Source organism: Ensifer sp. KUDG1 (assembly GCF_050434285.1).
Classification (GTDB): Bacteria; Pseudomonadota; Alphaproteobacteria; order Rhizobiales; family Rhizobiaceae; genus Ensifer.
Genome location: NZ_JBNDIG010000008.1, coordinates 172,261 through 228,644 on the forward strand (window position 1 = coordinate 172,261; position 56,384 = coordinate 228,644).

The window sequence follows — 56,384 nt, forward strand, 5'->3', positions numbered from 1 at the left end:
CCTCGATGAGCGCGCGGAACTCGAAGATCTCCTCGATTTCCTCGATCGAGAGGCCGGCGACGACGGCGCCCTTGTAGCGCTCCGTGGTGATCAGCCCATGCTGCTCCAGCCGCGAGAGCGCCTCGCGCACAGGAATGCGGCTGGTGTTGAACATCTGGGCGATGTGGTCCTGGCGCAAATTTTCGCCCTCGGCGAGGTCGCCTTCGATGATCGCCTTGCGCAAGGCCTCATAGACGATATCGGCCGCTGAGGCGGCTTGCCTGACATCGACGGCGTCGAGTTTCATCCTGTTCAAACCCTGCTGGCCAAACCTTGTGGCCTGGCGAATTCGGAAGCGTTTTCGCGCGCTTGGCCAATGGTCATAGGTCCAATTCACGCGCCGGGCAACAGACGGGTTCGGTTCTCGCAGCAAATTCGAATATTTCAGATTGTATATTGGATCCAATTTTTCTATGACTGTTTTCGCCGGGAGGGCGCGGACGCGCTATCATCTCCGGCGAAGAGCGGAGCGTAGCCGGTGCGAAAGCATGGTGCGCCCGGGTGGCGCCCGTCCACCAGCACGGAAGGAGAAAGGGCATGCGCAGCAACAAGGTCGTTCACATCGTTTCCTGCCACGCGGAGGGGGAAGTCGGCGACGTCATCGTCGGCGGCGTCGCGCCGCCGCCCGGAAACACGCTCTGGGAACAGCGCCGCTTCATTGCCGAGGATCAGACGCTGCGCAATTTCGTGCTCAACGAGCCGCGCGGCGGCGTCTTCCGCCACATCAACCTGCTTGTCCCGCCGAAGGACCCGCGCGCGACGATGGGTTTCATCATCATGGAGCCCGAGGACACGCCGCCGATGTCCGGCTCCAATTCCATCTGCGTTTCGACCGTCCTGCTCGACAGCGGCATCGTGCCGATGCAGGAGCCGGAAACGCGCATGGTGCTGGAAGCGCCGGGCGGTCTGGTCAACGTCGTCGCCGAGTGCCGCAACGGCAAGGCCGAACGCATCACCGTCACCAACGTTCCGTCCTTTGCCGACAAACTGGACGCCAAGCTCGAGGTCGAGGGCCTGGGGACGCTGACGGTCGACACGGCCTATGGCGGCGACAGCTTCGTCATCACCGACGCGCGAGCGCTCGGGTTTTCCGTGACGCCAGACGAGGCCTGCGAACTTGCGGAAACCGGTATCAAGATTACCCGCGCGGCCAACGAGCAGCTCGGTTTTACTCATCCGGAAAACCCGGAATGGAACCACATCTCCTTCTGCCAGCTGACGCTGCCGGTCGAGGAGAAAGACGGCGTTCTGCATGGCCGAAACACGGTCGTCATCCAGCCGGCCAAGCTCGATCGTTCGCCGACCGGAACCGGTTGCTCTGCGCGCATGGCGGTGCTGCATGCCCGCGGTGTGATGAAGGTCGGCCAGCGTTTCGACGGCCACTCGATCATCGATTCGACGTTCAATTGCCGCATCGCCGGCGAAACGACGGTTGGTGGCCGCCCGGCCATCGTGCCGGAAATCTCCGGTCGTGCCTGGATCACCGGCACTCATCAGGTGATGCTCGATCCAGCCGATCCGTGGCCGGCCGGCTACCGCCTTGCCGACACCTGGCCGCGCAAGCAGTAAGGCCTGACCTTACGGGCCGCCTTGTGCGGCCCGTACCTTTCGGCCCAGTCCTTCGGATAGTTCCGCTGGTTCAGTCTTCCTTGATGATCCGGGTGGTGCCGACCCAGAGTTCGCGGGCCGGTCCCGCGCCGACATTGCGGGCGCGGTGGGGCAGCGAGGCGGGGAAGTGCAGCGTGTCGCCAGCCTTTAAGAGATAGTCCTTGCCGTCGATCTGGTAGAGCATCTCGCCCTCGATCAGGTAGAGGAAATCCTCGCCCTCGTGGCTGGTCAGTTCCGACGCGTAACCGGGCGGCATATGGGTGATACAGCCATTGAGGGCAGCGCCCGGAAAGCCGCGCTCGATCAGTTCGTAGACACGCTCCTTGGTCTCGACATTGTATCCGGGGCGTTCGCCGGCATGCGAGACCATCGAATGCGAATGCTGCGGCGGCTGCGACAGGAAGGTATCGACGCTGGTGCCGAGCGCGTTGGCGACGTTGTAAAGCGAGATCAGCGACGGGGTGGAAATGCCGCGCTCGATCTGGCTGATGAAGCCCTCCGTCAGCCCGGCCTCGCGCGCCACGTCCTTCATGGTCTTGCCGATTTCCTTGCGGCGGGCTCTGAGCATTTGCCCGAGCGAGGCGGGTGTCGAGGCTTCGGGGAGGGAGGCGCCTTCATGGACTTTGGGCGCCTCTTCGATCTTCAGGGGCATGACTTTCTTTCCGCTTGACTCACGTCTATCGATGTACTTTAGTACAGCTAAAGTTGGTTCAGCAAGCCGATCAGATCGCGTGCCGGCCTTCTTGAAAAGGGGAACTACAAGAACGTCTTCGCGGCAATCCGTCGGCGGCAAAAAACACTAAGAAAAATTGGATCCAATATCCAATAAACGTGTTTGGCACACGATCGATGACGGCTGCGGTCAAAAGGAGGAGTGAGATGAAACGTATATTGCCTATTCTGCTCGGCACGACGCTGGGTCTGCTTGCGGCCACCTCGGCCTTTGCGATCGAGCGCGGCGGCGCAATGACCTTTGCGCGCTACGACGACTCGACCGTCATCGATCCCGTTTACGCCGACCGCAATCCCGATCTCTGGATGGTGAACGGTCTCTACGAGACGCTGCTGCGCAACGGGCCTGACGGTTCGATCGTGCCGGGTCTCGCCGAAGCTCACGAGGTTTCGGCCGACGGCAAGACCATCACCCTTACTCTCAGAAACGGGCTCAAGTTCTCCGACGGCTCGGACCTGACCGGCGCGGACGTCGTCTTCTCGCTCGACCGGGCGCGCAATGCCGAACTCGGCCCCTGGGCCGGGTTGCTCGGCGCGGTCGACAAGGTCACGGCCGACGGCAACAAGATCACCGTGTCGCTCAAGAACCCCGACCCGACGATCATCTCGATCCTTGCGACCTTCAACACCGGCATCATGCCGAAGGCAGCCTTCGAAAAGGCGGCAGGTGCCACGGATCAGGAAAAGGCGCGCGCCTTCTTCTCGGCCGGTCCAGTCACTTCGGGACCTTTCGTCATGAAAAGCCACGTGCAGGGCTCGAGCATGAGCTTCGAGCGCAACCCGAACTACTGGCGCCAGGGCGAAGACGGCAAGCCGCTGCCCTATCTCGACCGGGTGGAATTCCTCGTCATTCCCGACGATGCGACCCGCATCCTCAAGCTGCAGGCCGGTGAGGTCGACGCCGCCGAGTTCATTCCGTTTGCCCGCGTCGGCGAACTCGGCGCCGATCCGAACCTGAAGATGGAGCTCTTCCCCTCGACCCGCATCGTCTATGCGCCGATCAATACGCGCGAGGCGAAGAAGGACGGAGCGAAGAACCCGCTTGCCGACGTCAAGGTGCGGCAGGCGCTGAACTATGCGACCGACAAGAGCGTGCTGATCAAGCTCGTCACTTTCGATACCGGCAAGCCGATGACCTCGCTGATGTCGGCAGCGACGCAGCTTCATTATGGCCCCGAGCCGCTCTATCCCTATGATCCGGAAAAGGCCAAGCAGTTGCTGGCGGAAGCCGGTCTCAGCGGCGGCTTCGAGGTGAAGCTTACCACGCTTGCCGGCAGCGCCGACGATGCGACGCTGTTTACAGCACTTCAGCAGATGTGGGCGCCGCTCGGCGTCAACCTCAAGGTCGAGCAGGTCGACAACCCGACCCGCGGCGAGAAGAACCGCTCCGGCGACTTCGATATCCACACCTACGGCTGGGCGAACGACGTCAACGACCCCGCACAAGTGACCGGCTGGCTCGGCTACTACAAGCAGCGCCAGGCCGTCGGTACGGGCTGGAACAACCAGGAATTCAACACGCTGTTCGAGGCCTCCAACGTCGAGACCGATCCGGCCAAGCGCAAGGGCGAATACAAGCGCATGCAGGAGATCTACGCGACCGAAGCGCCGCTGCTCTTCCTGTTCGAAACGCCCTTTGCCGTCGCCGTCTCGAAGTCGATCGAAGGCTACGTCCAGACGCCGCTCGGCGCCAACGACTTCTCCGAAGCCTGGCGCGCCGACTGATAGCGGAACGATCCGAGAGAGCCGGGCGGCAAGCCGCCCGGTTTTCCGTTGAAGGTTGGAACCATGCCCTCACTTTCCTATCTCGTGGCACGGCTGCTGCAGATCATCCCGACGTTCCTGTTGGTAATGATCTTCATCTTCCTGCTCGTGCGCATGCTGCCTGGTGACCCGGCGATCGCCATGGCCGAGGCCAAGGCGACCGATGCCCAGCTTGAACAGATCCGGCACAATCTCGGTCTCGACCAGCCGCTGCCGGTGCAGTTTCTCGTCTTTGTCAAGAACACGCTGACCGGCGATCTCGGCCGCTCGATCATGCTGAAGGCGCCGGTGACCGAGGTCATTCTGAGCCGGTTGCCGACGACGATCTTCCTGGCGCTCTATTCGGTCGTGCTCGCGGTCTTGCTTGCCGGTCCGCTCGCCTTTCTCGCGGCATCGCGCGTCAACAGTCCGGTCGATGTCGCCATCCGTGGTGTCTTCCAGGTTGGTCTTTCCATGCCGGTCTTCTATATCGGGCTCTTGCTCTTGACGGTGCTTGCCGCACAGCTGCGCTGGTTTCCGGTCGGCGGCTACGGCAAGACCTTTCTTGCAAACCTCTACCACCTGATCCTGCCCGCACTCAGCGTCGCGCTCTATACCTCGGCAATCATCCTGCGCAATCTCCGGGCCTCTCTGATCGAGGTGCTCGATGCGGAATACGTGCAGTTCGCCCGTGCGAAGGGCCTGTCGCCGCGCATCATCATGACCCGGCATGTGTTGCGCAATGCGCTGGTCTCGACGGTGACGCTGCTGGGGCTTTCGATCGGCAACCTAATGAGCGGTACCTTGGTGACCGAGACGGTCTTTGCCATTCCCGGCGTCGGGCGGCTGATGCTGGAGGCGATCTTTGCCCGCGACTATCCGCTGATCCAGGGCCTTACGCTCACCTTCGCCGTGCTCGTCTCCGTCGTCTTCCTTTTGACGGATGTCGTGCAATCCTGGCTCGATCCGAGGCTTCGCCAATCATGACGGTCCTGACCCAAACCCATCCGCGGACGCGGGGACGGCTGGCCGCCTTTCTGGCACGCGCCTTCGCCCGCCCGTCCTTCGTGATCGGCATCGCCATTCTCGGCCTGTCGCTGGCCTTTGCGCTGTTTCCTCAGCTCTTTGCGCCCTATGATCCGCTGGCCTTCGACCTGCAGGCGATCCAGCAGGGACCAAGCCTTGCGCATCCCTTCGGCACCGACAATTTCGGCCGAGACGTGCTTTCGCGCGTCATCTGGGCCTATCGGGTCGATATGCAGATGGCCTTTTTCGCGACCATCTTTGCGCTTCTGATCGGACTGACCGTCGGCGCTTTCGTCGGCTATTACGGCGGTATCGCCGACGTGATCTTCGGCCGTTGCGTCGACGCGATCATCACCTTTCCCTTCCTGGTGCTGGTGATCGCGATCGTCGCGGTCCTCGGCCCCGGTCTCGTCAACATGTATGTGGCGATCACCGCGGTGAACTGGGTTTATTACGCACGGCTGACGCGCGCCGAAATCATGGCGCAGAAGGCCAACGACTATGCCGCCGCCGGCCGGGTTCTCGGCTACTCCGATCGCCGCATCATCTTCCGCCATCTGCTGCCGAACGCGATCTCGCCGATCCTCGTCTACTGGATGACCGATATGGCGCTCGCGATCCTGCTCGGCTCGTCTCTCGGTTATCTCGGGCTTGGCGCCCAGCCGCCGGCAGCGGAATGGGGCGTGCTGATCGCCGAGGGGCGCAATTTCCTGATGACGGCCTGGTGGATGAGCCTGATGCCCGGCATCGCCATCGTCCTGACGGGGCTCGGCTTCAGCCTTGTCGGCGACGCGCTGGCCGACCTGCTTCGACCGAAGGGGCGCTGAGATGAGAAGCACAGAAAAATCCGTCGTGCTCGATGTCAGGCATCTTCGCACCGAGTTCGGGACCAAGGAGCGGCCGCTGGTGGCGATCGACGACGTCTCGTTCCAGGTGGGGCAGGGCGAGATCCTCGGGCTCGTCGGCGAATCCGGTTCGGGCAAAAGCATCACGCTGCGCTCGATCCTCGGCATTATCCGGCCGCGCGGGCGTGTCTCGGGTGAAATCCTCTGGAACGGCCGCGACCTCGTTCCGCTCGACGAGACGCGTCTCCGGCGCATCCGGGGCCGTGAGATCGCGATGATCTTTCAGGAGCCGATGTCGTCGCTCAATCCGCTGCTCACCGTCGGCCTGCAAATCCAGGAAAACCTCGTGGCCCATACGGATCTCGATGCGAGGGCGCGCAGGGCGCGCGCGATCGAATTGCTCGATCTCGTCGGCATTCCCGGTGCGCGCAATCGTCTCGACGATTTCCCGCACGAGTTCTCCGGCGGCATGCGCCAGCGGGTGATGATCGCGATTGCGCTCGCCTCCAACCCAAAGCTGCTGTTGGCAGACGAGCCGACGACGGCGCTCGACGTCACCATCCAGGACCAGATCCTCAGGCTCATCCAGTCGCTGAGCCGCGATCTCGGCATGGCGGTGATCCTCGTCACTCATGACATGGGCGTCGTTGCCGAAACCTGCGATCGTGTCGCCGTCATGTATGGCGGCAGGCTTTGCGAAGTCGGCACGACGACGGATGTGATCGCCGATGCGCGCCACCCCTATTCCCTGGGCTTGCTGCGTTCGATCCCGCGCGACGTTGCGCCGCGAACACCGCTCTATTCGATCCCCGGTGCGCCGCCGGCACTGAACGCGCTTCCATCAGGTTGCGCCTTCAGCGCCCGCTGTCCGGTCGCCGGGCGCGAATGCCCGGACGTCCGTCCGGCGCTCGAAGCGATCGGGTCGTCTAGGCTGGTGGCCTGCCACCATCTTGCGGATGCCCAAGCGCATTTCGGACCGCGGGAGGCGGCGCAATGACTATGCCTATGTCAACCAGCGGCGCTCCCTTGCTCTCGCTCCGTGCACTATCGATCCAGTTCGAGAAACGGCGTTCGTTGTCCGACACGCTCGCCCGCCGTCCGCAGCAGGTCGTCTCGGCGGTTAACGGCATCGATCTCGACGTGATGCCCGGCGAGACGCTCGGGATCGTCGGCGAGTCCGGCTGCGGCAAGTCGACACTCGCGCGCCTGATCGCCGGCCTGCACCGGCCGACATCAGGCGATATCCTGTTCGAGGGCGAGAGCGTCGTCGGCCTCAAGGGGGCACGACGGCGCGCCTATAACCGGCGCGTCCAGATGATGTTCCAGGACCCCTATACTTCGCTCAACCCTCGCATGACCGTGCGCGATACGTTGAGAGAGGCCATCACGGTGCACCGCATGCGCGAGGGTGCGGCGATCGACCGAAGGGTGGACGAGTTGCTCGAGCTCGTGCGGTTGCCCGATGGAGCCGCGGACAAGTTCCCGCATGAATTCTCCGGCGGCCAGCGGCAGCGCATCGGCATTGCGCGGGCGCTGTCGCTGGAGCCGACGTGTCTCGTCGCGGACGAATTGGTCTCGGCGCTCGACGTTTCTGTCCAGGCTCAGGTCGTCAATCTGCTGATCGAGCTTCAGGACGAGCTCGGCCTGACGGTGCTGTTCGTCGCGCACGATCTTCGCCTCGTGCGCCATGTCTCGCATCGCGTCGCCGTCATCTATCTCGGCGCCATTGTCGAGATAGGCCCGTCGGAGGCGCTGTTTTCGAAGCCGATGCATCCCTATTCCAAGGGGCTGCTTGCGGCTGCACCGTCGCTCGATCCGAGCGCCAGGCGTCGTGCGCCGGCACTGTCGGGCGAACTGCCGAGCCCGCTCGCCATCCCGCCCGGCTGCCCCTTTCATGTGCGCTGCCCGCACGCAACCGAACTTTGCCGCCGCGAAAAGCCGGGGCTACGTCCGGTCGGATCGGGCATGACCGCCTGCCATTTCGCCGAAACGATCGGCGACGCCTGAAACTCACTTGATAGGAAAGACATCATGGATACGAGAGCAAGGCCGGATATCTCCGGCCGCATCGGCGCGCTGCGCCGCAAGCTTACGGAAACCGGGCTCGACGGCTACGTCGTGCCGCGCTTCGACGAACATCAGGGCGAGTATTGCGCGCCGCACGACCATCGCCTGGCCTTCGTCTCCGGGTTCACCGGTTCGGCCGGTGTGGCGATCGTCATGCGCGACCGTGCGGCGATCTTCGTCGATGGTCGCTATCAGGTGCAGGTGCGAGACGAAGTGGATCTCGGCACCTTCGCGATCGAGCACTTCTACGACGCGCCGCTCAAGGATTGGCTGAAGAAGAACCTGCGCAGGGGCGAACGCGTCGGTTTCAACGCCATGCTTTTGCCGTCCACCTGGGACGCCGATTGCAGTCGCTCGGTCGAGTTGGCCGGCGGCGTCTGGATGCCTGTCGATGGGGACCTTGTCGATGCGATCTGGACGGACCAACCGGAAAAGCCGCTCGGCAAGATCACCGCCTTCCCGGTCGCCAATGCCGGCGAAAGCGTTGCCGAGAAGAAGCGCCGCATCGCCGCCATGCTGGCGGAGCAGGGGGCCGACCTCCTGATCGAAGCGCAGCCGGACAATATCGCCTGGTTCCTCAACGTCCGTGGCCGCGACGTCGCCTTCAACCCGATGCCGCAGTCCTTCCTGATCTTCGACCGCGCCGGGCAAACGGAATGGCTGGTCGATCATCGAAAGCTCCCGAACGATCTCTCGGACTTCGAGCTTGACGACGTCGGGATTGCCGAGCCTGGCCAACTGCTTGACCGCGTCAAGGCGATGGCGGCGGGCCGCACCGCGTTGATCGATCCCGGCTTCGCCCCGTCGGCAACGGCCCACGCCACGCGTGCTGCGGGCGGCACCGTGCAGCTCGCGAAGAGCCCGATCACACTCGCCAAGATGCACAAAAACGCGACCGAGCTGTCGGGCTTCCGGGACTGTCACCGTCTGGACGGCGCCGCCTGGGTTCGCTTCTTTGCCTGGCTCGAGCGGCACGCCGCCGAACGGGAGGCGAGCGGCAAACCGGTAACCGAACTGGAAGCGGAAGAGCGCATCCTCGCCTATCGCCAGATGGCCGAAAGTTTCGTCGAGCCGAGTTTTCGGTCGATTTCGGCGGCTGGCGGCCACGCGGCCATGTGCCACTATGCAGCCACCGAGGCGAGCAACGGGCTGATCCGCAAGGATGGCGTCTATCTGCTCGATTCCGGCGGGCAGTATCTGACCGGCACCACTGACGCCACGCGCACGACGGCGACCGGTCCGGTCAGCGACGAGATCCGGCGCGCATACACGGCCGTCCTCAAGGGCCTGATCTCCATGGCGTCGCTGAAATTCCCCAGGGGAAGTTTCGGCCACCAGCTCGACGCCTTTGCCCGCCGCCCGCTCTGGGATCTCGGTCTCGATTATGACCACGGCACCGGCCATGGGGTCGGTCACTTTCTCTCGGTTCACGAACAGCCGCAGCGCTTCGATCGCCGCGTCAACGAGATCGAGCTGAAGCCGGGCATGGTGACGACGATCGAGCCGGGCTACTACAAGGCCGGCGCCTACGGCATCCGCATCGAGAACCAGGTGGAGGTGGTGGACGACGGCGACGGGTTCCTGAGCTTCTGCAGCCTGACGCTGGTGCCGATCGACCTGCGGCTCGCTGATATCGGCCTGCTGACGACGGCTGAGCGGACCTGGATCGATGCCTATCATCGCCGCGTCGCACAGGAACTGGACGGCTTGCTTGAACCGGAGACGGTGGGCTGGCTTGCCGACCGGACGGCGCCGATCGGCGCGTGATAGCGTCTCGTCCGCTTCTTCTCGCGGATTGATACAACGATAGTGGAGCGGCGGGCCGGTTGGTCCGCCGTTATCATTTTTGGCGATCGGTTCCCCGGCCGTGATCGGCACAAAGGTCGCTTTCAATCAATGTGACTCCTCTTGCTTGGGAGAGAGAGTTTGTGATATTTTTCACAAAACCTGTTCGCGCCATGGACGGCTGCAGAACACGTCGGACACGGAAGAAATCATGGTCAGCCGCAAGACAGCCCGCATCATCCAACTCGCCGATGCCCTTTCAGGACGGAGAGTCCTGCACTTGCGCGATGCCGCAGCCCTGCTTGGCGTCTCGGAAATGACGATCCGTCGCGACGTTGCCGGCAATCCCGGCCAGTTCGCCTTTCTCGGCGGACATATCGTCCCGGCGTCCGAGATCGAAGGCGACGCGCCCTATGAGCTGGCACGCGAGGCCGACAGCCACGCAGCCGCCAAGCGCGAGGCCTGCGTCCACGCGGCGCGCCACATCCGCCCGGACGAGACGATCTTCATCGATTGCGGCACCACGCTCGAATATCTCGTCGATCTCATTCCCGAGAATTATTCAATAACGGCAGTATGTTACTCTCTGAACGTGGCGGAGAAGCTGACCCATAAGTCGAATGTCCGGATCGTCATGCTTGGTGGCGTCTATCATCCCTCGTCGGCGTCCTTCTCCGGCAACTCCGGTCTGGAGACGCTCGATTCGCTCGGCATCAACGTCGCCTTCCTTTCGGCCGCGGGCGTCGACCCAGCGCGTGGCGCGACCTGTGTCCATTTCCACGAAGTTTCGGTGAAGCAGAAGGTCATCTCGCTGGCGCGGGAGAGTCATCTGGTTGTCGACCTCAGCAAGATCGGCAAGCTGAAGCCGGCTTTTTTCGCGCCAATCGGCGTTTTTCGCTCTATCATCACCGAAGAAGGCGAAACGCAGCTGCCGAGCCTGTGAAGGCGGCATCCGCAAAAATATTACGAAATCGTCAAAACGGCAGTGTCTCGCTTGACACGCTCTGTTCTTGATGGAATAGTCACAAAAATTCGATAGAAAAATAACAAAAAATGAGTTCTCGGCGGCTGTGCTCGAGTGCGGCTGGTCGTGACAGGGAGTTCAAGGAGCCATCGCTTGGAAGACCTTGCTGTGAAAACTGGCGCGCCGAAGGCCGCGCATTCGCCGGCGGCAGGCCATAACTGGCCGCGGAACAATGGCATCGATCTCGATCTTGGCTGGGTGCTGGACCAGCGCGTCAATCTCTCGGCCGCCGAGCGTCGCGTTGCGACGCTGCCCGGCCGTCGCACGGTGAAGAAGGACGCGCAGGCCGCCTGGCTCTTGAAGGCCGTTACCTGCATCGACCTCACGACGCTCAATGGCGACGACACGACGGAGCGCGTCAAGCGCCTCTGCGCCAAGGCCCGCCAGCCGGTGCGCCAGGATTTGCTCGATGCGCTCGGAATGGGCGGCCGTGGCATCACGACGGGTGCTGTCTGCGTCTATCATCGTTTCGTCTCGACCGCCGTCGAGGCGCTTGAAGGGTCCGGCATCCCCGTTGCTGCCGTCTCCACCGGCTTCCCGGCCGGTCTTATCCCGCATGACGTCAAGTTGCGCGAGATCGAGGCTTCCGTTGCCGATGGCGCCAAGGAAATCGACATCGTCATTACCCGCGAGCATGTGCTGACCGGCAACTGGCAGGCGCTCTATGACGAGATGCGCGACTTCCGTGCCGCCTGCGGCGACGCCCATGTGAAGGCGATCCTTGCGACCGGCGACCTGAAGACGCTGCGCAACGTCGCGCGCGCTTCGCTCGTCTGCATGATGGCCGGTGCCGATTTCATCAAGACTTCGACCGGCAAGGAAGGCGTCAACGCGACGCTGCTGGTAACGCTCATCATGCTGCGCATGATTAGGGCTTATCAGGAGCAAACCGGCCTCAAGGTTGGCTACAAGCCGGCCGGCGGCATTTCTGCCGCCAAGGACATCTTGAACTACCAGTTCCTGATGAAGGACGAGCTTGGCCGCGAATGGCTCGAGCCGGATCTCTTCCGCATCGGCGCATCGAGCCTGCTTGCCGATATCGAGCGTCAGCTCGAACATCACGTTACCGGCGCCTACTCGGCCCTCAACCGTCACCCGATTGGATGATCCCGATGACTGTCGCAAGGTATTTTGACGAAATGTCCTATGGTCCAGCACCCGAGGCCGACACCGAAGCCCGTCAGTGGCTTGCCCGTCACAAGGGCGAGTTCGGCCACTTCATCAATGGCGCCTTCGTCGCTTCCGCATCCGGCAAGACCTTCGAGACCAACGAGCCGGCAACCGGCAAGCCGCTCGCCAAGGTCGCGCTCGGCGGTGCCAAGGATGTCGACGATGCGGTTGCCGCGGCCCGCAAGGCGCAAGGCGCCTGGGCGAAACTGCCAGGCCATGCCCGCGCCCGTCACCTCTATGCACTCGCCCGCATGATCCAGCGCCATGCGCGCCTGATTGCGGTCGTCGAGGCGATCGATAACGGCAAGCCGATCCGCGAGACCCGCGACATCGACGTGCCGCTTGCGGCCCGCCATTTCTATCACCACGCCGGCTGGGCGCAGCTGCAGGAAACCGAGTTTGCCGATCAGGTGCCGGTCGGCGTCGTCGGCCAGGTCATCCCGTGGAACTTCCCGTTCCTGATGCTCGCTTGGAAGGTTGCCCCGGCGCTGGCGCTCGGTAACACCGTAATCCTCAAGCCGGCGGAATTCACGCCGCTGACGGCGCTGCTCTTTGCTGAACTGGCCGCTGCTGCTGGTCTTCCGGCTGGCGTGCTCAATGTCATCACCGGCGAAGGTGAAACCGGCGCACTGATCGTCGAGCACTCGGACATCGACAAGATCGCCTTTACCGGCTCGACCGAGGTCGGCCGCCTCATCCGCGAGCGCACTGCCGGCACCGGCAAGTCGCTGACGCTCGAACTCGGCGGCAAGTCGCCGTTCATCGTCTTTGACGACGCCGATATCGACGGTGCTGTCGAGGGCGTGGTTGACGCCATCTGGTTCAACCAGGGCCAGGTCTGCTGCGCCGGTTCGCGCATCCTCGTGCAGGAAGGCGTGGCGCCGCTCTTTTACGAGCGGCTGAAGCGCCGCATGCAGACGCTGCGCGTCGGCCATCCGCTCGACAAGGCGATCGACATGGCGGCAATCGTCGCGCCTGTGCAGTTGCAGCGCATCGAAGAGCTGGTCGCCAAGGGTGTCGCCGAAGGGGCAGCCCTGCATCAACCTGACATCGACCTGCCGAAGGGCGGAAGTTTCTATCCGCCGACGCTTTTGACCGGCGTACAGCCGACCTCGATCGTTGCCACCGAAGAGATCTTCGGCCCCGTCGCCGTCTCCATGACTTTTCGCACCCCGGAAGAGGCGATCCAGCTTGCCAACCACACGCGCTACGGCCTTGCCGCCAGCGTCTGGAGCGAGACGATTGGCCTGGCGCTGCATGTCGCGGCCAAGCTCGCCGCCGGCGTCGTCTGGGTCAATGCGACCAACCTCTTCGATGCTTCTGCCGGTTTCGGCGGCAAGCGCGAGTCCGGCTTCGGCCGCGAGGGCGGTCGTGAGGGCTGCTACGAATACTTGAAGCCGAAGGCATGGCTCGGTCGCAAGCTGCGTCCCGCCGTCGCCGAACCGGTGCTGAAGCCCGTCGCCGGCGATTTCGCCATGCCTGACGTCGACCGTACCGCCAAGCTTTTCATCGGCGGCAAGCAGGCGCGGCCGGACGGCAACTATAACCGCAACGTGCTTTCGCCGAAGGGCAAGGTGCTTGGCGAGGTCGGCGAGGGCAACCGCAAGGACATCCGCAACGCTGTCGTCGCAGCGCAAGCCGCATCCGCCTGGTCCTCGGCAACGACGCACAACCGCGCGCAGATCCTCTATTACATCGCTGAAAACCTGAGCGGCCGCGCAGGCGAATTCGCCGATCGCATTGCCGACATGACCGGTACGTCCTCAGCGAACGCCAAGGCAGAGGTCGAAGCCTCGATCGCGCGGCTCTTCACCTACGGTGCCTGGGCCGACAAGTACGAGGGGGCGATCCACCAGCCGCCGCTTCGCGGCGTCGCACTTGCGATCCCCGAGGCGATCGGCGTCGTCGGCGTCGTCTGCCCGCCGGAAGCGCCGCTGCTCGGCATGATCAGTCTCGTCGCGCCGCTGATCGCCACCGGCAACCGCGTCGTCGTCGTGCCGAGCGAACAGCATCCGCTGGCAGCAACCGATTTCTATACGGTTCTGGAAACATCCGACGTTCCGGCCGGGGTCGTCAACATCGTCACCGGTTCGACGATCGAACTGGCGAAGACGCTCGCAAGCCACAACGACGTGGATGCGCTCTGGGCTTTCGGCTCGGCGGAACTCTCGACCCTTGTCGAGAAGCTCTCGGTCGGCAACCTGAAGCGCACCTTCGTCGACTACGGCAAGGCAACGAACTGGCTCGACCGCGAGGCGGCGGAAGGCCCAGCCTATCTGCGCCGCGCGACGGACGTCAAGAACATCTGGATCCCCTACGGCGAGTAGGGGACCCACGACGCGCGGGGCGGGGGGAGCCGGTCCGCACGGTGGAGGAACGTGAACAGTTAGGGAGACGCGTTCGCCTGTAAGGGGGGAATGCATTGCGCGCCACGGAAACCGGAGCGCGCCAGGAGGAGGACTGCATGCTGAAGAATATCGATCCGGCGTTGAATGCCGACGTGCTGCACGCACTGAGGTCCATGGGACACGGCGACACGCTGGTCATCTCCGACACCAATTTCCCGTCCGACGCCATTGCCCGCAAGACCACGCTCGGTACGCTGCTGCGCATCGACAACGTCTCGGCCGCGCGTGCCGTCGAGGCGGTGCTTTCCGTGCTGCCGCTCGACACACCTTTGCAGCCCTCCGCCGGCCGCATGGAGGTGATGGGTGCGCCCGATGAAGTCCTGCCGGTGCAGCAGGAGGTCCAGGCGGCGATCGATCGCGCCGAGGGCAAACCGGCGCCGATGTACGGTATCGAGCGCTTCAAGTTCTACGAGGAAGCGAAGAAAGCCTATTGCGTCATCACCACGGGCGAGACGCGCTTCTACGGCTGCTTCCTCTTCACCAAGGGCGTCATACCGCCGAAGACCTGACGATCCGCTGCGCAACGCAGCGTTCGATTAAATGATTGAAATCGCGAGAGATTGCCTGGGCACACCGTTTCACACCGGTGCGGTTGCAGGGGGAGGCTTGAATGAAGGTTGGTGTTTCGATCCTGGGTATCTTCGTGGCCGACACGGCCTATCTGGCGCGGCGCATGCCTGTCGTCGGCGAAACGATCACAGGCAGCGGCTTCTCCGTCGGGCCGGGCGGCAAGGGCTCCAACCAAGCGGTTGCCTGCGCTCGGGCGGGAAGTCCCGTCTCCTTCATCTCCAAGCTCGGTCGCGACACCTTCGGCGAGATGGCGCTGCGCACCTATGCGGAAGCCGGCGTGACGCCGAAGATCGTCGAGATGGACGACCTGCCGACGGGCGCTGCCTTCATCTACGTCAACGACCAGAACGGCGAGAACGCCATCATTGTCTATCCGGGGGCGGCGGGCTCGATCGGGGTCGACGATGTCGAGGCCGCGCGCGAGACGATCGAGGGCTCGCGCATCTTCGTGACTCAGCTCGAACAGCCGGTTGCCGCCGCGCAGTGCGCGCTCGAAATCGCCCGTGCAGCCGGCGTCACCACTGTCTTCAACCCGGCGCCTGCCGAAGCCTTCCCGGATGCGATCTATCCGCTCTGCGATTACCTGGTGCCGAACGAGACGGAGGCGGCGGCGATCGTGGGCTTCACGCTTGCGACCGAGGATGACATCCGTCGCGCTGGTGACGCGATCCTGAAAAAGGGCGCCAGGACCGCGCTGATCACGCTCGGCGAACGCGGCGTGCTCTATCACAATCACGAGCAGTCGGTGCTCGTTCCGGCGATCGCCAGCGGACCGGTGATCGATACGACCGGGGCAGGGGATGCGTTTGTCGGCGGCTTCTCCGCTGCACTGGCGCGGGACCTTTCACCTGTTGATGCGGTGCGCTTCGGCTGCGCCACGGCCGGCATTGCCGTGACCCGGCGAGGCACCGCGCCCGCCATGCCAACACTCGGCGAGATCGAGGCGCTGCTTGCAAGAGGTCCGGCCGCATGACGCGCAACGACCCGATCAAGCACTTCTTCATCTGGCCGGCCCTGATCATCGTCTTGATGATCTCGATCTTCCCGCTCGTGTATTCGATGACGACCAGCTTCATGAGCATGCGGCTCGTGCCGCCGACACCGGCCCGTTTCGTCGGCTTCGGCAATTACATAGACCTACTGCAGAACCCCCGCTTCTGGCATGTGGCGGGCACGACGACGCTGATCGCCTTCATCTCCGTCGGGCTGCAATATGTCATCGGTCTTTCGGTGGCGCTGGCACTGAACTCGAAGGTGCCAGGCGAGGGCATCTTCCGCGTGAGCTTCCTGCTGCCGATGTTGGTCGCGCCGGTCGCCGTCGCGTTGATCGCCCGCCAGGTGCTGAACCCTACGATGGGACCGCTCAACGAGTTGATGACGGCAATCGGGTTCCCCAACCTGCCGTTCCTCACCCAGACCAGTTGGGCGCTCGGCTCGATCATCGCCGTCGAGGTCTGGCAATGGACACCCTTCGTCATCCTCATGCTGCTCGCGGGCCTGCAGACGCTGCCCGACGATGTCTATGAGGCCGCCGCACTCGAAAACGCCACGCCCTGGCAGCAGTTCCGCGACATCACCTTTCCGATGCTGCTGCCGATCTCGGTTGCCGTCGTCTTCATCCGACTGATCGAGAGCTACAAGATTATCGATACCGTGTTCGTCATGACCGGCGGCGGGCCGGGGATCTCGACCGAGACGCTGACGCTCTTTGCCTATCAGGAAGGCTTCAAGAAGTTCAACCTCGGTTACACCTCGGCGCTTTCCTTCCTGTTCCTGATCGTCATCACCGTGATCGGCCTCGTCTATCTCGCCATCCTCAAGCCCTATCTGGAGAAGCACAAATGAGCGTGCGTACTCTCAAAGGGAAACGGCGCTGGCTGGCGCTCGGCGGCTGCCTCATCTGGCTCGCCATCACCTTCTTTCCGCTCTATTGGGTGCTGATCACCTCGTTCAAGACGCCGATCGCCGTCGTCGGCGGGCCGACCTACTTGCCCTTCGTCGATTTCGAGCCGAGCCTGACGGCCTGGAGCGAGCTTCTGTCGGGCCAGCGCGGTCAGTTCTTCAGCACCTTCTGGGCATCGACGATCATCGGGCTGTCGGCATCTGTTGCCGCGACCTTCATCGGCGCCATGGCGGCCTATGCGCTGGTGCGCTTTACCTTCCGCTTTCGCCTGCTCTCGGCACTGATCTTCGTGGTGATCGCCTTCGGCGGTTTCCTGTTCGGCCGCCATGTGCTTGGCTATGGCCAGGGCATCTCGCTGGTCTATTCCTTCGTCGCAGCCCTTGCGCTTGCGGTCATTTCCAGCCGATTCCGGCTTCCAGGACCCGAGCTCGGCAACAACGACATCGTCTTCTGGTTCGTCAGCCAGCGCATGTTCCCGCCGATCGTCGCGGCCTTTGCGCTCTACCTGATGTATACGGAGATGGGCAAACTCGGCTTCAAGCTGGTCGACAGCTACATCGGCCTGACCTTCGCCTATATCGCGTTTTCGCTGCCGATCGTCATCTGGCTGATGCGCGACTTCTTCGAGGCGCTGCCGGTGGAAGTCGAGGAGGCGGCGATGGTCGACAACGTGCCGTCCTGGCGGATCTTCTTCGGCATCGTTCTGCCGATGTCGAAGCCGGGGCTGATCGCCACCTTCATGATCACGCTCGCCTTCGTCTGGAACGAGTTCCTGTTCGCGCTGTTCCTGACCAATTCCAAATGGCAGACGCTACCCATTCTCGTTGCCGGCCAGAACAGCCAGCGCGGCGACGAATGGTGGGCAATTTCCGCTGCCGCTCTCGTTGCCATCATTCCGATGATGGTCATGGCCGGGCTTTTGAGCCGGCTCATGCGCTCCGGCCTGCTTCTTGGAGCGATCAAGTAATCAACCGCTTTGGCATGAATTCATTCAACAGGAGGATAGAATGAGGAAATTGCTACTGGCATCTGCATCTCTCGCTGCGCTTGCGTTGGGGAGCGCGGGAACGGCGCTCGCCTGTGATCCGGATTACACCGGCGTTGAACTGACGGCGACCACACAGACCGGCCCCTACATCGCCTCGGCGCTGCAGCTTGCGGCCAAGGGCTGGGAAGAAAAGACCTGCGGCAAGGTCAAGGTCGTCGAGTTCCCGTGGTCGGAACTCTATCCGAAAATCGTGACGTCGCTCACCTCGGGCGAAGACGCTTTCGACGTGATCGCCTTCGCGCCTGCCTGGGCGCCCGACTTTACCGACTTCCTGTCGGAAATGCCGGCCGATATGCAGAAGGGCGCCGACTGGGACGACATCGCGCCCGTCTACCGCGAACAGCTGATGGTCTGGAACGGCAAGGTGCTGTCGCAGACGATGGACGGCGACGCCCATACCTACAGCTACCGCATCGACCTCTTCGAAAATGCCGACAACCAAAAGGCCTTCAAGGCGAAATACGGCTACGACCTGGCGCCGCCGAAGACCTGGAAACAGTATCTCGACATCGCCGAATACTTCAATCAGCCGGCCAACAACCTCTGGGGTACGGCGGAAGCCTTCCGCCGTGGCGGCCAGCAGTTCTGGTTCCTGTTCAGCCACGTCGCAGGCTACACCAGCCACCCGGACAACCCGGGCGCCATGTTCTTCAATCCCGAGACGATGGACGCCCAAGTCAACAGTCCCGGCTGGGTCCGCGGTCTCGAGGAGTACATTCGCGCGTCCAAGCTCGCGCCGCCGAATGCGCTGAACTTCTCCTTCGGCGAAGTGAACGCCGCCTTTGCCGGCGGCCAGGTGGCGGAATCGATCGGCTGGGGCGACACCGGCGTCATCGGCGCCGACCCGAAGCAGTCGAAGGTGGCCGGCAACGTCGGCTCGGCGTCGCTGCCCGGATCGGACGAGATCTGGAACTACAAGACCAAGAAGTGGGACAAGTTCGATCATGTCGTCCAGACCTCCTTCATGGCCTTTGGCGGTTGGCAGGCGGCGGTTCCCGCGACCTCGACCAAGCAGGAGGCAGCCTGGAACTATATCCAGTATCTGACGAGCCCGGCCGTCTCCGGCCAGGCGGCGATCACCGGTGGCACCGGTGTGAACCCTTACCGCATCTCGCACACGACCAATCTCGATCTCTGGTCGAAGATCTTCTCCGAGCGTGAAGCAAAGGAGTATCTGGGCGCGCAGAAGGAGGCGGTGACCGCCAAGAATATCGCGCTCGACATGCGCCTGCCCGGCTACTTCTCCTACACAGAAGTGCTGGAAATCGAGCTCTCCAAGGCGCTAGCCGGCGAAGTGACACCGCAGCAGGCGCTCGATAGCGTCGCCGAGCAGTGGAACAAGCTGACCGACGAGTTCGGCCGCGACAAGCAGCTCGCCGCCTATCGTGCGTCGATGGGTTTGCCACAGCAGTAACGTGACCATGCCCGCCCCGAGACGGTCGGGGCGGGCGCCACCGTCCCCGGCGCGGCCGGGCACAGACAGCAGCAAGGGTTTTCGCATGTCACAGGTCCGACTGGAGCAGATCACCAAGTCCTTCGGGAACGTCACGGTCATTCCGCCGCTCGATCTTCAGATCGCCGATCGCGAATTTGTCGTGCTCGTCGGGCCGTCCGGCTGCGGCAAGACGACGACGCTTCGCATGATCGCCGGTCTCGAAACGGCGACCTCGGGTTCGATCCGGATCGGCGACCGTGACGTCACGGATTTGCGCCCGGGCCTGCGCAATTGCTCGATGGTGTTTCAGAACTACGCGCTCTATCCGCACATGACCGTTGCCGAAAACATCGGCTACGGCATGAAGGTGCGCGGCACGCCGAAGGCGGAGATCGACAAGGCGGTGGCGGACGCGGCGCGCATCCTCAATCTCGGCGCCTATCTCGGCCGCAAGCCGAGCGCGCTTTCGGGCGGCCAGCGCCAGCGTGTGGCGATCGGCCGGGCGATCGTGCGCCAGCCAGATGTGTTCCTCTTCGACGAGCCGCTGTCCAATCTCGACGCCAAGCTGCGCATCGAAATGCGCACGGAAATCAAGCTTTTGCACCGCCGTCTTCAGACGACCGCCGTTTACGTGACCCACGACCAGGTGGAAGCCATGACCATGGCCGACCGCGTCGTCGTCATGAACCAGGGGCGCATCGAGCAGGCGGCGGATCCGATCACGCTTTACGAAGCGCCGGCCAATCTTTTCGTCGCCGCCTTCATCGGCGCGCCAAGCATGAATTTCCTCGAGGGGCGGCTGGAACGCGGCGATGGCGGGATGCAGTTCATCGCCGATGGCGATGTGGCGGTTGCTATCCCGGAGAGCCGTGCCGAAAAGCTCGGTGCATACGTTAGCAAGGCCGTCGTGCTCGGCATCCGGCCGGAACATACGATGGCGACGGACGCCAATGCGCCGACAGTCAGGCTGACCGTTCGCGATATCGAACCACTCGGCCCGCATACGCTGGCGCTCGGCCGGGTGGGGCCCGCAGCCTTCACGGCGCAGGTTCACGCCGCGTCACGTATCGGCCCCGAAGACCAGATCGCGGTGCCGATCGAGGCGGAGAAGATGCATTTTTTCCTGAAGGAAACCGGTGGGGCGATCGGTCGCTGACCGGGAAATGGCCGAAGGCGATGACGCCTCCGGCCTGCTGTCTTACTTCTTCTCGGCGCGCGCGGCGGCGAGGAAGGCGAGCTTGGCTGGCAGTTCCAGATGCTTGGAGAGTGCCACACGCTCGGGCGTGTAATGATGCTCGACGTCGAGGCAGTTGACGGTGCCGAGCAGCTCGCCGCCGACAACGACCGGGATGTTGGCGACCGAGCCGCAGCCGAGCGACCAGATGGTTTCGTGGTCGCCGAAGACCTTCGAGATGTCGACGATGGTGTTGGCGACAAAGGTCTGGTGCGCCTTGTGCACGATGTCGAACCAGCTGTCGTAGCGGATCGGCTTGGTGCCCGAGGTCGGATACTCCTCGGGATGCGAGGTATAGGCGCGGCGGGCGACTTCATTGACCATGTCGACGGTCATGATGGTGAAGAGCTTGGCGCCGATCACCTGGCGGCTAAGCGTCTGCAATGCGGTCCATACCGTATCGGCATCGGTGGCTTTGGCAATCGCCGCGTCGAATTCCGCCAGCGCGGCAGCGATCTGTTCACTGTTCATGCTATGTCCTTGGGGTTACTCGATATATTAGAAGGGGACGGACGAGAAATCGTCCCTGTTGTCCCATCCTAGTTGGCATGCGCGGCGCTGATCTGCATCAGTTCACGCGAATAGGGATCCTTGAGGTCGCCGCGCTTGAGGTCGGCGACATCGGCAATCTCGACGATACGGCCCTGGCGCATGACGGCAAGGCGATCGCAGAGGAAGGAGACGACGGCCAGATTATGGGTGACCATCAGGAAGGTGAGGTTCTGTTCGCGCCTGAGGCGCTTCAACAGGTTGAGGATTTCGGCCTGGACCGAGACGTCGAGCGCCGAGGTCGGCTCGTCGAGCAAAAGCACCTTCGGCTTGAGCATCAATGCACGGGCAATCGCGACGCGCTGGCGCTGGCCGCCCGAGAGCTGATGCGGAAAGCGGAAGCGGAACTTGCGGTCGAGGCCGACCGAGGTCATCACCTCCTCGATGCGCGCACTGCGGTCGCCGATACCGTGGATCGTCAGTGCTTCGCCGAGGGTCGCGTCGACGGTCTTTCGCGGGTGCAGCGAACCGTAGGGGTCCTGGAACACCATCTGGCACTGGCGCGAGAAGGCGCGGTCGATGCCATGGCCGCGCGGTGCGCCGAGCACGGTGATCTCGCCCGACCATTCCGGCGCGAGGCCGGCGATCGCCTTCAACACGGTCGATTTCCCCGAGCCGCTTTCGCCGACAAGGGCGAAGCTCTCGCCGTCGGCGATATCGAGATTGACGTCGTGAGTGATCTGCACGTCGCCGTAGGAGATGTCGAGGTTTTTCAGAGAGAGCGCGGTCATGCCTTGGCCCATGCGCTGCGGTCGAGCACCGGCAGCTCGTCCCGTGTTTCATCAAGGCGCGGGATCGAGGCGATCAGCCCGCGTGTATAGGGATGCTTTGCCGCCATCAACTCGCCGGCCTTGCATTCCTCGACCACCTCGCCGGTGTTCATCACGAGGATGCGGTCGCAATAGCTGGAGACGAGGTTGAGGTCGTGGCTGATGAAGATCAGCCCCATGCCTTTGCGCTTCACCAGTTCGTCGATGATGTCGAGCACCTGCGCCTGGACGGAGACGTCGAGCGCCGAGGTCGGCTCGTCGGCGATCAGGAGGTCCGGCTCGGGGATCAGCATCATCGCGATCATCACGCGCTGGCCCATGCCGCCCGAGACTTCATGCGGATAGAGCTTCGCAACGCGTTCCGGGTCGGCAATGCGCACCGATTCCAGCATGGCGAGCACGCGGGCATTGACCTCCCTGCGCGGCAGCTTCTGGTGCGTCAGCAGTGCTTCGGCGATCTGCTCGCCGATGGTCATGACCGGGTTCAGCGAGAACTTCGGGTCCTGCATCACCATCGAGATGCGGGCGCCACGGATGGCACGCATCTGCCGCTCGGATTGTTTCAGAAGGTCAATGCCATCGAAGACGAGCTTCTCTGCGGTGACGCGGCCCGGCGCGCGGATCAGCTGCAGGATGGAACGGCCGGTCATCGACTTGCCGGAGCCGCTCTCACCGACGATGCCGAGGCGCTCGCGGCCGAGGGTGAAGGAGATGCCGCGCACCACCTCAAGATCACCGCGGGGCGTCGGGAAGGTGACGCGCAGGTTTTCGACTTCGAGAAGATTGCTCATCAGCGTTGCTCCCCGCTCTTCGGATCGAGAACGTCGCGCAGGCCGTCGCCGAGGAAGCAGAAGCCTAGGCTGACGAGAATGATGGCAAAGCCCGGCATGGTCGCAACCCACCACTGGTCGAGGATGAACGAGCGGCCGCGCGAGATCATCGCCCCCCATTCGGGAAGCGGCGGCTGGGCGCCAAGACCGATGAAGCCGAGGCCGGCCGCCGTCAGGATGATGCCAGCCATGTCGAGTGTGACGCGCACGATCATCGAGGAGGTGCAGAGCGGCAGCACGTGGCCGAGGTTGACGCGCAGGCTGGAAGCGCCGAGCAGTCGCACCGCCGAGATGAACTCGGAGTTCTTGAAGGTGAGTGTTTCGGCGCGCGCTACGCGGGCGTATCCGGGCCAGGAGGTGATTGCGATGGCGATGATCGCGTTTTCGATGCCGGGGCCTAGGGCCGCGACGAAGGCGAGCGCCAGGATCAGCTTCGGCAGCGACAGGAAGATGTCGGTGATGCCCATCAGGATGCGATCGACCCAGCCGCCGAAATAGCCGGCGGCAACGCCGATCACCAGGCCGGCGGGTGCTGCGAGCACGGCGACCAGTGTGACGATGGCGAGCGTGATGCGTGAACCGTAGACGACACGGGACCAGATGTCGCGGCCGAGCTCGTCGGTTCCCATCCAGTGGGCCGCACTCGGTGGCAGCAGGCGTTCGCCGAGCGACTGGCGCAGCGGATCGTGCGTGGCGAGCCAGGGTGCAAAGAGCGCCGTCAGCACCAGAGCGAGGATGATGATGCCGCCGACGACAGCGAGCGGGTTGCGCATCAGCGCGCCGAAGATGCGGTAAAAGCGCCCGAGGCGCGCCTGCATCGGCGAGGCGGGGCTGTCGTCGATCAGCCATTCACGAAGTGCGGTCATGGTCGCTCCTCCCTTAGCGTGCACGCGGATCGAGCACGCGGTAGAGCACGTCCGAAATCTTGTTGATGCCGATGAAGACCGCGCCGATGACGAGGGTCGAGCCGAGCACGGCCGCCATGTCGGCGTTGAGCAGGGCGACGGTCAGGTAGTTGCCGATGCCGGGCCAGGAGAAGATCGTTTCGATCATCACTGAGCCTTCGAGCAGGCCGGCATAGGAAAGCCCGATGACGGTGATCAACGGCACGCGGATCGGCCGGAAGGCGTGGCGCCAGATGACGAGGCGCTCCGGCACGCCCTTGACGCGGGCGGTCGTCACATATTCCTGGCTCAGCTGGTCCAGCATGAAGGAGCGCGTCATGCGGGCGATGTAGGCCAGCGAGAAGAAACCGAGGCAGGAGGCCGGCAGGATCAGGTGCCAGACGGCGTTGCGGAAGATCTCCCATTCGCCGGCGATGATGCTGTCGATGAGGATCAGGCCGGTCACGGGCGACACCATGCCGTCGTAGAAGATATCGACGCGTCCCGGGCCGCCGACCCATTTCAGCTTCGCGTAGAAGATCGCCAGGCCGACGAGGCCGAGCCAGAAGGCAGGCACGGAATAGCCGAGCAGGCCGATGACGCGGATAAACTGATCAAGCCACGAGCCGCGGCGGGCGGCGGCAAAAACGCCGAGCGGCACGCCAATCAACACGCCGAGGATGATGCCGAGCGTCGCCATTTCGAGCGTCGCCGGAAAGACGCGAGCGAGGTCCTCGATGACAGGTTTGCCGGTCGAAACGGAGGTGCCGAAATTGCCCATGGCGACATCGCCGACATAACTGACGAACTGGGTGATGAGCGGCTGGTCGAGGCCCATTTCCTGGCGGACGCGCTCATAGACGGCGACGGGCGCGCGGTCGCCGACGACGGCCAGGACCGGGTCGATCGGGACAATGCGGCCGATGAAAAAGGTGATGGCAAGCAGGCCGAGGAAGGTTATCGCAAGCGTAACCAGGAAGCCCATGAACGAGAAAAGGCGCTGGCGTGCCCGGCTGGGCCGAGCGGCGCGTCGTACAGGCGCTGCTGCTGTGGTGCTGTTGTTTGCCACGTGGCGATTCCATCCCTCTTCGCTTGCGGTCTGAATTGTCGATACCGCAAAAATTCGCTTGGAGTATATAAATAAGTTTGCTTAAATCAAAAAAATTTTACTGGGCGGAAACGGGAGGAGTAACCGCTGTGAGCGATCCGTCTGAGGATACGCAAGCCGCTTCGGGCAAATCGGCCGGGGCAGGGCAGCCGAAGGTGGGCGCGCTGGTGCGTGCGCGGCGCCGGCAGATGCATATGACATTGCAGGCGCTCAGCGATGCGGCCGGGGTTTCGGTCGGCTACCTCAGCCAGATCGAGCGTGATCTCGCCATGCCGTCACTCGGCACCCTGGCGCAAATAGCCCAAGGGCTCGGCGCCGAACTCAACCATTTTATCCTCGCACCGGCGATCGACACCGGGCTCTCGCGTGCCGAAGGCCGCATGGTGTTTTCGGTCGGCGGTTCGCCGGTTTCCTATGAGCGCATCGGTGCGGATTTTGCCGGCAACCAGCTGTCGAGCTTCGTCATCACCATTCCGCCGGGGCATCGGTCCGAGGTCTTCAGCCACGAGGGCGAAGAGCTCGTCTACATGCTTGAAGGCGAAATCCTGTTCGGGCTCGACGGCGACGACACCATGCTTTCGCCCGGCGACGGTCTGCATTTTCGCGGCATCCAGCCACATTACTGGTGGAACAGGACCGACAAGCCCGTGCGGCTGATATGGACCGGCACGTTGCCGCTCTTCCGCCTGCGCGCTTCCCAATTCAACGAGACCGGCGCGCCGCAATCGGCGCTGAAGCCGGCACCCACAAAAACCAAGCCTCATCGAAAATAGGAGAATGATGATGAGAATGTTCAAGGCCGCGGTCTTCGCGGCGTCCCTGATGCTGAGCGTGGCGCCGGCCGCACTCGCCGAAACGCCGGCCGATGTGCTGGTCGTCGCCCAGAACATCGACGACATCGTCAGCATCGATCCGGCCGAGGCCTACGAGTTCTCGTCGGGCGAATACGTCACCCAGACCTATGACCGCCTGGTGCAGTACGATGCGCCCGACGTGAAGAAGCTGGCGCCGGGTCTGGCCTCCGAATGGACGGCCGACGATGCGGCAAAGACGATCACCTTCACGCTGCGTGATGGCGTTACCTTCTCCTCGGGCAACCCGTTGCGCGGCGAAGACGTCGTCTACTCCTTCAAGCGCGTCGTCGTTCTCAACAAGGCGCCTGCCTTCATCCTGACGCAGCTCGGCTGGACCCCTGAGAACATCGACAAGATGGTGACCGCCGACGGCAACAAGGTCACGATCAAGTACGAAGGCGACTTCTCGTCGGCCTTCGTTCTCAACGTTCTCGCCGCCCGCCCGGCTTCGGTCGTCGATGCGGAAACCGTCAAGGCCAACGAGGCCGACGGCGACTTCGGCAATGCCTGGCTGAAGGCCAATTCGGCTGGTTCGGGTCCGTTCGTTCTCAAGGCCTTCCGCGCCGGCGAACTCTTGAACCTTGCCAGCAACCCGAACTACTTCGGCGGCGCTCCGGCAATCAAGGGCGTGATCATCCGCCACGTGGCCGAAGCCGCGACCCAGCAGCTGATGCTGCAGACCGGTGACGTCGACATGGCCAAGAACCTGACGCCGGACCAGGTGTCGGGTCTCGAAGGCAAGGACGGCGTCAAGGTCGAATCCTATCCGCAGGCCGCCGTGCACTTCCTGTCCTTCAACCAGAAGGACGCAGCCCTGCAGCCGCCGGCCGTCTGGGAAGCCGCGCGCTACCTCGTCAACTACAAGGGCATGACCGACAGCTTCCTCAAGGGCCAGATGGATGTTCACCAGGCCTTCTGGCCGAAGGGCTTCCCGGGTTCGCTCGATGAAACGCCTTACAGCTACGACGTTGAAAAGGCGAAGAAGATCCTCGCCGACGCCGGCATCAAGACGCCGATCAAGGTGACCCTCGACGTCATCAACTCGACGCCGTTCACCGACATGGCGCAGTCGCTGCAGGCATCGTTTGCCGAAGCCGGCATCAACTTCGAAATCGTCCCGGGCACAGGCAGCCAGGTGATCACCAAGTACCGCGCCCGCACGCATGAAGCCATGCTGCTCTATTGGGGCCCGGATTTCATGGACCCGCATTCGAACGCCAAGGCGTTTGCCTATAACGAAGACAATGCCGACGACAAGTACCAGTCGACGACCACCTGGCGGAACGGCTGGGCGGTTCCGGCCGAACTTAACGAGGCGACCAAGGCAGCCCTCAAGGAAGCCGATCCGGCCAAGCGCGACGCGCTTTACGTCGACCTGCAGCGCAAGGTGCAGGAAAAGTCGCCGATCGTGATCATGTTCCAGGCAGCGACCCAGGTCGCGATGAAGGACAAGGTTGAAGGCTACGTCAACGGCGCCACCTCCGACTTCGTCTTCTACCGCCTGGTGAAGAAGAACTGATCGGCCAGCGATCGCCCTTGCGCCGATGAGAAAAAGGCGCACATATCAAAACGCCCTGGGCCTTCCGGCCCGGGGCGACGTGTTTCTACCGATTGGTTTGATCAAGTTCTGGGAAGGTTTGCGAAATGGCGGATGTGAAGGTGAGAACGCGGGAAACCGGTGCGACGGCGGTCGTCGGCAAGGCCGGCTTTCCGCATGTGACGTCGGTGACCGGCGGCGAACTCGATATCGTCACCGGCCCGTCGCAGGCGGGCTACGGCCCGCTCGACCTGCTTTACGCGTCGCTCGCAAGCTGCCTGGTGCTGAGCGCGCGTATTGCCGCCAGCCGATTTGGCGTGCTCGACAGGCTGACGGAAGTGAGCGCCAAGGTGACCGGCGAGAAGGCCTATGACGAGCCCTCCCGTGTGGCGAAGTTCAACATCGTCTTCGATATCAAGGGCGATTTCGACGACACGGTCCGCCATGCGATCGCGGAAGCGGCCGAAAACGAAATCTGCACGGTCAGCAACACGATCCGCGGCAATCCGGAATTCGTCACGACGTTTGGCCACTGATCTTCGGGGTCTCCAGATCTAAAACAAAAGGGCGGGCTGCCATTGGCAGCCCGCCCTTTTGATGCATCCACTGCTGAGACCCATTCAGGCCGGCTGCGGGGTGAGCGCCTCCGGTTGGCGCCGGCCGATGGTCAACACCAAGAGGGCCGCAACGATGCAGAGCATGCCGGCCGCGATCAAGGCCGGCGTATAGGTCTCCAGCGACGTCCGGCTGGCGCCGGCGAGAAAGGTCGCGCTGGCGGCTCCGAGCTGATGGCCGGTGAAAACCCAACCGAAGACAAGGGCAGCGCGCTCCGGTCCGAAGCGTTCAGCCGAGAGCTTCACGGTCGGTGGAACCGTGGCGACCCAATCCAGGCCGTAGAAGATCGCAAAAATCGACAGCGTGTAGATGTTGAAGCCGCTGAATGGCAGGAACATCAGTGACAGGCCGCGCAGGCCATAGAACCAGAAGAGCAGCCAGCGGTTGTCGTAACGATCCGACAGCCAGCCGGAGCCGATGGTGCCGATCAGGTCGAACACGCCGATCAGTGCCAGCAGGCTGGCCGCGGCGACCGGGGCAATACCGACATCGCCGCAGATCGAAACCCAGTGGGTCTGGATGAGCCCATTGGTGCTGAAGCCGCAGACGAAGAAGGTGGCAAACAGCACCCAGAAGGTGTTGGTCCTCGCGGCGTCGACGAGCGCCCGGATCGGTGCGATCAGCAGTTCCCCGAAGCTCTTCGCCTTTGGCGGCGCCGGAGCCATCTGCTTCGAGCCGAAGGGTGAAAGGCCGAGGTCGCCAGGGCGATCCTGCATGAAAAGCAGGACCAGCGTGAAGGCCGCAAGCAGGATGACGATGATCAGCGTCAGCGCCGAGCGCCAGCCGATCGTTTCGGTGAGGGATGCAAGAAGCGGCAGGAAGACCAATTGCCCAGTGGCGTTGCTGGCGGTCATTAGCCCGACGACGAGCCCGCGTCGCTTGTCGAACCAGCGCGTCGCGACCGTGGCCCCGAGCACAAGCGCCGTCATGCCGGTGCCGACGCCGAGCACCACGCCCCAGATCGCGACCAGGTGCCAGAGTTCCGTCATGTAGAAGGAGGCGGCGATGCCGGAGATGATCAGGATCAGTGCCGTGGAGACGACCGGGCGCACGCCGAAATGGTTCATGAAGGATGCAGCGAACGGACCGAGCAGACCGAAAAGGCAAAGCCGGATGGCGAGCGCCAGCGAAATTTGCGCGTTGGTCCAGCCGAATTCAGTCTCGAGCGGCTTGATCAGCACGCCGGCCGAGCCCATGGCGCCGGCGGTGGACAGCATGACCAGAAATGTGACGGCGGCGACAGCCCAGCCGTAATGGATATTGCGTTTGGCAAGATAACGCGCAAGCGCCGGACCGAGCATCGTCGATTTCCTTTCGTCCATGTTTTCGGGCATGCGACAGCGCTGCGCGGGCGGTTGGGAGCGCAGGTCGCAGATTGAACCGTTGTTTGGCAGTATTCTTCCGGTTCCAGGCAGCTCAGATTGCCTGGATTATCCTGGCCTCAAGTCCCAGAGCGCGGCCAGAAAGTTGATCTGGAAACGAGGCGCTAAAGCGCCAGCAGCAGGTCCTCCAGCTGGGCGGTGGCGTCGGCTCCCAGCCGACCCTCGATCTTGTCCTGGGCCGCCTGCCAGAGCGGTGCGGCGTCAGCCAGTATCCGGTGGCCGCTCTCCGTAAGTTCGACAATGGCCTCCCGCTGGTCCTTTCCGCTTCCCGTCGCGGCCAATCCCATTCCCTCCAACACCTTGACGTTGCGACTGACCGTTGATCGCTCGAGTTCGATCTTCCGGCCAAGCTCGGTCATCGAGATCGGTTCATCGCGCGCGATGTGCCGAAGCAGGCTGAACTGAGCAAGGTTGAGGCCAATCGGCTGAAGTGCATCGTCATAGACTGACGTCACTCGCCGGGTGGCTTTGCGTAGGAGGGCACAGTAGCAACGAGACATGATGTGTGTATATACACGCAATAGATTGGCGTCAAGCGTTCCGTGGCGCGAGGCGCTGTTCGGAGCGATCAGCGGTTCAAGCGAAACTGAAGAACGTGGTTGGGATAAGCCTGGTCCCCGATGATGAAATGGGTTTGTCCTGCCATCTCAAAACCGTTCGCGAGGTAGAAGGCCGTGGCCTTTTCATTTTCAGCGTTCACCGCCAGCCACGTGCTTGGCCGGCCAGTGTCCAGGCAGAATTGCAGGCCGGTTTTCAGGAGAGCTTTCCCGAGGCCGCGACCATGGTGGCGGGGCTGGACGTAGAGCGTCGTGATTTCCAGCTCGGAGGCGATGTCCACCGGCGCTTGTGAATTTGCCGACATGCGCAAGAAGCCGTCGATGCCGACGGCGTTCTGCGAAACCCAGACGGTCTCGTAGCCGTCGCGCAGGATCTCTTCGAAGCGCGCGGTGGTAAACTGCTCCAGCGCATAGTCGGCAAAGAATGCGTTGACGCCTTCCCTGATGTACGTATGCAGCCAGACTTCCAGGCTGATCGCCGCAAGGCTGGATGCATCCGCCATGGTCGCGCGTCTGATCGTCGTCTCGTTCGTCACGCGGCTCTCGTCGATCTCAATCGACAAAGGCTTCGAGTTCCTTGTCGAACTCGACCTCGACGACGTTGTTGAAGAGCGCCGTCGCCACCATGATGCCGGCGAAGGCGACGAGGTCGACCAGCGCCTTGGCGTCGTAGCGCGCCTTGAGGCCCGTCCAGATTTCCTCCGGAACCGCATTGCTGTCGGCGACGATCGCGCGACCGAAGGCAATCAGCCGCTGTTCGTCTTCGCTCGGCACGACGGTATGAAAATCGATGCCGGCATTGGCAAAGGCGCGGCGGAAGAAGCCCATGGCGATCGGCGACTTCATCGCTTCCGAGATGGAATGGGAAAGGAACCAGATCGCCCTGTCGTCGAGGGCCGGGCGCAGTTCCTCGCGCAACGTGAACCATTCCGCATAGATGCGGTGCGCGACCGGTGAATGCAGGAGCGTGCGCTTCATGTTGGTCATGCGGCCGCGCACGCGGACCTCCTCGTCATGCACGGCGCGGATATCGTCGGAAGCGGTGTCGTAGTCGATCTGGGGGATATGGCTCATGGTCATGCCTGTCTTGGTGGCGCGAGCTGCGCAGATGATGGTTAGAAGCGTTAGACGGTGCTGAGCAGAATGCTCGTTTCGCTGTTCGACACGCCGTCGACGTCGCGCACTTCGCGCAGGATGCGATCGAAATCGCTGAGGCTGTTGGCGCGGATTTCGGCAACCAGATCCCAGCCGCCATTGGTGGTGTGCAGCGCATAAAGTTCCGGCAGGCCGCGCAGGTATTTGATCACTTTGGTGGTGTTGCGACCGCTGACCTCGATCATCATGATCGCACGGATGGCGCGATCGTCATAATCCTGCCGCACGCGCAGGGTGAAGCCGAGCACCGCCCCGCTCTCGAGCAGCCGGTCGATGCGAGTCTGCACGGTCGCCCTCGATATGCCGAGCACCGCAGCGATCTTGGAGTAGGGCGCGCGGCCGTCTTCTCGCAGGAGCGAGATGAGCTGGTGATCGAGGTCATCGAAGATATGCATGAAAGATGTATATTACGATTGCGCAAATTGCTCAATATGCCCTTCAATTTTACGCAAGTTTAAAATTTCAACTCACTTCTTGCGAGCCTACGCTGACTTCATCGAATTTCTCCGATGGAGTTTTAAACGTGGTTCAGTATGTCGGTGTCGGCAACGTAATCGAGCTGGTCAAATCGATCGGCATTGAGACGTTCCTTGTGGGTCTTGCGGAATATATCGAGGACGATTTCCGCCGCTGGAACGCATTCGAGAAAACCCCGCGGCTTGCGAGCCACTCGAAGACGGGCGTCATCGAGTTGATGCCGACCTCCGATGGCGAGCATTACGGCTTCAAATACGTCAACGGCCACCCGAAAAACCCGAATGTCGGCCTGCAGACGGTGACCGCCTTCGGCGTACTCTCCGATGTCAGCACTGGCTACCCCTGCCTGGTCTCCGAAATGACGATTATGACGGGCCTGCGCACGGCGGCGACGTCGGCGCTGGCCGCGAAGTACCTCGCTCGCCCCGACGCCCGCTCGATGGCGATCATCGGTCTCGGCGCCCAGTCCGAATTCCAGGCGCTCGCCTTCCGCGCGCTTCTCGGCGTCAAGCGGCTGCAGGTTTTCGACATCGACAGCGAAGCGGCGACCAAGTTCTGCAACAACCTCGCGGATATGGACTTCGACATCGTCGTCGCCGCGACCGCGGAAGAAGCCGTATCCGGCGCCGACATCATCACCACCGTCACGGCCGACAAGCGCAACGCCACGATCCTCTCCGACAACATGGTCGGCGCCGGCGTGCACATCAATGCGGTCGGTGGCGATTGCCCCGGCAAGACTGAACTGCAGGGCGATATCCTGCGCCGCGCCGACGTCTTCGTCGAATATCCGGAGCAGACCCGCATCGAAGGCGAGATCCAGCAGATGGCGCCGGACTTCCCGGTCACCGAACTCTGGCAGGTGATTGCCGGCGAGGCCGAAGGCCGTCGCTCGAGCGCCCAGATCACCATCTTCGATTCCGTCGGCTTTGCCACCGAGGACTTCTCGGCGCTGCGTTTCCTGCGCGACAAGATCCAGGGCACCCCGTTCTACACCGAGCTCGACCTGACGACACAGCCGGAGCATCCGCGCGACCTCTATGGCCTGTTCCGGCAGCAGCCGACGGCCCCCGTCGAGCGGAGCGCTGCGTAAGATGAAGAGACTGTCCGTACAGGCGCCGAAGGGCGTCGTGATGATCCGTCCGCACCATTTCGGCCCGAACCCGATGACGGCCGAGGACAACGCCTTCCAGGCAACCGACGCGGCGCGCCAGCCATCGGCAATCGCCAAGGAGGCCTATGACGAAGTCAGCCGTATGGCTGACGGGCTCGCCGACGCCGGCGTCGCGGTTCACCTTTTCGAAGACGAAACGACGACGCGTCCCGACTCGGTCTTCCCGAACAACTGGTTTTCGACCCACTCGGGCGGTCACGTCGCGATCTATCCGATGTATTCGGAAAGCCGCCAGAGCGAACGCCGCGCCGACATTATCGAAATGCTGAAGAGCGAGTACCGCGTTCAGGACGTGATCGACTATTCCGGTCTCGAAAAGGACGGTGTCTATCTCGAAGGCACCGGCGCCATGGTGCTGGACCATATCGGTCGCGTCGCCTATGCCGCCCGCTCCAACCGCACCAACGAAGTGGCGCTGGAGCGCTTCTGCACCCACTTCAATTTCGAGCCGATGATCTTCGGCGCGGTCGATCGCCAGGGCAATTCGATCTACCACACCAACGTGCTGATGTGCATCGGCACCGAGTTTGCGCTGATCGGCACGAGCATGATCCCGGATGCGGCCCGCCGCCAGGAAATTTGCGCCCGCCTGGAAGAGACCGGCCGCCAGGTCATCGATCTGACGCTGGAGCAGATCGAGAACTTTGCCGGCAATGCCATCGAACTCGATGGGGCCGACGGCCGCGTCGTCGTCATGTCGGCCCGCGCACTCGCTTCGCTCCGCCCCGACCAGATCAAGGCGCTGGAAGTCTCGGCGCGTGTTCTCGCCTTCGACGTTCCAACCATTGAGCTTGCTGGCGGGTCCGTGCGCTGCATGCTCGCTGGCGTTCACCTGTCCCGTCGGGAAAACGTGAACAAGCAACCGCTTTACGCCGCCATGTCCGATCGCTAGAAGCACCTCATCCAAGCCAAAGGTATTACAAATGTCGCAGTCACGCCCCGTCTACCAGTTCAACAATATCATCGTGCGCACCCCGTCGAAGTCGGTCGTCAACGGCCTGCGTGCCGACGATCGCGGCAACCCGACCTTTGAGGGTGTAAAGGCTGAACACGACGCCTACATCGCGGCGATGAAGGATGCGGGCGTGAAGGTCACGGTGCTGCCGGCGCTCGAAGCCTTCCCGGACTCGATCTTCGTCGAGGATCCGGCGCTGGTCTTTACCGAAGGCGCGATCCTTCTGCGTCCGGGCGCCGAGACCCGCGTCAAGGAAACGCCCGAGATCGAGCCGACGCTGCGCGCCATGTTCGAGACCGTGCTCGACCTGCCGGGCGAAGGCTTTGCCGATGGCGGCGACGTGCTGACGACCCGCGAAAGCGTGATGATCGGCCTTTCGGCCCGCACCAACAAGGTCGGCGCCGAAGCCCTTCAGGCTTGCCTCACCAAGCTTGGCCGCAAGAGCGAGATCGTCGCAACGCCGGAAGGCGTGCTGCACTTCAAGACCGATTGCTCGCTGCTCGACGACGAGACCGTGCTGTCGACCGCGCGCCTTGCCAAGTCCGGCGCGTTTGAGCGTTTCAAGCAGGTGATCATTCCCGAGGGCGAAGAGCCTGCGGCCAATGCACTGCGCGTCAACGACGTCGTCATGGTCGGCTCGGACTTCCCGCGCACGATAGAGATGCTCGACAAGCTCGGCTACAAGGTCGTGCCCATGAAGACGACGGAGATCGGCAAGATCGACGCGGGCCTGTCCTGCATGTCGCTGCGCTGGTTCAGCAACACGCTCTGATCCGACGCAATCCCCGAGGAGGAACATTATGAAGACGTTGAAGACCGCCCTGTTCGCAGGGATCGCCCTTTCCATGGCTGCGGGCAGCGCCCTTGCCGAGGACACGCTGCGCCTCGGCATGACGCCGGAGCCCTACATGCCCTTCACCCAGGTCAACGCCGGCGGTGAGTGGGAGGGCCTGGAAGCCGATCTTTCCCGTGCGCTTTGCGAGAAGATGGCCGTCAAGTGCGACATCAACCAGATGGCCTGGGACGGACTGATCCCGTCGCTCAAGGAAAACAAGATCGACTTCATCATCGGCGCCTTCTCGATCACCGACGAGCGTCGTCAGGTCGTAGATTTCTCGGCGCCGTATTACACCGAGGGCACGTCTTTCGTCGGCTCCAAGGGTGATACCAGCGAGATCAAGACGATCGACGCGGCCGATGGCTCCGGCAAGATCATCGATCCGGCAAGCGTCGAGGGCAAGATCATCGGCGTGCAGGCGTCGAGCGTCCAGTCGGCCTATGTCGCCAAATACCTGACCGGCGCCGAAGCCAAGAGCTACGATACCGCCGACAATTCGGTCGCAGACCTCATTGCCGGTCGCGTCGACTATGTGCTGATCCCCGATCTCTACATCCAGACGTTCCTGAAGACGCCTGAAGGTGCGGACTACGAGGTCAAGGTCGAAGTGCCGAAGAACGTCACGCTCGGCGAAGGTGTCGCCTATGCCGTGCGCAAGGGCGATGCCGCAACGCTCGACAAGGTCAATGCCGGCCTTGCTGCCCTGGAAAAGGACGGCACGACGCAGAAGCTCGTCGACAAGTGGATCTTCGGCAAGAAGTGATCGCATGACTTGGAAGCCGGCGGCGGTCTTGGATCGCTGCCGGCCTCGATCGCCAAACCGGCCGCAGCGTCGGGGCACCATCGCAGCAGGCGCGACAGCACCTTCCCGACCTGAGGGCGGGCGGCGCCTGGGCTGACGAGACACTCGGGAACAGGTAACGACGGATGGACTATTACTGGCAATTGCTTGCCTGGGGCGGCGAGGGCTGGGGCGACGATTTCGCCTGGGGCCTGCTGATGACCTTGCAGGTATCCGTGGTCGCCTATGCGGTTGCGGTTCTCTTCGGTTTCCTCGGGGCTGCCGGTAAACTGTCGAAACACCGCGTCCCGCGGTTTCTCGCCGACATCTACACGACGGTCGTGCGCTCGCTTCCTGAGCTGCTCGTCATCCTGCTTCTCTATTTTTCGGTAGCAAGCGGCGCCGAACGGCTGTTGAAACACTTCGGCCTCGTTGCCGAGAGCTTCCAGTTCAGCCCGTTCTGGGCGGCGATCATCGCGCTCGCGTTCGTTTCCGGCGCGTTCATGACCGAGGTGCTGCGCTCCGCCTTCCTTTCGGTGCCGCCGGGCCAGATCGAGGCGGCGGTCTCGATCGGCATGTCCAGGCAGAAGATCTTCACCCGTATCGTCTTCCCGCAGATGATGCGCCACGCGGTTCCCGGCATGGGCAATCTCTGGCTGTCGATCACCAAGGAAAGCGCCATCATCAGCGTGCTCGGCTCCTTCAGCGAGCTGCTCTACACCGGCTATCGCGCTGCTGCTGGCACCAAGCAGTACATCTTTTTCTATGGGCTGACGGCCATCCTGTTCCTGGCGATCACGCTCGTTTCCGTGCTGGTGATCGCGCAGATCGAACGCCGCCTCAACCGGGGGCACCACTGATGGATACGATCTCCAACGTCCTCGGCTTTCTGCCGGCGCTGCTCAAGGCCACTCCGCTGACGCTGCTGCTGACGGCGGTCGCCGGCGTCTTCGGTCTCGTCCTCGGCACGCTGGTCGCGCTCGCCCGGCTGTCCGGCCGCCGTGTGCTCTCGGTCCCGGCCTATGTTTTCACCTTTGCTTTCCGCGGCACGCCGCTGCTCGTGCAGATCTATCTGATCTACTATGGCCTCGGGCAGGTCCTGCCCGGCACCTGGGTGCGCCACAGCTTCCTTTGGCCCTATCTGCGTGATGGCCTGTGGTATGCGATCTTTGCGCTCAGCCTCAACCAGGCGTCCTATAACGCAGAGGTTATCCGCGGCGCGATCAAGGCAATCCCGCGCGGACAAATCGAAGCGGCAAAATCGATTGGCATGCGCTCGTCGATGATCCTTCGCCGCATCACCCTGCCGCAGGCGTTCCGCTCCTGCCTGCCGGTGCTGACGGGCGACCTGATCATCCTGCTGAAGACGACGTCGCTCGCCTCGACGATCACCGTGCTTGAGGTGATGGGCACCGCCCGCATCCTACAGCGCCAGTCGCTGTTGACCTTCGAGCCGCTGATTGCCGCCGGCATCATCTATTTCACCGTCGTCTTCATCCTGACGCGCATCATGGGCGTCGTCGAGAAGCGGCTCACCCGCTACCGCACGGCGAAGGCATAAAGAGGAGGCGCGCCAAGGCGCGCGAGAGGAACGAACATGGTCGCATCAGCGCTTTCGGTGAAGAACATTCACAAGAGCTTCGGGTCCGTCGAGGTGCTGAAAGGCGTCTCCTTCGAGGCAAAGTCCGGCGACGTCATCTCGCTGATCGGCAGCAGCGGCTCCGGCAAGAGCACGCTTCTGCGCTGCATCAACTATCTGGAGACGCCGGACGACGGGGAGATCTCCGTCTCGGGCGAGGTGATCCGGACGGCCAAAGGTAAGGACGGCAAGTTCCATGCCGTCGACAAGCGACAGCTCGAACACATCCGCACCCGTCTCGGCATGGTGTTCCAGAGCTTCAATCTCTGGTCCCACAAGACCATCCTTGAAAACATCATCGAAGGGCCGATCCATGTGCTCGGCATGACGAAGAAGGATGCGATCGGCGAAGCCGAGCTCTTGATGGAAAAGGTCGGCATCACGCCGAAGCGCGATCACTATCCCAACCAGCTTTCCGGCGGCCAGCAGCAGCGCGCGGCGATTGCCCGGGCGCTGGCGATGAAGCCCGAAGTGATGCTCTTCGACGAGCCGACTTCGGCGCTCGATCCGGAACTCGTCAACGAGGTGCTGCTCGTCATCAAGAGGCTTGCCGAAGAAGGGCGCACGATGGTGATGGTCACCCACGAAATGTCACTCGCCCGTGATATCTCCAGCGAAGTGATCTTCCTACACAAGGGTCTGGTCGAAGAACGCGGTGCGCCCCAGCAGATGATGCGTGACCCGCAATCGGCGCGCCTGCGCCAGTTCCTGCAGATGGCTTGAGGAGGCCCTAATGCGCGACGCCAGCTTTTCCGAGTTCGTGCCTGAACTCGTCGATATTCGTCACACCCTGCACCAAATGCCCGAGATCGGCCTTTCCGAGGTGAAGACCTCGGAGTTTGTCGCCGGCCTCTTGCAATCCTGGGGCTTCGAGGTCACCCGTGGTCTTGCGACAACCGGCATCGTTGCAACGCTGAAGCGCGGCAACAGCAACCGCGCCATCGGCTTTCGCGCCGATATGGATGCGCTGCCGATGCAGGAAGAGACCGGCCTTGCCTATCAGAGCAAGCATCCGGGCGCGATGCACGCCTGCGGCCATGACGGCCACACCAGCATGCTGCTCGGCGCGGCCTGGGCGCTGTCGAAGGACGAGAGCTTCAACGGAACGGTTCACCTGATCTTCCAGCCGGCCGAGGAGAATTTCGGCGGCGGCAAGCTGATGATCGAGGACGGCCTGTTCGAGCGCTTCCCCTGCGAGCGCGTTTATGCGCTTCACAACTGGCCGGGTCTTCCGGTCGGCCAATTCTCCAGCCGCGCCGGCGCCATGGCGGCGTCGATCGACGTGCTGACGCTGACGATCAAGGGCAAGGGCGGCCACGGCGCGCAGCCGGAACTGACGGTCGACCCGGTCGTCGTCGGTTCCAGCGTGGTGATGGCGCTGCAGACGCTGGTCTCGCGCAACGTCTCGCCGCACCAGCCGTCCGTATTGACGGTCGGCTCGTTTCAGGCGGGTTCCGCCTCCAACATTATTCCGGATACCGCGGTGCTGGAAATCAGCATGCGCGCCATGGACCCTGTCGTCCGCAAGCAGTTGCAGGAGCGTGTCGAGCAGATCGCCCGCCTGCAGGCGGAAAGCTTCAACGCCGAAGCCGTCTTCGACTGGCAGGTCGGCTATCCCGCGACGATCAACGATGCCGAGGCGGTCGGGGATGCGCGTGCGGTGATCGCCGACACATTCGGCGCAGATGCCTATGTCGAGTTGCCTGAGCCGCTGATGGGCAGCGAGGACTTCTCGTTTTTGCTGGAAAAGGTGCCGGGCGCCTATGTGCTGATCGGCAATGGCGACAGCAGTGGGCTGCACACAACCCGCTACGATTTCAACGACGACATTCTTGAGCGCGGCGCGACCTATTTCTACCAGCTCGCACGCGCGGCGCTCGTTTAAGCGCGCGGCATCAAACGCCCGGTCGCTCAGGTGGCCGGGTGAAGGTCGCCGAAGACCGTCGGGATCAGCTCCGACACGGTCGGGTGGATATGAACCGCGTGCGTGATCGTCGTGTAGGGCTTGCCGGCATACATGACGTCGAGGATGCTCTGCACCGCCTCGTCGCCGCTCGTTCCGAGGATCGAAGCTCCGAGAATCTTCTTGCTTTCGGCGTCGACGATCACTTTCATGAAGCCTTCGGTTTCTCCCTTTTCCACGGCACGGCCGACACGGGTCATCGGTCGCGTGCCGATGAGCAGCTTGCGTCCCGCCTTGCGCGCCTCGGTTTCCGTCATGCCGGCGCGGCCAAGCGGCGGATCGATGAAGAGGCCGTAGGTCGAAATGCGGTCGCTGACCTTCCGCGCCTCGCCGTCGAGCAGATTGGCGGCGATGATCTCGAAGTCGTTGTAGGCCGTGTGGGTGAATGCGCCGCGGCCGTTGCAGTCGCCCATCGCGAAAATATGCGAGACGTTGGTCGCAAGCTGCTCGTCGACTTCGATATAGCCGCGGGCGTCAGTCTTGACGCCGGCGCGGTTAAGATCGAGATCGTCGGTGTTCGGCCGGCGCCCGGTCGCGAGCAGCAGGTGGGAGCCGACGATCTCGGGTGCGCCCGCCGTGCAATCCACGCCGGCGACGACGTCGTCGCCACTCCTGGCAAAGCGGATGCACTCGGCATTAAGGCGAAACTGGATGCCCTCTTTCTCCAGGATGGCGAGAATGGCGTCGGAAACGTCCGTATCCTCGCGGCCGATCAGCCGCGGCCCCTTCTCGATCACGGTGACTTCGGAGCCGAAGCGACGGAACATCTGCGCAAACTCGAGCCCGATGTAGCTGCCGCCGACGACGATCAAGTGGCGGGGCAGGGTGTCGAGATCCATGATCGAGACGTTGGTGAGATACGGTACGTCCGCGACACCGGGGAAATCCGGGGTCGCGGCGCGCCCGCCGACATTCAGAAAGATCTGGTCGGCCGAGAGCAGCGCGTCGCCGACCCGGATCTCATGCGGGCTTTCGAAGCGCGCATGGCCTTGGAACACGGTGCAGTTCTCCATGCCTTTCAGCCAGTTTTCGATGTTTCCCCGGGACGTGAACCGCACCGTGTCCTTGCGCGCCATGACGCGGGCAAAGTCGATGGTGACCGGGCCGGTCGTCACGCCATAGTCTGCGCCCCGTCGCGCCAGATGCGCGGCATAGGCGCTCGCGACCATCGCCTTGGTCGGCATGCAGCCGGTGTTGACGCAGGTGCCGCCGAAGTGCTTGCGCTCGATCAGGGCGACGGTCTTGCCGGCCGCCGTGAGCCGCCCGGCAAGCGATGGACCGGCCTGGCCGGCACCGATGATGATTGCGTCGAAATGTTTCGTCATGAGACCGAGGACACCACCCAGAGTGCGAGGAGAACGGCAACAGCATCCTCGAGAAGGGCGATCGGCAGATCCTTGCCGCCGATGGCCGCAACGAGGCGCTTGCGCGCTTCATAGCCGCCGAGCGTTCCGATAATTGCACCGATGACGCCGGCGACCAGTCCGGGGAGCATAGCACCTCCGACCGTGCCAAGCACGGCGCCGCAGAAAGCGCCCGAAACGATGCGGGCGCCGAACTGCTGGGGAACCTTGCGGCTTGGCGTGCTCGGCAACTGATCGCCGACGAACTCCACGAGCGCCAGAAGGCCGGCGACATAGGGCGTGAACCGGAAGCCCATGAAGGCCGCCCAGGTACCGCTGAGCGGCAGCCAGCCGGCGGCTGCGCCAATGCTGACGGCGGCGGGTGCGGTCATGGTGCGCAGGCCGGCAACCACGCCGAGAAGCAGCGCGAGAAGATAGATCGACATGAATTCCCCGAACGTTCGCCGGGCGAGCCCGGCCGTCAGCCCCAGACGGGTCGGGTCGGGCGGCTTCGCGACCAAGAATGAAAGCGGTTGTTTCTGGCGGGCCGCAATCAGAGTGACGGACAATGCCGGCCTTTGCAATCGCGCAATCACCGGCGGCTTCTCTTAGTCTACGCTTTCGATCGTCTTAGTCGCCGGCGAGATTATTCGCCTGCTACAGTCTCTGCGTGCAACCCTATTTTTTGCCGGGGCCTGACATATATGGAATGCCTTGCCCCGACGGAGCGGGCGTTCCGTGATCAAACTTGCGGAGCGAAACTCGAGGAGAGACCCATGCGCCTGACCAGACTGCTTATCGGAACTGCCCTTGCCTTCACGCTGACTGCTGCCGCGGCGAGTGCCGATGTGGTCGTATCCTCGAAGATCGACACGGAGGGCGGTGTGCTCGGCAACATCATCCTTGCGGTGCTCAACGCCAACAACATCAAGACCGTCGACCGCGTCCAGCTCGGGGCGACGCCGGTCGTGCGCAAGGCGATCACCGCCGGCGAGATCGACATCTATCCGGAATACACGGGCAATGCCGCCTTCTTCTTCGAAAAGGCCGACGATCCGGTCTGGAAGGATGCCGCCAAGGGCTACGAGACGGCCAAGAAGCTCGACTATGACGCCAACAAGATCGTCTGGCTGACGCCGTCACCGGCCAACAACACCTGGGCGATCGGCCTGCGCAAGGAAGTGGCCGACGAAAACAAGCTCAAGACGCTCAGCGATTTCGGCAAGTATGTCGCCGGCGGTGGTAAGCTCGTGCTGGCGGCGTCGTCGGAATTCGTGAACTCGGCCGCCGCACTGCCGGCGTTCCAGACGACCTACGGCTTCACCTTGAAGCAGGACCAACTCATCACGCTTTCCGGCGGTGATACCGCGGCAACGATTGCGGCCGCGGCGAACCAGACGAACGGCGCGAACGCGGCCATGGTCTATGGCACCGACGGTGGCATCGCGCCGTCAGGTCTCGTCGTGCTGGAGGATGACAAGGCGGTACAGCCCGTCTATCAGCCGGCCCCGATCATCCGCGAAGCGGTACTCAAGGAAAACCCGCAGATCGAGGAACTCTTGAAGCCGGTGTTCGAGAAGCTGGACCTGGTGACGCTGCAGGAGCTGAACGGCCGCGTGCAGGTCGGCGGCGAACCGGCCAAGGCGGTCGCCGAGGACTTCCTGAAGAAGAACGGTTTCCTGAAATAAGTTGACGGACACCCGGGACGCTGGTCGGATGGCCGGCGTTCCGGGATAGGCCTGCAGGTGCCGGAGACGCGCCGGCACAGGCGGGGAGGGAATGTGGTTTGAAAGCACTCCGCTTTGACAAGCTCGGAGCGATCATTGCGGCCCTGGCGCTCGGCGGCGCCTTCATCGCACCTTTTGCAACGTTTCGTGCCAACCGTATCGTCGCCGGCGAGGTCAAGTCGGTGGCCGACGCCCTGCCTGCGGGCTGGAGTGCCGTGCTGTCGGCCATCGTGGTCTGCGCGGTCGTCGTCGCGCTGCTGCGCTCGGCCGCTTATCTGCGTCTCGCTGCGGCCTTTGTCGCGCTCGCCACGCTGGCGCTCGGCATCGGCGTTGCCGCCACGCATCTGACGCCTGAAGCCAATACTTATGCCCGGGTGTCGCCCGCTTCGGGCTTTTGGACCATGCTCTTTGCCTTCGGGCTGCTCGCCGCCGACGCCTTGACGCGACTGCGCCCGGCGCCTTTCGTGCGCGTCGTGGTGCTCGTCGCCGTGCTTGGATTTATCGGGATACTCTTGCTTTCCGGCACCTGGGACGGTCTTTCCATCCTGAAGGAGTATGCGAGCCGGGTGGACACGTTCTGGGCGGAGGGCCGCAAGCACGTGACCCTGGCGCTCGGCTCGCTCGTCGCTGCGACCGTCGTCGGCATCCCGCTCGGAATCCTCTGCCACCGGGTCACGCGACTGCGCGACGGATTGCTCGGCGTGCTGAACGCGATCCAGACGATCCCGTCGATCGCGCTCTTCGGCATTCTCATCGCGCCGCTCGGCTGGATCGCCCTCCATGTGCCGGGCGCCGCCGCGATCGGCATTCGTGGTATTGGCGTTGCCCCGGCCTTCGTCGCCCTCTTCCTCTATTCGCTGCTGCCTGTCGTCGCCAACACCGTCGTCGGACTGGCCGGCGTTCCGCGAGACGCAAACGATGCCGCGCGTGGCATCGGCATGACCGATTGGCAACGGCTGGTCGGCATCGAATTTCCGCTGGCCTTTCCGGTGATCCTCACCGGGATCCGCATCGTGCTCGTCCAGAATATCGGCCTTGCGACCATCGCTGCGCTCATCGGCGGCGGCGGCTTCGGCGTCTTCGTCTTTCAGGGCGTCGGCCAGACCGCGATGGACCTCGTGCTGCTCGGTGCCGTCCCGACGGTCGTGCTGGCGTTCGCCGCGGCGATCGTGCTCGACGCGGTCATCGAGATGGCCACACCCAACACCAGGCAGGCAGAGGCCGCATGATCGAGATCGAGAACATCACCAAGCGCTATGGCGAAAGCACCGTTGTCGACGACGTCAGCCTGACGATCGCGCCGCGCACGGTCACGGTCGTCGTCGGGACCTCCGGCTCCGGCAAGACCACGCTTCTGCGCATGGTCAACCGGCTGGTCGAGCCGACCTCGGGCACAATCCGCCTCGACGGCGAGGACAATCGTTCGCTACCCGGTTATGAGTTGCGCCGGCGGATCGGCTACGCGATCCAGGGGCACGGTCTGTTTCCCCACCGCACCGTCGCCCAGAACATCGCGACCGTGCCGACCTTGCTCGGATGGGAGCGGGCGCGCATCGATGCGAAGGTGGAGGAACTCCTGCGCCTTTTCCAGCTCGATCCTGCCGATTTCGGTCCGCGTTTCCCGCACGAACTGTCCGGCGGCCAGCAGCAGCGTGTCGGCGTCGCCCGGGCGCTTGCCGCCGAGCCCAAGGTGCTGTTGATGGACGAGCCCTTCGGAGCGCTCGATCCGATCATCCGCGCCAAGGCGCAGGACGACCTGCTCGCCATCCAGAAACACTTCCAGACGACGATCATTCTCGTCACTCACGATATGGAAGAGGCCTTTCACCTGGCCGATCGCATCGCCGTCATGGACAAGGGCAAAGTGGTGCAGTACGCGACCCCCGCCGAAATGCTGCTGAAGCCGGCCACCCCCTTTGTCGAAAGCCTGATTGGGTCGGGCGAACGGCCCTATCGTCTACTGGCGATCGCGCCGGTTTCGAGCGCGGTGGAGCCCGGCGCTGCCGAAGGCGCGCCGATTTCGAGCGATGCCAGCCAGAGGGAAGCCCTGGCCGAACTCCTTTGGTCGGGACGAGACGCGCTGCCCGTGGCAGGTCCAGACGGTGCCGTGATCGGCAGGGTCAGCCTGAAGGGATTGGCCAAACGCGCGGCCGGTCCAGCCTGATGCCGAAGCTCGCCCCCCTCATTCGCATCGCGGTTTTCCTGATTCTGGTCGCGTTCCTGCTGCAGCCCCAGTGGTTCGAGCCGCTGCTGCGACCGCTGGTGCAGGACAACGCGCCGGTCATCTACAACCAGGGAAGCCTGCTGCAGCTGACGTTCCTGCATCTGCGCACGGTGGCGCTGGCGGTGGCAGCGGCCGCGCTGGTCGCGCTTGCGCTTGCCATTCTCGTCACGCGCACCTCCGGAGCGGAATTCCTGCCGCTCTCGCGCAGCCTGGTGAACATCGGTCAGACTTTTCCGCCCGTTGCGGTGTTGGCGCTCGCGGTTCCGATCTTCGGCTTCGGCGAAAAGCCGACGCTGATTGCGCTCTTTCTCTACGGCCTGCTGCCGATTTTCGAGAATGCGCTGACGGGGCTGACGACCTTGCCCCCGTCGGTCATGGAGGCGGCGCGTGGCGCCGGCATGACGAGCGGCCAGCGGCTTCTCAAGGTGGAGCTGCCGCTGGCGATGCCGGTGATCCTGGCGGGCATCCGGCTGTCGTTCGTCATCAGCCTCGCAACCGCGACAATCGGATCGACGGTCGCCGCAAAAACGCTTGGCGAAGTGATCATCGCCGGGCTGCAATCGAACAACCTTTCCTTCGTCGTTCAGGGTGGCCTGATCGTCGCAACGCTTGCGGTGCTTTTGCACGACGGGTTGCAGGCGGCGGAGCGGAAGCTTGCCGCGCGCATGGGCCGCTGAAGCAGCTTTCACGGAGCGGCCCAAGGAATGCTCCCATTCATCGGCGTGCCAAGCCCTGGCGCCGTGCTAGAATGGACGATGCTTTATCGAGGGGCCAGAAGTCCTGTCGTCAGGGATGCCGGCGGATTTGTCGCCAGGCTGAACATGCCCGGATGGCTGCCGCCCTGGCCACGCGATCATGGTTATGGTCCCCTGGCGATGGTCGTGGAATCGATGCTTTCGCCGGGTCGGCTGATCGCCATGCACGAGCACCGCAACGACGAAATCCTGTCCTGGGTTCCGGATGGCGTCATGCGCCACAACGACCGCTCGATCGGCGAGCTGGTCATCGACAGCGGACACCTGATGGTGATGAATGCGGGCACGAGCTTCTGGCATTCAGAAGAGACGTTGCCTGATGATCCGCCGCTCAGGATGCTGCAGATCCTCGTGCGCCCGCATAGTCTCGATCTGCCGCCGAACATCCAGCATGGGCCGATTGCCGCCGGGGTGGTCAACGAGTGGCGGCACCTTGTCGGGCCGGAAGGTTGGGCGGCCCCGTTTTTCGTCCGCAGCGCCATCGACATTTTCGATCTCCGGCTCGAGGCCGGGGCAGGGACAGCGTTTCCCCGAGTGGCAGGCCGTCACCTCTATTTCTACGTCTTCTCCGGTGCTATACAGGCGGGTCGAGCCAGTTTCTGCGCGACGGAGCAGGGGCTGCTCCCCTCTGATGAAGGCTTGGACCTTGTCGCCACGCGCGACGCAATGGTCGTTGCGTTCCTGATCGAGCCGGATGCGTCTGTCGCAAGAGGAGGGACGGTCGGTGATCACCGAAAAATCCCGCCGCCCTATCTGGCTCGGCCCTTGCTCGGGCTTCTGCGCTGGCGTGATCGCCTGGTCGGAAAAACGTGAGCCGTGAAAAAGATCGTTCCGCAACGTGCAGTGGTCTGGACCGCTTTCCTCCTGCCGTAGAGTTGCGCTGTGTGCACCCTCTTTAGTTGTCCATGAAATGCCTGCTTTGTCAGCATTTGCCTGAGATATGAAAATGAATTTCACAATTTTACGAAATATGCGGATTTGAGTTGACGGCCTGAAAAAACTGTCCCAGTCTGCGAAAATAAATTACGCCAAAAGGCAGGGGAACAGGACGAGCATGAAAGTTGGCATCATCGGACTCGGATTCCGTTTGGGTTATCTCGGCTATGTCTTCAAGGCCATGGACGAGAGCTTCGAAATTGCCGGATACGTCGATCCGAACCCGGCTGGTCTGGCCACGCTCACCGAAAAAGGCATCTCTCCCGGCAAGGCCTATGCGACACCGCAAGAGCTGATCGCCAACGAGAAGCTCGATCTCCTGATGATCGGCTCGCCCAACCACATGCACCTCGACCATATCCGGATCGGCCTTGAAGCCGGTCTGAAGGTCTTCAGCGAAAAACCGATCGTGACGACGATCCAGGAGAGCCTGGAACTCGCAGCGCTCATGGCGAAGTTCGGTCATGAGCGGCTGATGGTCGGTCTCGTGTTGCGCTACGCGCCCATGTACCGCGATCTCCGCCAGGCGCTTGCCGAAGGCAAGCTTGGCCAGGTGGTCTCGATCGAGGCATCCGAGCATATCGAGCCCTATCATGGCGCCTTCTTCATGCGCGACTGGCGCCGCTACGAGCGCTATTCCGGCAGCTTCATGCTGGAGAAATGCTGCCACGACCTCGACCTCTACAATGGCGTCGTCGGTGCTCGCCCGGAACGCGTCGCGAGCTTCGGTGGCCGCAAGAGCTTCATCCCCGCCAACGATCCGGCCCGCGAAGGCATCAACGACCTCGAACTCTTCCACCGCAAGCCAAGTGGCTGGATGGGGTCTGACAAGGTCTTCGACAGCGACGGCGACATCATCGACTACCAGGTTGCGATCGTCGAATACGCCAATGGCGTCGGCATGAATTTCCACACCAATCTCAACGTGCCGGACCAGTTCCGCCGCTTCTGCATCATGGGCTCGCGCGGCATGGCCGAGGGCGATTTCATCCGCGGCTATTTCGACGTGCACGAGATGCTGACCGGCAAGAAGGTGATCGAGAACAAGTACAAGGCCACCGAACTGTCGCAGCACTACGGTGCCGACGAGCAGATGGCGACCGATATCATCGGCCATGTCCGCGACGGCCGGCCGCTGCCGGTTTCGACGCGCGATGCGCTGGAAGCCGGCATCCTGGCGCTCTCCATGGACGAGGCTCGGCGCAAGAAGAGCGTCATAGACCTCCGGCCCATATGGGACCGCTTCGACGAAGCCCTGCATTCCCGCGCGGCGTAAGGGGAGGCGACGGATGAGTGTTCAACGCAGCACAGTCATCTTCGCCTGGATCCTGCTTCTTCCTGCTGTTCTCTACGTCACGGTGATCGTCGCCTATCCGCTGGTCGACACCTTCATCCTGTCGTTTACGGACGCGTCGCTGAAGAAGACGACCAATTGGGTCGGCTGGACCAACTACGACAAGATCTTCAACGAGACCTTCGCCGAGGTCATCTTCCGGACCTTCGTCTGGACGTTCTTCTCGGTGTCGATCAAGATGATCATCGGCGTTTTCGGCGCAACGATGCTGAACGCAGCCGTGCCCGGCCGAGCGCTGTTCCGCCTGCTCACCATGCCGCCATGGATCGTGCCGATGGCCATCGGCATTTTCATGTGGGGCTGGATGTACAACGGCCAGTTCGGCATGATCTCCGGCGTGCTGCAGAACCTCGGCCTCACCAATGGGCCGATCGCTTTCCTGGCGCGGGGCGAAACCGCCTTCTGGGCGACGATCGTCACCGACGTGTGGATCGGCGTGCCGCTGGTGACGCTCTATATGCTGGCGGCCATGCAGGCGATCCCGCAGGATCTCTACGAGGCCGCCTGGACCGACGGGGCAGGGCGCTTCTATCGCTTCCGCCGCATCACGCTGCCGCTGCTCGTGCCGTCGCTGATCACCATGTCGATGTTGTCGCTGATTGCGACCTTCAACTCCTTCGACATCATCTGGATCCTCACCCAGGGCGGTCCCAATGGTGAGACGACCACGATGATCATTGACACCTATCGCACCGCGATCGGGTCGAAAAAATACGGCGAAGGGGCGGCGCGTGCGGTGCTGATCTGCATCTTCCTGTCGATCTTCTGCTTTGCCTATTTCCGGGTCACCAGCCGTCTTTCTCAGGGGGAACAGAAATGAGCCAGCCGGCCCTGATCAATCGCTACCGCTGGTACGAGCTTGTCGGCATCTATGCGGGCATCTTCGTCTTCCTCGCCTTCATCCTGTCGCCCTTCGTCGAGGGCTTCCTGGTGTCGCTGAAGCCGCTCGGGCTGCTGTTTTCGTCGCCCTATCGCTTCTGGCCGGAAAACGGGTCGTTTGCCGCCTACTTTACGATGTGGGAGAGCGTGCCGGGCTTTGCCCGCTACATCTTCAATTCCTTCTTCATCTCCACCATCGTCACGGCCATCGTGCTGGTGTTGGTCATTCCTGCTGCCTACGCTTTTGCCCGCTTCAACTTCCGCGGTGCCGGCGTGCTGCTCGGCGCATTCCTCGCCGTCAACATGTTCTCGGGCGCGGTGCTGTTGATCCCGCTCTTCCGGCTGATGCGCACCTTCGGCGTGCTCAACACCTATCTGGCGATGATCGTGCCGGGCGTCGCCTTCCTGATCCCGTCTGCGATCTGGTTGCTGCGCACCTACATGATGCGCATCCCGCGCGAACTGGACGAGGCTGCCTTCGTCGACGGCGCCAGCCACTTCTATACGCTGCGCCGGGTGATCCTGCCGATCGCCATGCCCGGTATCACCGTGGTGGCGATCACCACCTTCATCGGCGCCTATGCCCAGCAGTTCATCTACGCGCTGACCTTCAATTCCAAGAGCGAATTCATGCCGCTGCCTGTCGGTCTCTTTGCCTATTTCGGACGCCAGGAGGTGGTCTGGAACGAGCTGATGGCCGCGAGCTTTGTCGGCATCGCGCCGGCCGTCGTCGTGATCTTCCTCTTGCAACGCTATCTCGTCAGCGGGCTGACCGCGGGCGCGGTGAAACAATAAGACTTAAGTCAACCACCAGAGAACGGGAGCATAAAAACGTGTCTATCCAATTCAAGACGGGGGTGCTCGCCCTTGCCCTGCTCGGCTCGACCGCGCTCGGCGCCGTGACCGCCAAGGCGGCCGACCAGGAGATCAGCTGGATCTACTGCGGCGACACCATGGATGCGGTGCACGAGAAGTACATCAAGCAGTGGGAAGAGAAGAACCCGGGCTGGAAGGTGACCCCGGAAGTCGTCGGCTGGGCCCAGTGCCAGGACAAGGCAACGACGCTTGCTGCCGCCGGCACGCCGGTCGCCATGGCGTATGTCGGTTCGCGCACGCTGAAGGAATTCGCCCAGAACGACCTTATCGTCCCCGTTCCGATGACGGACGAGGAGAAGAAGAGCTACTATCCCAACATCGTCGACACCGTGACCTTCGACGATAACCAGTGGGGCGTTCCGATAGCGTTTTCGACCAAGGCGCTCTATTGGAACAAGGATCTGTTCAAGCAGGCCGGTCTTGATCCGGAAACGCCGCCGAAGACCTGGGCCGAAGAGATCGCGTTCGCCAAGCAGATCAAGGAAAAGACCGGCGTCGCCGGCTATGGTCTTCCGGCCAAGACCTTCGACAACACCATGCACCAGTTCATGCACTGGGTTTACACCAACAACGGCAAGGTCATCGACGGCGACAAGATCGTCATCGACAGCCCGGAAGTTCTGGCAGCGCTCCAGGCTTACAAGGACATCACGCCCTATTCCGTCGAAGGTGCAACCGCCTACGAACAGAACGAGATGCGGGCCATCTTCCTGGACGGCAAGGTCGGCATGCTTCAGTCGGGTTCCGGTGCAGCCGTTCGCCTGAAGGACACCAAGGTCAATTGGGGAGTCGCGCCGCTGCCGCTCGGCCCCTCGGCCAAGGGCGAGGGCACGCTGCTCATCACCGACAGCCTGGCGGTCTTCAAGGGGTCGGGCGTCGAGGAGAAGGCGATCGAGTTCGCCAAGTTCATCACCTCGCCCGGTCCACAGGGCGAATATGAACTGCAGGGTGCTGCCGGCCTGACGCCGCTTCGGCCGTCGCCGATGGTCGATGAATTCGTCAAGAAGGATCCCTACTGGAAGCCGTTCATCGACGGTATCGCCTTTGGTGGTCCCGAGCCGCTCTTTACCGATTACAAGGGCTTCCAGAACGTCATCATCGAGATGGTCCAGTCGGTCGTGACCGGCAAGGCCGAGCCGGCCGACGCCTTGAAGAAGGCGGCTGCCGACCTCGAAGAGTACAAGTAAGGCCACCGGGGCCGCGCGCCGACAAGATCGGTTCGCGGCCCCACCTAACTCTGCTATAAATGAGCCGCTTCTCGCCGGTGGCCGGAGACAGTTTCTTGGGACAGCTCAATCTCAATCGGGTTCAGAAATTCTACGGGACATTCGAGGTGCTGAAAGGCATCGATCTCGAAGTCAGGAACGGTGAGTTCGTCGTTTTCGTCGGACCCTCCGGTTGCGGCAAGTCGACCTTGCTCAGGATGATCGCTGGTCTCGACGAGACCAGCTCGGGGGACATCCTGATCGAGGGCAAACGCGTCAACGACCTGCCGCCGGTCAAGCGCGGCATCGCCATGGTCTTCCAGTCCTACGCGCTTTATCCGCACATGAGCGTCTTCGAGAATATCGCCTTTCCGCTTCGCGTGGAAAAGATGGCTGAGGAGAAGCTGAAAGCCAAGGTGGAGCATGCGGCGCGCATCCTGCACCTCGACCAGCGGCTGCAGCAAAAGCCGGGCATGCTATCGGGCGGTCAGCGTCAGCGTGTCGCGATCGGGCGGGCGATCGTGCGCGAGCCGAAGATCTTTCTCTTCGATGAGCCGCTCTCGAACCTCGATGCGGCGCTTCGCGCCGACATGCGCATCGAACTGGCGAAACTGCACCGGCAATTGCGGGCAACGATGATCTACGTCACGCACGACCAGGTCGAGGCGATGACGATGGCGGACCGGATCGTCGTTCTCAATGCCGGCCAGATCGCCCAGACCGGCGCGCCGCTCGAGCTCTATCACAAGCCGGCCAACACCTTCGTTGCCGGCTTCATCGGCAACCCGAAGATGAACTTCCTGCCGGTCACCTGCAAGGGCGTCAGCGACGCGGGTGTCGAGGTCGATTACAAGGGGCAGTCGGTGGTCGTTCCGGTCGTGCCGCAAGCAGGCCTCGCCGGTCGGACGCTGACACTCGGGGTTCGTCCGGAACATATCGTGCTCGGCACCGGCGACCTGACGCTCAAGGTGACGCCGACAGTCATCGAACGTCTCGGTGCCCACACGGTTGCCTATGCCGCGATCGGCGGAGAAGGTGAGAACTTCTGCGCCATGTTGCCGGGAACGGCGGCGATCCAGCCGGAACAAACTGTGCAGGCCGGTATCCGTACGCCCGATTGCCACCTCTTCGACGAGGCCGGTATAGCGCTCGAACGTCGCGTCGAGTTGACCGACATCGATATGGGCGTGCTCAATCCCGCGGCTGCCTGAAACCAGGGACCAGGATCACGGTCGCGTCCGATCAGGGCGCGGCCAGTGCTTGGTGGTATGGCTGGATATTCGGCGGTTCTGTCTGTAAAAATCGCCCGTCGCTGGCGCCATTCCTCCTGTTCAAAGGCGATCAAGCGCACTCGGATAGGGCATCATGACGCTTGGCCGCTATACGGAGCTTCCTCATCTCGTTGACGCCAATGCCGGGATCGAAGCCGTCTGGGCGTCTGTCAGCCGCAACGAAGGCAGCTATCGGGTCCTGCCGGATGGGCGATGCGACATCATCCTCAGGTTTGCGCTCAAGGCTTCGCCAATCCGCGACCTGATGCCGATCGTGACCGGTCCAACGACGGGCTATTACGACGTCCCGCTGGAGCCGGGTGCCGCCTTCGTCGGCGTGCGGCTGAGGCCCGGCCATTTTCAGAGAATTCTCGGGCTGGAGCCGATCCGGTTGCACGGTGACGCGCTGATCGGCGCGGCCGCTCTGGGCCAATGGCCCGACCTCGCCGCCCTCTGCGCACCGGCATTGGACCAGCAGGAACTTGCCGGTCGGCTGGTTCAGTTCGTCCGCAAGCGCGATGCCGAGAGTGACTTTGAGGTGACACCGCTCAGCCGCAACATTGTAAGCGCGCTGCACGCCTCCGGTGGTCGGTTGCGCATCGCCGAGCTCGCCGCGATGCACGGTGTCTCCGAGCGCACCGCCAGACGCATCCTCCTTCACGCGACGGGTCTTACGCCGAAGGCGTTTGCGGCGATCATCCAGTTTCATCGGGCCCTGCGTCTTTTGCGCGATCACCGCCTCAGCCCCGCCGATGCCGCGTTCGAAGCCGGCTTTGCCGACCAATCCCACATGACCCGGGTCTTCCGGCGGTTGGGCGGGTTCTCGCCGGCGCGCTTGCCCGACGTCACGCTGGTGACGATCTCGGACTGATGTCCGAATTGTTCAAGAACGGAGCCCGGCAATGAACGATGATCGCCCGTAACTGTTCGCGATGCTTCGGGCGCACGCTTCGCGCGTGGCCGATCTTGGCGGCGGGCAACCCTTGGAGACGAAACCATGACTGTCCGTTTCGGATACACGATCCTCTATGTTCCCGACGTGCCGGCAACGGTCTCGTTCTATGAGGCGGCGTTCGGTCTGAAGCGCGGGTTCGTGCATGAAAGCAACCTCTATGCGGAGATGCAGACCGGTGAGACGGCTCTGGCCTTTGCCAGCGAGACCATGGCGGAGCTGAATGGTTTTGCCGTTCGCGCGAACCGCAAGGGTGACCTCGCTGCCGGTTTCGAAATCGCGCTCGTCTGCTCGGCGCCGCAAGAGGCCTATGAGATGGCGGTCTCTGCCGGAGCATCACCGGTGAAGCCGCCGGAAGAAAAGCCGTGGGGGCAGGTGGTCGGCTATGTCCGCGATCTCAACGGCTGCCTTGTCGAGCTCTGCTCCGCGATGCCCGCTTAGCGGCCGGCACGACCGCGCAACCCACGAACGGCATAACTCAGGAGGAACCCGCCTGTGCGCCCGACCACTGCCTCGCCCTGTATTACGACCAACCGGATTGCCGCGTCGCGGGACTTTTACCAGACATACTTCTCTGCGCGGCTGACCTTCGACTGCGGCTGGTACATCAGCCTGGAACTGGGCCAAGGCCTGTCGCTGCAATTCATGGAACCGCAACAGGGGCAGCCCGTGTGCAACACCGAAGGCCTCACCTATAATCTCTGTGTCGAAGATGTCGATGGCGAGTATCGCCGGATCACGGCGGCAGGCCTTGCCGCGGCACTACCGATCGAGGATCACCCTTGGGGAGATCGCGGCTTTGCGGTGAAGGACCCGAACGGCGTGCTGCTCTACATCTACTCCAACCGCGAACCCGCGCCGGAGTACAAGCCGTTTGTCATCGCCTCGGGTGCCGCATGACGGATGATCGGATCCGTGCCCTTCTGCGGGAGATCGAGCTTCATCGCGGCGATCAGGTCGCGATCATCACCCGACTGCGGGAAATCGCGCTCGCCTCGGGCCCTGCGATCACCGAAGAGGTGAAGTATGGCGGCATCCTGTTTTCGTCCGGTGATAGCTTCTGCGGCGCGTTTTCTTACGCAGAGCACGTGACGCTGGAATTTAGCCGGGGCGCCGCCTTGCCCGATCCGCATGCCGTCCTGGAAGGCTCGGGCAAGCTTCGCCGCCACATCAGGCTGCTGCGCCCAGCGGATATAGATGCGAAACACGTTGCACAGTACATCGAGATGGCCCGCCAGGCCGCCGATCGCTGAAGGAGCGGTCGCAGCCGGCGACGATGCCGCAAATCGTCAGGCCGCGCCCTTCTCGGTTGCGTGCGGGTTCTCCACCTTCGGCCAGATATTCTTCGGCGCGCGCTTGTAGTCGGTCCTGGCCGGATTGTTTGGGTAGGGCGTGCCGGCCGAGCAATAGAGGATTTCCGCCGCGATCTTGGAGAACGAGGCGTAGAAGTGGTTGGTCGACTTGATGACCAGGATCTTCTTTTCCGTCGGGTCGATGCCCATCACCGAAAACAGGCTCGGATCGAAGCTTTGCGCCCGGGTCGAATTGAGGATGATGTCGATACCCTTGAAACGGATGTGAGCCGCATCTCCGAAGGGAGCGAAGCTCTCGCCGAAGCGCATCTCGGCATTCCGCACCAGCTTGACCACCTTGACCGTGCCATCGACCGGATTGCCGGTTCCCGGCGCCGACTTGGCGCCGAAGCGCAAGGGGATTTCGGCGCCTTCGCCCGCCGCCATGCAGATCTGCACCGCCATCGGATCCCAGATCGTGCCGACCGCAACGTCGGTCGCGCCGCGGGCGAGCAATTCTTCAAGCAGCACCGTCGCGTCGCCGGCCGTGCCGCCGCCCGGGTTGTCCCAGACATCGGCGATGACGACGGGCCCTCTGGTTGCCGCGAGCGCCTCGTCGACCGCCTGCTTCTCGTCGATCTGCGGCATGATGAAGGTGCCGCGGTGGGAGAAAAGTTCGAGACCCAATTCCCGCGCGAGGCTCGCGCCTTTCTCCGGCTTGCCGTTGGTGACGGCAAGCAGCTTCGTTCCCATTTCCGGGACGTCGCCGGCCATGAAGCCGTGAATCACGGAGAGCGATAGCACGTCGGCGTCTTCCTTCTCGATCCGCATCAGCTTGTCGACGAAGGAGCGCATCGGATCGCGTGAGGTCGGATAGACGTCGATCATCCGACAGTCGAAGATCGACATGACGGGCGTGACGCGGCCTTCGAGCGTGTCGACGGCGATCTTCCAGAGATCCTCCGCCCGGTCGACGAAGTCGGTGTGCGGGAATTCCTTGAAGTAGACGAAGAAGTTCGACGCGGCGGCGCGCTTGGCGGTCAGGTGGCTATGGGGGTCGAGTTCGGCGCAGACGAGAATATCGGGGCCGACGATTGCGCGCACGCGCGTCAGCAGGTCGCCTTCGGGGTCTTCGTAACCATCGGCGACCATCGCGCCGTGCAGGCCGAGCACCACGGCGTCGACGGGCATGGCGGCGCGCAACTGGCCAAGGATCTCGTCGCGCAGGCCTTCATAGGTTTCACGGTTGACGAGGCCAGCCGGGTCCGCCCAGGTCGCGGTCCCCTCGATCAGGTCCCAGCCCTTCTCAGCGCAGACGCGTCGGCCGACGGTGATCGGCGCCGTGCAAAGCGTCGGCGTTTCCGGGTGTTCTCCCGGCGGAGCGTAGAGCGAGGCTTCGAAGGCCCTGCGGTCGATGCAGATCGGAGAGAAGGTGTTGGTCTCGGTCGCAAGCGCCGCTGTGAAGATCCGCAATGCCGTTGCCTTTTCTATCGCGTCACGCCCGCAGCGCCGCTTATCCGGCCGGATGAGCGAAAGCCGCTGCAAGCTCTAAGTCTGGCGCATGATTTTTCCCGGACGGGTGACGATCCAGGAAATTATGCGGAAACCGCGCCCATCGGGTTTGGCAGGTAGCCGGTAAAGCCGGCGATCTTCCAGCGTCCCTCATGCAGAAGGCAGTAATAGACCGTCTGCCATTTCAGGATGTCGACGCTGCCGTCCGTCTTCTTCAGGCTGCCGTCGAACTTCTTGCGCGCCAGCGCCTGCTCGCCGTTGATCTCGATGTCCTCGAGCGTCGTCGTGGTGAAGATCGCAGTGCGCGGGTCTTCGGCAAAGCTCTGTGTCGCAAAATCCTGCGCCTGGCGCAGCCACTCTTCGCGATAGGCGGCGAGCGACGGGAACGTCAGTCGCCAATTGTCCGGATTGGTTTCGCGCCGTCCGTCGATGCCGATGAAGCTCTCTCCGACGAAATCGTCTGCAACCATCGACCAGTCGGCTGCCAGAAAGGCAGTAATGTCGCGGGAGACCAGCATCTCCCAGATCGAGTGGCGTGCAGCATCGGAAGAGGGGAATGGATTGAGAAAAGGATCCCGCATATTCGCGCCCTGGATTGAAATTCTTTTCATGAATGGTGTTTTTCGCTAGCCAAATTCAGCTTTCTATGGTCACTTGTCAACGATCAAAGAAAATAATTTGCAAGAAGGCTCAAGATGACGATCAAGCGCTATGGTGCGGAACAGGTCGGCGCTGGCGGCAAACCTTTGCCCTTTGCGCGCGCTGTCGAGGCGGACGGCTGGCTCTATGTCTCCGGTCAGGTCGCCATGGAAAACGGCGAGATCATCGAGGGCGGGATCATCCCCCAGACCCACAAGACGATCGCCAATGTGATGGCCATCCTGGCGGAAGCCGGCTACGGCCCGGAGCACGTGGTTCGTTGCGGCGTATGGCTCGACGATCCCCGGGACTTCTGGACATTCAACAAGATCTACCAGGAGTACTTCGGCGCGCATCCGCCGGCACGGGCCTGCGTCCAGTCGTCGATGATGGTCGATTGCAAGGTCGAGATCGACTGCGTGGCCTATAAGCCGAAGGAAGGCTGATCCTGGAGCGGGAGCGGTTTTCGGTCCGCAGCCCGCTCTCATTCGTGATCCGAAGCAAGGCGTAAGCGGGCGATGGACATCTTCGCGACACTGCAGGAAGAAAAAGGGCGGCTCTCCCAATCGGAAAACCGCATTGCCGATATTCTCCTGAACGACTTCGAGTTCGCGGTAAACGCCTCCATCATCGAGCTCGCGGGCAAGGCGGACGTTTCGCCGCCGACGGTCACCCGCTTCTGTCGCCGGCTGGGCTGTGACAGTTTCTCCGACT

The 56,384-nt window shown here is 62.9% G+C and carries 59 protein-coding genes (2 of these 59 only partly in view); 43 read left to right on the forward strand and 16 right to left on the reverse strand.

What is annotated here, in order from left to right; all coding sequences use genetic code 11:
- A protein-coding gene (locus M2267_RS20355; RefSeq protein ID WP_052201650.1) for a GntR family transcriptional regulator crosses the window boundary here: on the reverse strand, positions 1-286 show its beginning. It extends 380 nt beyond the left edge of the window; only the first 286 of its 666 coding nucleotides appear in the window; it begins with the start codon at positions 284-286; its stop codon lies off the left edge, out of view.
- Positions 287-576: 290 nt separating this feature from the next.
- Here M2267_RS20355 and M2267_RS20360 point away from each other — a divergent pair, with 290 nt between their 5' ends.
- Positions 577-1,608, forward strand: a complete 1,032-nt coding sequence (locus tag M2267_RS20360; RefSeq protein ID WP_429116566.1) for a trans-3-hydroxy-L-proline dehydratase — start codon at positions 577-579, stop codon at positions 1,606-1,608.
- Positions 1,609-1,678: 70 nt separating this feature from the next.
- Here the strand turns inward: M2267_RS20360 and M2267_RS20365 are convergent, their stop codons facing one another.
- Positions 1,679-2,299 carry a helix-turn-helix domain-containing protein gene (locus tag M2267_RS20365; RefSeq protein ID WP_429116569.1) on the reverse strand — a complete coding sequence of 207 codons (621 nt, stop codon included), beginning with the start codon at positions 2,297-2,299 and terminating at the stop codon, positions 1,679-1,681.
- A 227-nt stretch (positions 2,300-2,526) separates the two neighbouring features.
- Here M2267_RS20365 and M2267_RS20370 point away from each other — a divergent pair, with 227 nt between their 5' ends.
- The 15 genes from M2267_RS20370 to M2267_RS20440 all read left to right on the forward strand — a co-directional run bounded on the left by M2267_RS20370 (position 2,527) and on the right by M2267_RS20440 (position 20,559).
- Positions 2,527-4,104, forward strand: coding sequence for an ABC transporter substrate-binding protein (locus M2267_RS20370; protein WP_429116571.1), 1,578 nt, complete (start codon positions 2,527-2,529; stop codon positions 4,102-4,104).
- Positions 4,105-4,167: 63 nt separating this feature from the next.
- A complete protein-coding gene (locus M2267_RS20375) occupies positions 4,168-5,109 on the forward strand; it encodes an ABC transporter permease (RefSeq protein WP_429116573.1) in 942 nt (313 codons plus the stop codon).
- Complete coding sequence (locus tag M2267_RS20380) at positions 5,106-5,975, forward strand: ABC transporter permease (protein ID WP_402321998.1); 870 nt, start codon at positions 5,106-5,108, stop codon at positions 5,973-5,975. Before M2267_RS20375 ends, M2267_RS20380 begins: the two co-directional genes overlap by 4 nt.
- Before the next feature lies 1 nt (position 5,976).
- Positions 5,977-6,990, forward strand: coding sequence for an ABC transporter ATP-binding protein (locus tag M2267_RS20385; RefSeq protein WP_429116575.1), 1,014 nt, complete (start codon positions 5,977-5,979; stop codon positions 6,988-6,990).
- Positions 6,987-8,000: an ABC transporter ATP-binding protein gene (locus tag M2267_RS20390; protein WP_429116578.1), complete on the forward strand. Its 1,014-nt coding sequence runs from the start codon at positions 6,987-6,989 to the stop codon at positions 7,998-8,000. Before M2267_RS20385 ends, M2267_RS20390 begins: the two co-directional genes overlap by 4 nt.
- A 24-nt stretch (positions 8,001-8,024) precedes the next feature.
- A complete protein-coding gene (locus M2267_RS20395; protein WP_429116581.1) occupies positions 8,025-9,827 on the forward strand; it encodes an aminopeptidase P family protein in 1,803 nt (600 codons plus the stop codon).
- A gap of 229 nt (positions 9,828-10,056) precedes the next feature.
- Positions 10,057-10,788, forward strand: a complete 732-nt coding sequence (locus tag M2267_RS20400; protein ID WP_429116584.1) for a DeoR family transcriptional regulator — start codon at positions 10,057-10,059, stop codon at positions 10,786-10,788.
- A 174-nt stretch (positions 10,789-10,962) separates the two neighbouring features.
- Positions 10,963-11,976, forward strand: coding sequence for a deoxyribose-phosphate aldolase (gene deoC, locus M2267_RS20405; protein WP_043613541.1), 1,014 nt, complete (start codon positions 10,963-10,965; stop codon positions 11,974-11,976).
- A 5-nt stretch (positions 11,977-11,981) separates the two neighbouring features.
- Entirely contained in the window at positions 11,982-14,366 is a 2,385-nt protein-coding gene (locus tag M2267_RS20410) for an aldehyde dehydrogenase family protein (RefSeq protein ID WP_429116586.1), read from the forward strand.
- Between the two features lie 137 nt (positions 14,367-14,503).
- Positions 14,504-14,956, forward strand: coding sequence for an RbsD/FucU family protein (locus tag M2267_RS20415; protein WP_429116587.1), 453 nt, complete (start codon positions 14,504-14,506; stop codon positions 14,954-14,956).
- A gap of 101 nt (positions 14,957-15,057) precedes the next feature.
- Positions 15,058-15,990, forward strand: coding sequence for a ribokinase (gene rbsK / locus M2267_RS20420; RefSeq protein WP_429116589.1), 933 nt, complete (start codon positions 15,058-15,060; stop codon positions 15,988-15,990).
- Positions 15,987-16,862 (forward strand): carbohydrate ABC transporter permease, encoded by an 876-nt coding sequence (locus M2267_RS20425; protein WP_429116590.1) that lies wholly within the window; start codon positions 15,987-15,989, stop codon positions 16,860-16,862. Before rbsK ends, M2267_RS20425 begins: the two co-directional genes overlap by 4 nt.
- Positions 16,859-17,887 (forward strand): carbohydrate ABC transporter permease, encoded by a 1,029-nt coding sequence (locus tag M2267_RS20430; protein WP_429116592.1) that lies wholly within the window; start codon positions 16,859-16,861, stop codon positions 17,885-17,887. The genes M2267_RS20425 and M2267_RS20430 overlap by 4 nt, the downstream gene beginning before the upstream one ends.
- 40 nt (positions 17,888-17,927) lie before the next feature.
- Positions 17,928-19,382, forward strand: coding sequence for an extracellular solute-binding protein (locus tag M2267_RS20435; protein WP_429116594.1), 1,455 nt, complete (start codon positions 17,928-17,930; stop codon positions 19,380-19,382).
- An 85-nt stretch (positions 19,383-19,467) separates the two neighbouring features.
- Positions 19,468-20,559, forward strand: a complete 1,092-nt coding sequence (locus M2267_RS20440; protein ID WP_429116596.1) for an ABC transporter ATP-binding protein — start codon at positions 19,468-19,470, stop codon at positions 20,557-20,559.
- A gap of 42 nt (positions 20,560-20,601) precedes the next feature.
- On the opposite strand, the gene M2267_RS20445 is transcribed toward M2267_RS20440, so the two are convergent.
- The 5 genes from M2267_RS20445 to M2267_RS20465 form a co-directional block, all read right to left on the reverse strand.
- On the reverse strand, positions 20,602-21,108 hold the full coding sequence (locus M2267_RS20445) for a GAF domain-containing protein (protein WP_192449675.1): 507 nt from the start codon (positions 21,106-21,108) through the stop codon (positions 20,602-20,604).
- Between the two features lie 68 nt (positions 21,109-21,176).
- Entirely contained in the window at positions 21,177-21,917 is a 741-nt protein-coding gene (locus M2267_RS20450) for an ABC transporter ATP-binding protein (RefSeq protein WP_429116598.1), read from the reverse strand.
- Entirely contained in the window at positions 21,914-22,747 is an 834-nt protein-coding gene (locus M2267_RS20455; RefSeq protein WP_429116600.1) for an ABC transporter ATP-binding protein, read from the reverse strand. The genes M2267_RS20450 and M2267_RS20455 overlap by 4 nt, the downstream gene beginning before the upstream one ends.
- Positions 22,747-23,652, reverse strand: coding sequence for an ABC transporter permease (locus tag M2267_RS20460; protein WP_429116603.1), 906 nt, complete (start codon positions 23,650-23,652; stop codon positions 22,747-22,749). Before M2267_RS20460 ends, M2267_RS20455 begins: the two co-directional genes overlap by 1 nt.
- A gap of 13 nt (positions 23,653-23,665) precedes the next feature.
- A complete protein-coding gene (locus M2267_RS20465) occupies positions 23,666-24,655 on the reverse strand; it encodes an ABC transporter permease (protein WP_429116878.1) in 990 nt (329 codons plus the stop codon).
- 212 nt (positions 24,656-24,867) lie between these two features.
- On the opposite strand from M2267_RS20465, the gene M2267_RS20470 reads away from it, so the two are divergent.
- The 3 genes from M2267_RS20470 to M2267_RS20480 all read left to right on the forward strand — a co-directional run bounded on the left by M2267_RS20470 (position 24,868) and on the right by M2267_RS20480 (position 27,705).
- On the forward strand, positions 24,868-25,551 hold the full coding sequence (locus M2267_RS20470) for a helix-turn-helix domain-containing protein (protein ID WP_429116605.1): 684 nt from the start codon (positions 24,868-24,870) through the stop codon (positions 25,549-25,551).
- A gap of 10 nt (positions 25,552-25,561) precedes the next feature.
- The gene (locus M2267_RS20475) at positions 25,562-27,151 is read left to right on the forward strand and encodes an ABC transporter substrate-binding protein (protein WP_429116607.1); all 1,590 of its coding nucleotides are present in this window, start codon (positions 25,562-25,564) and stop codon (positions 27,149-27,151) included.
- 125 nt (positions 27,152-27,276) lie between these two features.
- The gene (locus tag M2267_RS20480) at positions 27,277-27,705 is read left to right on the forward strand and encodes an OsmC family protein (protein ID WP_429116609.1); all 429 of its coding nucleotides are present in this window, start codon (positions 27,277-27,279) and stop codon (positions 27,703-27,705) included.
- Between the two features lie 84 nt (positions 27,706-27,789).
- Here M2267_RS20480 and M2267_RS20485 read toward each other — a convergent pair whose 3' ends face one another.
- From M2267_RS20485 to M2267_RS20505, 5 genes are all read right to left on the reverse strand, one after another.
- A complete protein-coding gene (locus M2267_RS20485) occupies positions 27,790-29,085 on the reverse strand; it encodes an MFS transporter (protein ID WP_429116881.1) in 1,296 nt (431 codons plus the stop codon).
- Positions 29,086-29,270: 185 nt separating this feature from the next.
- Positions 29,271-29,666: a MarR family winged helix-turn-helix transcriptional regulator gene (locus M2267_RS20490; protein WP_043613607.1), complete on the reverse strand. Its 396-nt coding sequence runs from the start codon at positions 29,664-29,666 to the stop codon at positions 29,271-29,273.
- Between the two features lie 68 nt (positions 29,667-29,734).
- Positions 29,735-30,286, reverse strand: a complete 552-nt coding sequence (locus M2267_RS20495) for an N-acetyltransferase family protein (RefSeq protein ID WP_429116612.1) — start codon at positions 30,284-30,286, stop codon at positions 29,735-29,737.
- Positions 30,276-30,797 (reverse strand): hypothetical protein, encoded by a 522-nt coding sequence (locus tag M2267_RS20500; RefSeq protein WP_429116614.1) that lies wholly within the window; start codon positions 30,795-30,797, stop codon positions 30,276-30,278. The genes M2267_RS20495 and M2267_RS20500 overlap by 11 nt, the downstream gene beginning before the upstream one ends.
- Positions 30,798-30,847: 50 nt before the next feature.
- A complete protein-coding gene (locus M2267_RS20505) occupies positions 30,848-31,273 on the reverse strand; it encodes an Lrp/AsnC family transcriptional regulator (RefSeq protein WP_043613515.1) in 426 nt (141 codons plus the stop codon).
- A gap of 92 nt (positions 31,274-31,365) precedes the next feature.
- Between M2267_RS20505 and M2267_RS20510 the strand changes: the two genes are divergently transcribed.
- The 8 genes from M2267_RS20510 to M2267_RS20545 all read left to right on the forward strand — a co-directional run bounded on the left by M2267_RS20510 (position 31,366) and on the right by M2267_RS20545 (position 38,627).
- On the forward strand, positions 31,366-32,448 hold the full coding sequence (locus tag M2267_RS20510; RefSeq protein ID WP_429116883.1) for an ornithine cyclodeaminase: 1,083 nt from the start codon (positions 31,366-31,368) through the stop codon (positions 32,446-32,448).
- 1 nt (position 32,449) lies between these two features.
- Positions 32,450-33,421, forward strand: a complete 972-nt coding sequence (gene ctlX / locus M2267_RS20515; protein WP_429116617.1) for a citrulline utilization hydrolase CtlX — start codon at positions 32,450-32,452, stop codon at positions 33,419-33,421.
- A gap of 31 nt (positions 33,422-33,452) precedes the next feature.
- Complete coding sequence (locus M2267_RS20520; RefSeq protein ID WP_043613513.1) at positions 33,453-34,256, forward strand: dimethylarginine dimethylaminohydrolase family protein; 804 nt, start codon at positions 33,453-33,455, stop codon at positions 34,254-34,256.
- Positions 34,257-34,284: 28 nt separating this feature from the next.
- Entirely contained in the window at positions 34,285-35,085 is an 801-nt protein-coding gene (locus tag M2267_RS20525) for a transporter substrate-binding domain-containing protein (protein ID WP_429116619.1), read from the forward strand.
- Between the two features lie 164 nt (positions 35,086-35,249).
- Positions 35,250-35,963 (forward strand): ABC transporter permease, encoded by a 714-nt coding sequence (locus M2267_RS20530; protein ID WP_043613509.1) that lies wholly within the window; start codon positions 35,250-35,252, stop codon positions 35,961-35,963.
- Complete coding sequence (locus M2267_RS20535; protein WP_043613507.1) at positions 35,963-36,664, forward strand: ABC transporter permease; 702 nt, start codon at positions 35,963-35,965, stop codon at positions 36,662-36,664. The genes M2267_RS20530 and M2267_RS20535 overlap by 1 nt, the downstream gene beginning before the upstream one ends.
- A gap of 36 nt (positions 36,665-36,700) precedes the next feature.
- A complete protein-coding gene (locus M2267_RS20540) occupies positions 36,701-37,465 on the forward strand; it encodes an ABC transporter ATP-binding protein (RefSeq protein ID WP_429116623.1) in 765 nt (254 codons plus the stop codon).
- 10 nt (positions 37,466-37,475) lie between these two features.
- Positions 37,476-38,627 carry a M20 aminoacylase family protein gene (locus M2267_RS20545; RefSeq protein WP_429116626.1) on the forward strand — a complete coding sequence of 384 codons (1,152 nt, stop codon included), beginning with the start codon at positions 37,476-37,478 and terminating at the stop codon, positions 38,625-38,627.
- A gap of 26 nt (positions 38,628-38,653) precedes the next feature.
- Here M2267_RS20545 and M2267_RS20550 read toward each other — a convergent pair whose 3' ends face one another.
- On the reverse strand, positions 38,654-40,030 hold the full coding sequence (locus M2267_RS20550; RefSeq protein WP_043613500.1) for an FAD-containing oxidoreductase: 1,377 nt from the start codon (positions 40,028-40,030) through the stop codon (positions 38,654-38,656).
- Positions 40,027-40,494 carry a DUF4126 domain-containing protein gene (locus tag M2267_RS20555; protein WP_429116628.1) on the reverse strand — a complete coding sequence of 156 codons (468 nt, stop codon included), beginning with the start codon at positions 40,492-40,494 and terminating at the stop codon, positions 40,027-40,029. Before M2267_RS20555 ends, M2267_RS20550 begins: the two co-directional genes overlap by 4 nt.
- A 330-nt stretch (positions 40,495-40,824) precedes the next feature.
- Between M2267_RS20555 and osmF the strand changes: the two genes are divergently transcribed.
- The 14 genes from osmF (at position 40,825) to M2267_RS20625 (ending at position 53,480) form a co-directional block, all read left to right on the forward strand.
- The gene (osmF, locus tag M2267_RS20560) at positions 40,825-41,736 is read left to right on the forward strand and encodes a glycine betaine ABC transporter substrate-binding protein OsmF (RefSeq protein WP_205236654.1); all 912 of its coding nucleotides are present in this window, start codon (positions 40,825-40,827) and stop codon (positions 41,734-41,736) included.
- Between the two features lie 98 nt (positions 41,737-41,834).
- Positions 41,835-43,004: an ABC transporter permease gene (locus M2267_RS20565; protein WP_429116630.1), complete on the forward strand. Its 1,170-nt coding sequence runs from the start codon at positions 41,835-41,837 to the stop codon at positions 43,002-43,004.
- Positions 43,001-43,939 (forward strand): ABC transporter ATP-binding protein, encoded by a 939-nt coding sequence (locus M2267_RS20570; protein WP_429116632.1) that lies wholly within the window; start codon positions 43,001-43,003, stop codon positions 43,937-43,939. The genes M2267_RS20565 and M2267_RS20570 overlap by 4 nt, the downstream gene beginning before the upstream one ends.
- Positions 43,939-44,676 (forward strand): ABC transporter permease, encoded by a 738-nt coding sequence (locus M2267_RS20575; RefSeq protein ID WP_429116634.1) that lies wholly within the window; start codon positions 43,939-43,941, stop codon positions 44,674-44,676. The genes M2267_RS20570 and M2267_RS20575 overlap by 1 nt, the downstream gene beginning before the upstream one ends.
- Positions 44,677-44,754: 78 nt before the next feature.
- The gene (locus M2267_RS20580) at positions 44,755-45,567 is read left to right on the forward strand and encodes a pirin family protein (protein ID WP_429116636.1); all 813 of its coding nucleotides are present in this window, start codon (positions 44,755-44,757) and stop codon (positions 45,565-45,567) included.
- 241 nt (positions 45,568-45,808) lie between these two features.
- The gene (locus tag M2267_RS20585; protein ID WP_043613483.1) at positions 45,809-46,966 is read left to right on the forward strand and encodes a Gfo/Idh/MocA family protein; all 1,158 of its coding nucleotides are present in this window, start codon (positions 45,809-45,811) and stop codon (positions 46,964-46,966) included.
- Between the two features lie 13 nt (positions 46,967-46,979).
- The gene (locus M2267_RS20590; RefSeq protein ID WP_429116638.1) at positions 46,980-47,864 is read left to right on the forward strand and encodes a carbohydrate ABC transporter permease; all 885 of its coding nucleotides are present in this window, start codon (positions 46,980-46,982) and stop codon (positions 47,862-47,864) included.
- Positions 47,861-48,718: a carbohydrate ABC transporter permease gene (locus tag M2267_RS20595; protein WP_429116639.1), complete on the forward strand. Its 858-nt coding sequence runs from the start codon at positions 47,861-47,863 to the stop codon at positions 48,716-48,718. Before M2267_RS20590 ends, M2267_RS20595 begins: the two co-directional genes overlap by 4 nt.
- Before the next feature lie 38 nt (positions 48,719-48,756).
- Positions 48,757-49,986 carry an ABC transporter substrate-binding protein gene (locus M2267_RS20600; protein WP_429116641.1) on the forward strand — a complete coding sequence of 410 codons (1,230 nt, stop codon included), beginning with the start codon at positions 48,757-48,759 and terminating at the stop codon, positions 49,984-49,986.
- 95 nt (positions 49,987-50,081) lie between these two features.
- A complete protein-coding gene (locus tag M2267_RS20605) occupies positions 50,082-51,215 on the forward strand; it encodes an ABC transporter ATP-binding protein (protein WP_429116643.1) in 1,134 nt (377 codons plus the stop codon).
- Between the two features lie 154 nt (positions 51,216-51,369).
- On the forward strand, positions 51,370-52,146 hold the full coding sequence (locus M2267_RS20610) for a helix-turn-helix domain-containing protein (protein ID WP_429116645.1): 777 nt from the start codon (positions 51,370-51,372) through the stop codon (positions 52,144-52,146).
- A 126-nt stretch (positions 52,147-52,272) separates the two neighbouring features.
- Positions 52,273-52,668, forward strand: a complete 396-nt coding sequence (locus tag M2267_RS20615) for a VOC family protein (RefSeq protein WP_429116647.1) — start codon at positions 52,273-52,275, stop codon at positions 52,666-52,668.
- A gap of 54 nt (positions 52,669-52,722) precedes the next feature.
- Positions 52,723-53,127: a VOC family protein gene (locus tag M2267_RS20620; protein ID WP_429116649.1), complete on the forward strand. Its 405-nt coding sequence runs from the start codon at positions 52,723-52,725 to the stop codon at positions 53,125-53,127.
- Positions 53,124-53,480 carry a DUF1801 domain-containing protein gene (locus tag M2267_RS20625; protein WP_429116651.1) on the forward strand — a complete coding sequence of 119 codons (357 nt, stop codon included), beginning with the start codon at positions 53,124-53,126 and terminating at the stop codon, positions 53,478-53,480. The genes M2267_RS20620 and M2267_RS20625 overlap by 4 nt, the downstream gene beginning before the upstream one ends.
- 36 nt (positions 53,481-53,516) lie before the next feature.
- On the opposite strand, the gene M2267_RS20630 is transcribed toward M2267_RS20625, so the two are convergent.
- Positions 53,517-54,992, reverse strand: a complete 1,476-nt coding sequence (locus tag M2267_RS20630) for a M81 family metallopeptidase (protein WP_429116653.1) — start codon at positions 54,990-54,992, stop codon at positions 53,517-53,519.
- Positions 54,993-55,114: 122 nt separating this feature from the next.
- Positions 55,115-55,612: a hypothetical protein gene (locus tag M2267_RS20635; protein ID WP_429116656.1), complete on the reverse strand. Its 498-nt coding sequence runs from the start codon at positions 55,610-55,612 to the stop codon at positions 55,115-55,117.
- A gap of 114 nt (positions 55,613-55,726) precedes the next feature.
- Here M2267_RS20635 and M2267_RS20640 point away from each other — a divergent pair, with 114 nt between their 5' ends.
- Complete coding sequence (locus tag M2267_RS20640; RefSeq protein ID WP_043613462.1) at positions 55,727-56,116, forward strand: RidA family protein; 390 nt, start codon at positions 55,727-55,729, stop codon at positions 56,114-56,116.
- A gap of 72 nt (positions 56,117-56,188) precedes the next feature.
- Positions 56,189-56,384, forward strand: the 5' portion of a protein-coding gene (locus M2267_RS20645) for a MurR/RpiR family transcriptional regulator (protein WP_043613460.1). It continues 668 nt past the right edge of the window; only the first 196 of its 864 coding nucleotides appear in the window; the start codon lies at positions 56,189-56,191; its stop codon lies off the right edge, out of view.

Bases quoted from the DNA above. Each gene is read 5' to 3' on its own strand.
- M2267_RS20390 (WP_429116578.1), top strand. From the start codon at position 6,987: ATGACTATGCCTATGTCAACCAGCGGCGCTCCCTTGCTCTCGCTCCGT.
- M2267_RS20395 (WP_429116581.1), top strand. From the start codon at position 8,025: ATGGATACGAGAGCAAGGCCGGATATCTCCGGCCGCATCGGCGCGCTG.
- M2267_RS20415 (WP_429116587.1), top strand. From the start codon at position 14,504: ATGCTGAAGAATATCGATCCGGCGTTGAATGCCGACGTGCTGCACGCA.
- ctlX (WP_429116617.1), top strand. From the start codon at position 32,450: ATGAAGAGACTGTCCGTACAGGCGCCGAAGGGCGTCGTGATGATCCGT.
- M2267_RS20525 (WP_429116619.1), top strand. From the start codon at position 34,285: ATGAAGACGTTGAAGACCGCCCTGTTCGCAGGGATCGCCCTTTCCATG.
- M2267_RS20370 (WP_429116571.1), top strand. From the start codon at position 2,527: ATGAAACGTATATTGCCTATTCTGCTCGGCACGACGCTGGGTCTGCTT.
- M2267_RS20545 (WP_429116626.1), top strand. From the start codon at position 37,476: ATGCGCGACGCCAGCTTTTCCGAGTTCGTGCCTGAACTCGTCGATATT.
- M2267_RS20505 (WP_043613515.1), bottom strand. From the start codon at position 31,273: ATGCATATCTTCGATGACCTCGATCACCAGCTCATCTCGCTCCTGCGA.
- M2267_RS20425 (WP_429116590.1), top strand. From the start codon at position 15,987: ATGACGCGCAACGACCCGATCAAGCACTTCTTCATCTGGCCGGCCCTG.
- M2267_RS20590 (WP_429116638.1), top strand. From the start codon at position 46,980: ATGAGTGTTCAACGCAGCACAGTCATCTTCGCCTGGATCCTGCTTCTT.
- M2267_RS20615 (WP_429116647.1), top strand. From the start codon at position 52,273: ATGACTGTCCGTTTCGGATACACGATCCTCTATGTTCCCGACGTGCCG.
- rbsK (WP_429116589.1), top strand. From the start codon at position 15,058: ATGAAGGTTGGTGTTTCGATCCTGGGTATCTTCGTGGCCGACACGGCC.
- M2267_RS20640 (WP_043613462.1), top strand. From the start codon at position 55,727: ATGACGATCAAGCGCTATGGTGCGGAACAGGTCGGCGCTGGCGGCAAA.
- M2267_RS20430 (WP_429116592.1), top strand. From the start codon at position 16,859: ATGAGCGTGCGTACTCTCAAAGGGAAACGGCGCTGGCTGGCGCTCGGC.
- M2267_RS20400 (WP_429116584.1), top strand. From the start codon at position 10,057: ATGGTCAGCCGCAAGACAGCCCGCATCATCCAACTCGCCGATGCCCTT.
- M2267_RS20450 (WP_429116598.1), bottom strand. From the start codon at position 21,917: ATGACCGCGCTCTCTCTGAAAAACCTCGACATCTCCTACGGCGACGTG.
- M2267_RS20475 (WP_429116607.1), top strand. From the start codon at position 25,562: ATGAGAATGTTCAAGGCCGCGGTCTTCGCGGCGTCCCTGATGCTGAGC.
- M2267_RS20575 (WP_429116634.1), top strand. From the start codon at position 43,939: ATGCCGAAGCTCGCCCCCCTCATTCGCATCGCGGTTTTCCTGATTCTG.
- M2267_RS20460 (WP_429116603.1), bottom strand. From the start codon at position 23,652: ATGACCGCACTTCGTGAATGGCTGATCGACGACAGCCCCGCCTCGCCG.
- M2267_RS20440 (WP_429116596.1), top strand. From the start codon at position 19,468: ATGTCACAGGTCCGACTGGAGCAGATCACCAAGTCCTTCGGGAACGTC.
- M2267_RS20445 (WP_192449675.1), bottom strand. From the start codon at position 21,108: ATGAACAGTGAACAGATCGCTGCCGCGCTGGCGGAATTCGACGCGGCG.
- M2267_RS20625 (WP_429116651.1), top strand. From the start codon at position 53,124: ATGACGGATGATCGGATCCGTGCCCTTCTGCGGGAGATCGAGCTTCAT.
- M2267_RS20610 (WP_429116645.1), top strand. From the start codon at position 51,370: ATGACGCTTGGCCGCTATACGGAGCTTCCTCATCTCGTTGACGCCAAT.
- M2267_RS20485 (WP_429116881.1), bottom strand. From the start codon at position 29,085: ATGCTCGGTCCGGCGCTTGCGCGTTATCTTGCCAAACGCAATATCCAT.
- M2267_RS20435 (WP_429116594.1), top strand. From the start codon at position 17,928: ATGAGGAAATTGCTACTGGCATCTGCATCTCTCGCTGCGCTTGCGTTG.
- M2267_RS20465 (WP_429116878.1), bottom strand. From the start codon at position 24,655: ATGGGCTTCCTGGTTACGCTTGCGATAACCTTCCTCGGCCTGCTTGCC.
- M2267_RS20580 (WP_429116636.1), top strand. From the start codon at position 44,755: ATGCTTTATCGAGGGGCCAGAAGTCCTGTCGTCAGGGATGCCGGCGGA.
- M2267_RS20520 (WP_043613513.1), top strand. From the start codon at position 33,453: ATGTCGCAGTCACGCCCCGTCTACCAGTTCAACAATATCATCGTGCGC.
- M2267_RS20385 (WP_429116575.1), top strand. From the start codon at position 5,977: ATGAGAAGCACAGAAAAATCCGTCGTGCTCGATGTCAGGCATCTTCGC.
- M2267_RS20360 (WP_429116566.1), top strand. From the start codon at position 577: ATGCGCAGCAACAAGGTCGTTCACATCGTTTCCTGCCACGCGGAGGGG.
- osmF (WP_205236654.1), top strand. From the start codon at position 40,825: ATGCGCCTGACCAGACTGCTTATCGGAACTGCCCTTGCCTTCACGCTG.
- M2267_RS20570 (WP_429116632.1), top strand. From the start codon at position 43,001: ATGATCGAGATCGAGAACATCACCAAGCGCTATGGCGAAAGCACCGTT.
- M2267_RS20540 (WP_429116623.1), top strand. From the start codon at position 36,701: ATGGTCGCATCAGCGCTTTCGGTGAAGAACATTCACAAGAGCTTCGGG.
- M2267_RS20555 (WP_429116628.1), bottom strand. From the start codon at position 40,494: ATGTCGATCTATCTTCTCGCGCTGCTTCTCGGCGTGGTTGCCGGCCTG.
- M2267_RS20490 (WP_043613607.1), bottom strand. From the start codon at position 29,666: ATGTCTCGTTGCTACTGTGCCCTCCTACGCAAAGCCACCCGGCGAGTG.
- M2267_RS20375 (WP_429116573.1), top strand. From the start codon at position 4,168: ATGCCCTCACTTTCCTATCTCGTGGCACGGCTGCTGCAGATCATCCCG.
- M2267_RS20535 (WP_043613507.1), top strand. From the start codon at position 35,963: ATGGATACGATCTCCAACGTCCTCGGCTTTCTGCCGGCGCTGCTCAAG.
- M2267_RS20585 (WP_043613483.1), top strand. From the start codon at position 45,809: ATGAAAGTTGGCATCATCGGACTCGGATTCCGTTTGGGTTATCTCGGC.
- M2267_RS20595 (WP_429116639.1), top strand. From the start codon at position 47,861: ATGAGCCAGCCGGCCCTGATCAATCGCTACCGCTGGTACGAGCTTGTC.
- M2267_RS20365 (WP_429116569.1), bottom strand. From the start codon at position 2,299: ATGCCCCTGAAGATCGAAGAGGCGCCCAAAGTCCATGAAGGCGCCTCC.
- M2267_RS20455 (WP_429116600.1), bottom strand. From the start codon at position 22,747: ATGAGCAATCTTCTCGAAGTCGAAAACCTGCGCGTCACCTTCCCGACG.
- M2267_RS20500 (WP_429116614.1), bottom strand. From the start codon at position 30,797: ATGAGCCATATCCCCCAGATCGACTACGACACCGCTTCCGACGATATC.
- M2267_RS20380 (WP_402321998.1), top strand. From the start codon at position 5,106: ATGACGGTCCTGACCCAAACCCATCCGCGGACGCGGGGACGGCTGGCC.
- M2267_RS20550 (WP_043613500.1), bottom strand. From the start codon at position 40,030: ATGACGAAACATTTCGACGCAATCATCATCGGTGCCGGCCAGGCCGGT.
- M2267_RS20410 (WP_429116586.1), top strand. From the start codon at position 11,982: ATGACTGTCGCAAGGTATTTTGACGAAATGTCCTATGGTCCAGCACCC.
- M2267_RS20530 (WP_043613509.1), top strand. From the start codon at position 35,250: ATGGACTATTACTGGCAATTGCTTGCCTGGGGCGGCGAGGGCTGGGGC.
- M2267_RS20635 (WP_429116656.1), bottom strand. From the start codon at position 55,612: ATGCGGGATCCTTTTCTCAATCCATTCCCCTCTTCCGATGCTGCACGC.
- M2267_RS20480 (WP_429116609.1), top strand. From the start codon at position 27,277: ATGGCGGATGTGAAGGTGAGAACGCGGGAAACCGGTGCGACGGCGGTC.